The following is a 57,671-nucleotide window of genomic DNA, read 5'->3' on the forward strand; positions in this document are numbered from 1 at the left end:
CTTATTCATCAGCGTTGAGCCTGCGTTGCGTGATCAGCACAGTCAAGGGAGTTCCGGCCACCGCACGAAGGGACGACCCGACACCATGCCTATCGAGATCTTCGGCGCCGACCACGGGCGTCGTCACCACAGCCGCACGGCCGAACATCGCCAAGCCGATCCGGATCGAGGCCCTGAAGGAGAAGCGAGCCACGGGCCCGTCGAACTCCCGGCCTCCGCGAGGGAGTTTCTGGCACTCCCCCGGATCGCCACCCTCACGACCCTCCGCCTTGACGGCACCCCGCACGTCACCCCCGTCCGCTTCACCTTCGACGCGGCAACCGGCCTGGCCCGGGTGACCACCCGGGCACAGACCCTCAAGGCCCGCAACGTGCTGGCGGGTGGGGCGACGGCCCGTGCCGCGCTCTGCCAGGCGGACGGTTTCCGCTGGGCCACCCTCGAAGGCCGAGCCACCGTCACCGACGACCCGGCTCGGGTTTGTGAGGCAGTCCGCCGCTACACCGTCCGCTACCGCGCGGCCCCGCCCGCCCCTCAGGACCTGGTCGTGGTCGAGATCGTCGTCGACCGGTTCCTGAGTCTCAGCCTCTGACCCCCGTACCGAAAGCGAAGTGACAGCGTCGTGCCCACGCTCCCGATTCTCGACTCCACCCTGCACTACCGCGAGTCCGGCGACCCCGAGGGGCTGCCGTTCGTCTTCCTCCACGGCAATCCCACCTCCTCCCACCTGTGGCGAAACGTCCTGCCGGGTGTGGCCGCGCCGGGCCGCCGCCTGCTGGCCCCCGACCTCATCGGCATGGGTGACTCCGGCAAGCCCGACCTCGCCTACTCCTTCGACGACCACGCCCGCTACCTCGACGCCTGGTTCGACGCCCTCGGCCTTGCCGAAGCCGTCCTGGTCGGCCACGACTGGGGCGGCGCTCTCGCCTTCGACCGCGCCGCCCGTCTGCCGGGCAGCGTTCGCGGCCTCGCCTTCACCGAGACGATCGTCAAGCCGCTGGTCGGCGACGAGTTCCCCACGGCCGGGCGGCGGTTGTTCACGCTCCTGCGCACCCCTGGGGTGGGCGAGGAGATGGTTCTGGAGAAGTCGCTGTTCATCGAGGGTCTTCCCGACACGCTTGCCACCCCCCTCGACCCGGCCGACCTGGAGGTCTACCGCCGCCCCTTCCCGACCCCCGAGAGCCGCCGCCCGGTACTGGAGTGGACGCGCATGATGCCGCTGGACGGTGAGCCGGCCGACGTCGTGTCCCGCATCGAACGCTTCGATGCCTGGCTGGCCACCAGCCCCGAGGTACCCAAGCTGCTCGCCGCATTCGAACCGGGCCCGGGCGCGATGACCGACCGGAGGGCCGTGGCCTGGTGCGAGGAGAACATCGCGGGCCTGGAGGTGTCCCGTCACGGCCTCGCCGGCCACCACTCCCCGGAGGACCGCCCCGCGGAGCTGGCCGCGGCGATCAGCGCATGGGCAGGCCACCACGGGCTGCCCGCCCGGGGCTGAACCCCTGAGCGTTGCCCGGCGTCGGGCTCCCAGACGGCCCAATCTCAGAGCCTTCTGATTTCGCGTCACTAGCCTCCCGGCCCATGGTGCGCGACTACCTCATCCTCGGGGCCGGACCGGCCGGACTTCAACTTGCCTCTCTGCTTGAGCGCGACGGGTGCGACTACGTCGTCCTGGAGCGCGGGAGCGGACCGGGAACGTTCTTCACCCGGTATCCCCGCCATCGTCAGATGATCTCGAACAACAAGGTGAACACGGGTTTCACCGACCCGGAACTCAACCTGCGCATGGACTGGAACTCGCTGCTCAGCGACGACCCGGAACTGCTCTTCACCCGGTACACCGAGCGCTACTTCCCGCACGCCGACGACTGGGTGCGCTATCTGACCGACTTCGCGGCCCGCACCGGCGTCCGCGTCGAGTACGGGACGGAGGCCGTACGGATATCCCGCGAGGACGGCGTCTTCACCGTCCTCGACGCCGGTGGACGTACCTGGCGGGCCCGGAGGCTCGTCGTGGCGACCGGCCTCTCCCGGCTCAACGAGCCACCCGTCCCGGGCGTCGAACTCGCCGAACGGTACGACACCTTCGACACCGATCCGGCTTCCTTCACCAACCAGCGGGTGCTGATCATCGGCAAGGGGAACTCCGCGTTCGAAACCGCCGACTCCCTCATCGAGAAGGCCGCGGTGATCCACGTCGCGGGCCCGCACTCGGTCAAACTCGCGTGGAAGACCCACTACGTCGGGCATCTGCGCGCGGTGAACAACAACTTCCTGGACACCTACCAGCTCAAGTCGCAGAACGCGGTCCTCGACGGCACCGTCGAGAGCATCGAGGAGTCCGCGGACGGCGGCTTCCGGGTGCTGCTCCGCTACACCCGGACCACGGAGCCGCTGCGCGAACTGCACTACGACCGGATCGTCGTGTGCACGGGCTTCCGCTTCGACGCGTCCGTCTTCGACGACACCTGCCGCCCCGCGCTCGTCATCAACGACCGGTTCCCCGAGCAGACCTCCGCCTTCGAGTCGGTGAACGTACCGGACCTCTACTTCGCCGGAACCCTGACGCAGCAGCGGGACTTCAAGAGGTCCACCAACGGCTTCATCCACGGTTTCCGCTACTCGGCGCGCGCCCTGCACCGCATCCTGGGCGCCCGTCACCTCGGCACACCGTGGCCGGCCCGGACGCTCACCGCGACACCCGAGGCGATCGCCGACGCCGTCATCGACCGCGTCAACCGCTCGTCGGGCCTGTGGCAGCAGTTCGGGTTCCTCGGCGACGTGGTCGGCGTGGACGGCGACCGGGTTCTGTACCAGGAGGAGGTCCCGCTCGACTACGTCACCGACGGCGGTCTCGGCCCCGCCCCGCACCGGTTCGTCGTCGACCTGGAGTACGGACCGGAGCACGATCAGATCGACCCGTTCGACGTCGGCGTCCCGCGCGTCGTCGAGAACGACGTCGACCACGCCATGGACTCCACGTATCTGCATCCCGTCGTCCGCCACTACCGGGACGGCGTGCTCGCCGGGACCCATCACCTGGCGGAGAACCTGGAGAACGACTGGGACCTGCCGGCCGTCCACCGGCAGCCGCTCACCGCGTTCGTGAAGGAGTGCCTTGACTGAGGAGCCGTTCCCCGGCCCCGTACTCGACCTCCTCGACGCGGCGGGCGAGCGCACGGTGTTCGAGCACGGCGGCCGGGAGGTCTCGGGAGCCCGGCTCCTCGGCATGGTGCGCCGCGCGGTGATCGGCCTGCGGCGCCACGGCGTCGGGCCCGGCGACGGCGTCGCCATGCTGCTGGGGGTCGGCCCCGGGGCGTTCGCCGCGATCGTCGCCGCCCACGTCGTCGGAGCCCGGGTCGTCGGTGTGCGTCCCGGCCTGACCGGGCGTCAGCGGGAGCACCTCCTGCGGGGCGTCGGAGTAAGGATCACCGACCGGCCCGACGGCCCGGGAACCCGTGGGGCAGGGCTCGTCCTCGGCCTCGACGACCTGCTGTCGGCGCCGGACGACGGCGTCCGGCCCCGGGTCCTGGCACGGCCCGGGGACGTCGCCCGGCTCCTGCACACCAGCGGCAGCACCGGCGTTCCCAAGGCGTGCGCCCAGACCTACGCGGCGATGACCGCGGGCTGGGCGCACCGGCCGGACGCCTGGCCGCCCGCGGTCCGCGAACTCGCCCAACGCCTGGACCGGTTCCTGGTGTTCGGCACCCTGGCCAGCCAGGTGATGATGGAGTACGGGCTGCTGGCACTCGCCGCCGGCGGCACCCTCGTCACCGCCGACCCGCCGGCCTTCCCCGATGCCCTGGTGCGCCACCGGGCGACCGCGAGCGTCATCACGGTGGCCCGGCTGACCAAACTCGTGGCGAGCCTGCGCGAGTCGCCCGTGGACCTCGGCGCGCTGCGCGCGCTGATGGTGTCCGGGTCACCACTGGAGCCGGGACGACTGCGGGAGGCCGCCGAGGTGCTCGGCCCGGTCGTCTTCCACGGCTACGGACAGACCGAGACCGGCATGATCTCCATGGCCACCCCGCAGGATCCGCCCGGTTCCCTCGGCGTGCCGCCCGTCGACCTGGAGGTCCGGGACGCCTCCGGCCGCGCGCTCCCGCCCGGCACCGACGGTGAACTCTTCGCCCGTACCCCGTCGCAGAGTTCCGGCTACTGGCAGGAACCCGCCCTCACCGCCGAGGTGTTCTCCGACGGGTGGGTGCGCACCCGCGACCTCGGCCGGCTCGACTCCTCGGGCCGGCTGTGGCTCACGGGACGGATCCGCGACGTGATCATCGTCAACGCCAACGTGTACTACGCCGGACCGGTCGAGCGGCTGCTCGCCGGCCACCCCGCGGTCGCCGAGGCGTACGTCGTCGCCGTGCCCGACGACGACACGGGCGAGGCCGTCCACGCCTTCGTCGTGCCCGCCGCCGGACACACCCCCGACCTCGGCGAACTGAGCGCCCTGGTGGCGGCGGACCTGGGCGAGGCCTGCGCCCCGAGCCGCCTCACCCTCCTCGACGAGGTGCCGCTCACGGCTGCCGGGAAGCCCGACAAACGGCGTCTGACGGCGGAGAGTTAGCGGGGCACGGTCCGTTCAGGGACTGCCGGCCGCGTCCGGCTCCCCCGGTGCGGGCGTCGCCGTGGTGGTCCGCTCGGCGGGAACGGCTTCGCCGTGCACCAGATCGTCGAGTTCGGCGTTCAGTCGGGCAGCGCCTTCGGGGTGCCGGTCGGCGTCGTGCGGGTTGCTTCCGCGGACGGCCACCGCGGCCCCTGCGACGGCCATGGGGATCGCGACGAACACCGCGGCGGTGCGCATGCCTCCCGGCGCGGACAGGACCAGCGCGATGAGCGGGGGCCCGAAGGCCCCGCCGGACTTGCCGGCGGCCGCGGCCCAGCCGCCGGCGGTCCCCCGGATGGCCGTGGGGTAGATCTCGGCCGTGTAGGGGCCGATGAGCGCGATGACACCGGCCGTTCCGGCGAACAGCAGTATCACGACGGTCAGCAGGACGGGCCGGCTGCCGTCCGTCCCGACGGCGGCCAGCGCGAGCAGGGCCGCGACGGTGAGGGCCGCGTAGACGACCATGGTGCCTCTCGCCGACCACCGCATGTAGAGCCAGGCGGCCACCACGCAGGTCGGGATGGACAGCAGCGACGAGACGAACAGCAGCGTGGCGGCGGACATGCCGTGCTGGTCCGCCGCCTCCAACTGGCTGGGCAGGAAGGTGATGAAACCCCAGTAGACGAGGCCCCAGGCGAGTGCGTAGCCGCTGACGACCAGCGTCTTCGCCGTCTGGGGGTGTTTGAACAGGGTGGCGGCGGGGACGCGCCCGGACTGCGACTGCCGGACGGTGAAGGCGGCCGATTCCGGAATCCACCGGTTCAGCGCGATCAGGATCAGGACCAGCGGGAGCTGCGCGAACCACAGGACGCGCCACCCGGTCAGCGGGATGAGCACCGCGGCCAGTCCGGCGGCCGCCATGTAGCCGCCGGTGGTGGTGAGCCCGGCCTGGAGCACCATGATGGCCGCGCGCCGGCCGGGCGGCAGGCTCTCCGTCATCAGGGCGTACACGACGGGCAGCATGCCTCCGGCCGCCATCCCCATCAGAGCGCACATGACCAGGGTGCCGTTGAACGTCGGCATGGCGCCGCACACCGTCGTACCGAGAAAGAGCAGGGACGCGATCAGGATCGTGGCCCTGCGCCCGATCCGGTCCGCGGCACGGCCCCCCACGAGTGATCCCAGTACCGTGCCGCTCAGCGCCACGGTGGGCAACCACGAGACCTCGGCGGCGCTGAGGTGGAACTCGTCACGCATACCGGGCTGGATGAACGCCAGAGTGGCGGGTTTCATCTGATCCACCATCAGCGCGAAGCTCAGCACGGCGATGAGGCGGTGCCGGTCCGCCGGGGTCGTCCGGGCCAAAGCGGGGGCGGCCGCGGGACCTGCTCCAGGAGGCTGCACGACCGCGACCCCGGAGATCACCACGCCCACGACGATGGCGGCCATGGCGACCCACATCACCCACGACGTTCCCATCATGGCCAGGTGGAATCCCATGGACGCGGAGTCGATGAACATCCACAGATGCTGGGCGACACCGGCGCAAGTGAGCGCGACACCGGTCCAGAACACCAGGGGCCGGGGTATCAGCGGAGCCGACTGCGCGGGCAGCGTCAAGTCCCCACCCCGTTCCCTCGTTCCGGGTGGGCGACCGGACAGTGCCCGGTCCGCCGCTCCTCGAAGTGGCGTGCCGCCGGACGCTGCCGGCGGGCGTGCAGCACCATGACCGTGCCGAGCACCAGTTGGCGTACGCCCCGGGTGACGTCCTCCATCCGGTCCCGCACCCGGACGAAGCTCCGCAGCGCGCTCAGGCGGGGCGGCTCGGGAGGCAGGCCGCGCGGAATCAGCAGACAGGGCGCCCGGTGCGGAATGGAGCGGGTGTGCGACGCCGTCGAGTCCAGCCGGAACCGGCCCAGCACCTCGCGGACCGCGGCGCGCAGCACGAGCGGCGACAGCCGCCAGGCCGGGCAGGGGCGGTTCGCCGCCACGCCGTACGGGATGTGGTGGGCGTCCTTGGCGGCCAGCCGGGACCAGCGGTCCGGGTCGAACTCGTCGGGCCGTTCGTAGCCGGTGGCGTGGTAGTCGGGGTAGCTGAAGCACACCACGGAGCCGGCCGGCAGCACGGTCGTGTCGTCGAGCGGGATCTCCCCGGTGGTGATGCGGTGGGCGATGCCGAACAGCGGGTACAGGCGCATCGTCTCGTCGAGCACCTGCGTGAGGTACCGGTCGTCCTCGGGGTCTGCCGCCAGACGCTCCTGCACCCGCGGGTGGTGGGCGAGGGCGAGCAGGACGTGCGCGGTCGCCTCGGACAGCTGAACGACCGCCGTGTTGAAGAAGGTCCCCTGGAGGTAGTGCACCTGTTCCGACGGCGACAGGGAGGCCGGCAGCCGGTGCGCCACGTCGCCGGCCGCGACCCGGTCGCGCAGATAGGCCGTCAGCGCGGCCCGGCGCCGCGGATGGCGCAGACCGGTGCACTTCAGGGCCGTGATCACGTCGTTGGCGTGCGCGGTGATCAGATCCCGGGCGCGCGGCGGGCACGGTTCCGCGAAGACCAGCTCGTAGCAGAACGCGGCCCACGCGGGCATCACCAGGTCCCGCAGCCGTACGAGACTGATCCGGTCGTCCGGCACCGCGTTCAGGACACCGGCGACGGCGCGGCCGGCCGCCGCCGTGAGCCCGGCCGAGCCGCCGGCGACGATGCGCCGCGTCGTGGCGGCCACGTCCTCGTAGCGCTCGCCGGGCTCCAGGTGCTCCTGGTGCACCTCGGGGCCCGGCGCCAGCCAGTACCAGAACAGGTCGGACAGGCCCGCCCCCTCACTGCGCCCGTCCGCGGCCGGATGGGCGTAGACCCGCTCGAACACGTCGGGTCCGTGCGTGGCGTTGGGCAGGGTCACCACCCGGTCGCCGTTGACCTTCTCGAAGATGCGCACGCGCAACGCCACCACCCCGCGCGGCAGCCACCACGCGTCCTGTGCCGCCCTGCTCCTCACCACGTCCCACCCTTCCGGACGACCATGTCGGCCGTCAGGTCGGCGTTCCGGCGCCCGCCGCACAGGGCAAGCGTGTGGTCGTACTCCTCGCGCAGCGTCGCCAGGACGTGCCGTACGCCCGCCTCCCCCTCGACCGCCAGGCCCCACACGACGGGGCGTCCCACGCCGACGGCCGCCGCGCCCAGCGCGATCGCCACGGCGACGTCGCTGCCCCGGCGCACCCCGCCGTCGAGCAGGACCGGCACCCGGCCCGCGACCACACGGGCGATCGCGGGCAGGCAGTCCACGGCCGCCGGGACCGCGTCGCACTGGCGGCCACCGTGGTTGGAGACGATCACTCCGGCCGCGCCGTGCTCGACGGCGAGCCGTGCGTCGTCCGGATGCAGTACGCCTTTGACCAGCACGGGAAGCGACGTACCGCGCACGGTCTCGGCGAAGTCGGGCCAGCCGACCGCCGGGGACATGGGGATGGCGGTGAGCGCGCCCGGCGCGGTGCCGGGCAGGTCGCGCATGTTCTCCGCGGCGTAGCCGGGCGGCAGGTCGGTGAAGCCGTTGCGCAGGTCCCTGGTGTGCCGGCCGAAGACCGGCGAGTCGACGGTGACCACGAGCGCCGTGCAGCCCGCCTCCTCGGCGCGCCGGACGAGCGCCGCGGTGACCTTTGGGCGGGGGTGCAGATACAGCTGGAACCACACGGCCGGGTCCGGGGCCGCCTCGCGCGCCGCGGCGACGACGTCTGGGACCGCGGTGGTCGCGGCCGTCCCGGTCACCAGGACGGCGCCCTCCGCCGCGGCGGCACGGGCCGTGGCCCGCTCGCCGCCCCGGTGGAACAGCCGGTGGAAGGCGGTCGGTGCGACGATCACCGGCGCCGCCCGCCGCGAGCCCGGCAGATCGACGGCGGTGTCCCGCTCCTCGCCGCCGCGCAGCGCCCTCGGCAGCAGCGCGTACCGGTCGAACGCCCGCTCGTTGCCGGCGAGAACGCGCTCCTCGTCCGCACCACCCGCCACGTAGTCGTAGTGAACCGGGTCCAGCACCTCGCGTGCCCTCTCGTGCAGTTCGCGGAGTGTCACGACGCCACCGGGGTGGCCGGGGTCCGGTGTGCGGCGAGGAAGGCGCGCAGCGGGGCGCGGTGGACCTCCTCGTCGTCCCACTCGTTCTCCAGGTTCTCCGTGATGTGGTGCTCGGCGACGAACGCACCGTCCCGGTACCAGCGCACGACCGGATGCAGATAGCGGCCATCCAGGCCTGCCACGTCCCGCTGGGTCTTGCGACCCGCGGTGACGTCGAAGGGGTCCACCGAGTCGTGGTCCGCCCCGTACTCCAGGGTGATCACCGCGTACGCGTCGGCCTCGCCGAAGTCCCCGGCGCGCACCGCGTGGGGCACGTGGTCGACGGGAACCTCCTCGGCGTAGCGCAGCGTGCCGTCCGGGGCGAACAGCAGCAGGTCACCGAGGACGGCGAACTGCTGCCACAACGCGGAGGACCGGTTGACGCGGGCGATCACCGCGTCGACGGCCCGTTCCGTGGCGTCCCCGAGTACCGTCGCCGGCCAGGGCTCGCCGTGGTGGCGCTGCCGCAGCCCCCGGTGCAGGGCCCGCACCGTGTAGCGGAAGCCGTGGATGAAGCCGGTCGTGGACTTCCTGAAGTCGCGGCCCTGCATCAGCGTTCCAGCGAAGTACAGGCCGGGTACGTTGACCGACTCGCCGAGCGGCGTCAGCGCCGGGAAGCGGCCGTCGACGATCAGCTCCGGCGTGCACGTGTCGTCGAAGACCGAGGCGTCGAACCGGAATCCGGTCGCGACGATCACCCGGTCGTAGCGGAGATCCTTGACCACCTCGTCGGCCCGCTCGAAGGCGACGGGGACGCGGAAGCCGTCCGCGTCCCGGTGGATGGCGAGCACACGGCCGTCGAGGAGAGCGTTCTGCGACTTCAGTTGGTAGCTGTCCAGGAAGTTGTTGTAGACCGCGCGCAGGTGTCCCACGTAGTGCGATCGCCAGGCCATTTTCAGCGAGCCCGAACCGACGACGTGGATGACCGCCGCGGTCTCCATCAGGTTCTCGGCCGTCTCGAAGGCGGAGTTGCCCCGCCCGAGGATGAGCACCCGCTGGTCGGTGTAGGACTCCGGATCGGTGTCGATCGTGTCGTAGCGTTCGGCCAGTTCGACGCCCGGGACCGACGGCAGGTTCGGCAGCGGCATCCCGGTGGCGGTCACCAGACGCCGGGTCCGCCACTGCCTTCCGGTGTGGTCGGTGACGATGAACCCCTCGTCATCGCGGGAGACCCTCTCGACCTCGGTGTCGTACCGCACGCGCACCCCGGTCCGGGAGGCGAAGTCCGACAGGTAGCGCACCAGGTCGTCGGCCGGCGGGAAGTAGCGGGGACTGTACCGGGTGAACAGCAGCTCCGGGTCGTCGCTCAGCAGGGAGTTCCAGTCCATCCGCAGCCGCAGCTCCGGATCGTCGTACCCGGTGTGCACCTTGTTGTTCGAGATCAGATGGCGGTGCCGGGGAAACCGCGTGAAGAACGTGCCCGGACCACTGCCGCGCTCCAGAACGACGTAGTCCGCGCCGTCCCGCTCCAGGAAGGCGGCGAGTTGCAGTCCGGCGGGCCCCGCTCCGATGATCAGATAGTCATGGGTCATGGTCCGGAAGCTATCCACCGGATTTCAGAGCGCTCTGAGATTCCCCGCCTACGTTTTCGGACGTGCTCACCACCACGGACAGCGTCTCACTCACCGGCCCTCTGGACCCCGCCGCCCTGCTCCGCGCGGCGGCACCGCTCACCGTCACCGTGGACGACTCGGCCCGGTCTCGCCTGGACCGCGGCCGCCGCCTCTTCCACGACCTGCGGCACGGCGACGGCGGTGAGGCCCCCGCGATCTACGGCGCCACCACCGGATTCGGCGCGCTCGTGGGGTACGCCGGCCGCACCGACGAGGCCGACCAGTGCGACAACACCCTGGCGCACCTCGGCGCGGGCCAGGGACCGGACCTGCCCCAGGACATCTGCCGCGCCGCTCTCCTGCTGCGCACCTGGTCCCTCGCCCAAGGGTTCTCCGGCGTGTCCGTCGAGGTGGTCGACCGGCTCGCCGCGATGTTCGCCACGACCTTCGGGCCCGCCGTCCCCCGCTACGGCTCGGTCGGGGCGAGCGGCGACCTGATTCCGCTCGCCTACGCCACCCAGGCACTGCGTGGCCGGGGACACGCCTATGTGGACGGCCGCCGCATGCCGGCCGCCGCGGCGCTGACCGCCGCCGGGCTGCGCCCGCTCGCCCTGGACGGCCGGGACGCGCTCGCCCTCGTCAACGGCACCTCCGTCACCACCGCGGCCCTGGCACTGGCCCACGACGCCGTCCGCGCGGCGCACCGCTCACTCATGGCCCTCACCTGTCTGCTGGCCGACCTCCTCGGCTGCGACCCCGGCTTCCTCGACGCGGACCTGCTGCGTGCCTACGGCCACGCCGGCGCGATCGACGTCGGCGCGCGCATGCGGCGGACACTCACCGGAACCATCCCCTCCGGCACCCGGCCGCTGCAGGAGCCGTACAGCGTTCGCTGCTCCCCGCAGTTGCTCGGCGCGGCCGAGGACGCGCTGCGCTACGTCGGGGGTGTGGTCGCCGCGGATGTCGCCGGCGTCAGCGACAACCCGCTGTTCTTCCACGACGACGCGGAAAGGGGGACGCCGGGGAAGGGGACGGAGGGGAAGGGCAAGGTGGTGCACGGCGGGAACTTCTTCGGCCAGCCCGCCGCGTTCGCGGCCGACCTGCTCGCCTCCGTGATGGCCCAGTTGGGCAACCTCGCCGAACGCCAGCTCGACCTGCTGATGGACCCGGCACGCAACGGTGGCCTGCCGCCGATGCTCGCCACCGTGCCGGGCGCCCAGCACGGCCTGCAGGGTGTGCAGCTGGCCACGACCGCGTTCGTGGCGGAGATCCGCCGGGCCGCGACACCGGCCGGTATGCAGAGCCTGCCGACGAACCTGCACAACCAGGATGTCGTGCCGTTCGGGACCCAGGCGGCCCTGCGCTCCTACGACATGGCGGAACTGCTCGGTCTGCTGTGCGGCTCGCTCGCACTCGGTCTGCGTCAGACCGTCCACGTCGGCGCCCGGCGTCCCACCGCCCCCGAGTGCGCCGAACTCCTCGACGCACTCATCGATCTGATCCCGCCCGTTGATCCGGACCGTCCGCTGGACGCGGATGTCCGCGCCGCGGCACGCCTGCTCGCCACCCGCGACCTGCCCCGACCGGACGTGCCGGGCCAGGCGCGGGCCGGCGTCCGCCCTCCGGGAACGTGATGGTGAACCGGGCGCCGCTCCCCGGTCGGCCGGCTGCGGCGACCGTGCCGCCGTGGTGTGTGACGACCTCCCTCAGCAGCGCGAGCCCCAGCCCGTACCGGCCGCCGTCCCCGACGCGGTGGAAGCGTTGGAACAGCCGTTCCGTCCCGGCGAGATCGAAGCCGGGTCCGGTGTCCGAGACGGACAGCCCGACCGTGCCGCCTGAGCGGGTCAGACTCACCTCGATCCGCCCGCCCGAGGGGGTGTGGGTGATCGCGTTGGACAGCAGTTCACCGACGGCGCGGCGCAGCGCGGACTCGACACCGTCGACGGACAGCGGATGCGGCGGGCTCTCCACGGCGACGGTGAGGCGTCCCTCCCGGGCCCGGTCGGACTCCTCGGCGACCACGGACCGGGCCAACGCCACGAGATCGACCGGCCGGTGCTCCGACCGCCGTGCCGGGCCCGTCGCGAGGCTGGCCGACAGCAGCAGGTCGTCCAGCACGTCGCCGAGCCGGCCGACCGAACCGACCAGCCGGATCAGCCCTTCACGATGCGGGCCGGGCAGCTCTTCGGCGGCCGCCTGCCGCACCAACACCTGTGCGCGCGTGTGCACCAGGGTGAGCGGGGTGCGCAGCTCGTGGCTGGCGTCAGTGACGAACCGCCGCTGCCGGGCGAGCGCCTCGGCCAGCGGCGCCACGGCCCGGCGCCCGAGGACCACGCCCGTGACGGCCGCGGCGAGCAGCCCCACCAACTCGGCGACGCCCAGCGCGGTCCACAGGTGATCCCGGTCGGCCAGCTGGAAGCGCATGTCGAACACCGCCTGCACGGGCTTCCCGTCGGCCCGGAGCTGCGTACGCACCAAATACTGCGTGTGGTTGCGCCGTACGGTGCGCTCCACGGGCTCGTGGGTCTTGAGCACCCGGTCCACGTCGGCCCGCACCGGGAAACCGGAGGGGGCGTTCGCCAGCGGAGTGGTGCCGGGCGCGTACAGCCAGGTGCACACGGGCGGGCTCGACAGGTCGCCGTATGCCGCGCCGTAGCGCAGCTCCCGCCACACCTGGTCGTTCTGCGCTCCCACCATCACCGTGTGCGAGACGCCGCCGGCGACCGTGATCAGCAGCGTGATGATCGCCCCGGTGATCACGGCGATCCGCAGCCGCGCCCTGCGCACCGCCGCCCACTCCGCGTCCGCCGACGACTTCACAACGCCCCCAGGCGGTACCCGACTCCGCGGACCGTGCGGACGATCTGCCGGCCCAGCTTGCGGCGCAGGTAGTAGACATAGGTGTCGACGAGGGACGAGGCGGACGCCTCCTCGAACACCGTCCGGCGCAGTTGCTCTCGCGAGTGCACGGTCTCCGGGTGCGAGGCGAGCACCCACAGCAGCTCGAACTCGCGGGCCGCGAGGGTGATCCGCTCGCCGTCAGCCAGCCCGACCTCCCGGGGACCGACGTACAGATGTCCCGAGCCGATCCTCAGTACATCGGTGCTGTCGAGCGCGCGGCGGCACAACGCCCTTAACCGAGCGCTGAGTTCGTCGAGGGAGAACGGCTTGACCAGGTAGTCGTCGGCGCCGGCGTCCAGCCCGTCGACCCGGTCGTGCACGGTGCCCATCGCGGTGAGCAGCAGCACCGGTGTGCGGATCGCGCTGGACCGCAGCCGGCCCAGCAGGTCGATGCCGTCCAGCACCGGCAGGCGCCGGTCGAGGACGAGCACGTCGTAGTGCCGGGTGAGGCCGAAATGCAGGCCCCGGTGGCCGTCGGCCGCGACGTCGACCGCGTACCCCTCTTCTCGCAGCACTTCGCAGAGCATGACGGCCAGCTCCCGGTCGTCCTCGACGAGCAACAGCCGCCACGGCTCCCTCGTACGCTTCTGCTTCACCGTCTCAGTCTCCTCACCCCTCCCCGCAACACCAGTCAACGCCGTTGTACGCTATGGGGTTCCCGGTCGGGAGGGGCTCGTGAGCTGTCCGCGTAAACGCATCGTCTCCGTCCACGCGTACGCCCCGCACCCCCTTCTCGGCCCGACCCACTTCCGCTCGCGCGGGTGGTGCCGTTGCACGCGGTGCCGCGCACCTGCGGCTGTACGGCCGGTCCGCCGGAGTACCGCGTCCTTCGGCCCGGGCGACGTCGGGGACGGCCTCGTCGAACGCCGCCTCCCACGTGGCCGTTTCTCCTTGTCCGCGCCTCAGGCGTATGGGACGGTGGGGAGCATGACGAAGTACGTCGCACTGCTGCGCGGCATCAATGTCGGGGGCCACGCCAAGATCGCGATGAAGGATCTGCGCGAGCTGTTCGGCGAGATGGGTTTCGACGAGGTCCAGACGTACCTGCAGAGCGGGAACGTGGTGTTCGCCGACCCTGCCGATGCCGCGCCGGGCGAGCTGCGGGAGCGGATCGAGAAGCGCCTCGCCGACGGGCTGGGTGTACCGGCCGGTGTGCTGCTGCGCAGCGGCGAGTCGCTGGCCCGGACGGTCGCGGCCAATCCGTACCTGGACCGCGAGGACGACCCGGCCAAGCTGCACGTCACCTTCCTCGCCGGGCGGCCGACCGCCGAGCAGGCGGCCGCACTGCAGACGCCCGCCGGGGAGACGGCCGAATTCACCCTGGCCGGTGACGAGATCCACCTGCACGTGCCGGGCGGCTACGGGCGGACCAAGCTGAACAACACCTTCATCGAGCGTCGGCTCGGCATCGCCGCCACCACCCGCAACTGGAGGTCCGTCAACGCCCTGCACACGATGGCTTCCTGACGGGCCGACGGGCAAGGACGCGCATCCGGCGCGGGCACGAGTACGAACACGGGCACAGGCATGGGCACGGGCCCGCCGCGGTCGCGGCGGGCCCGTAGGGCGGGTGGGTCAACCCTGACTGATGCAGAACGGGTGGCCGGCCGGGTCCAGGAAGACCCTCCAGCGCTCGCCGCCGGGCTGGGTCTCCGCCTTGGCGGCACCGAGCTCCAGCACCCGCTTCTCAGCGGCGTCCAGGTCCTCGGCGGAGAAGTCGAGGTGGAACTGCTGCGGGATGCTCTGACCAGGCCACTGCGGGGCCTGGTAGTCGGCGACCTTCTGGAATCCCATTGCCGGGCCGCCGTCGCCGTCGAGGCCCGCGAAGTCGTCGGACTTGTAGGAGATCTTCAGGCCGGTGAGCTCCGTGTAGAACTCGGCCAGCTGGGTCGGGTCGGAACAGTCGAGAGTGACACCGTAGTACTTGGTCAGCGCGGGCACACCGAAACCCTTTCTTCGGAGGGTGCATGGATTCGGAAGCAGCCGAAAGACGGGCGACTTCCGTCGGCTCGGGTCGAGGACCGACAAGCCGATAATGACAGTACGTCAGAACTACCGTGGCCGCGAACAAAGGGCAATATTCGAGGCCGCCCATCGTCGAATCGGAGCCTACTCGGGGTGGTTCACTTCTGGGGTGCCTCAGGACTTGGAGATCCTCTCATTCGACTCGGCCGAAGCGTTCAAGACTTGGCTCGCCGAAAGCCACGCGTCCTCTGACGGCATCTGGCTCAAGCTGCGCATGAAGGTCCCCGGATCGGTCGCGCTGGATTACGTGCAGGCCCTTGACGTGGCGCTCTGCCACGGCTGGATCGACGGCCAGAGGGGCCAGTTCGACGACGGTTGGTGGCTGCAGCGGTTCACCCCCAGGAGGACGGCCGGCAGGTGGTCCGAGGTCAACAGGGTCAAGGTCGCGGCGCTGATCTGGCAGGGCGAGAAGCTCCACCCGCAGCCGGCCGCTAGCCCTGCAGCAGGGCCAGCAGTTCGGGGGTGTAGAGCTCGGAGACCGGGCGCACCCCGGCCACGGTGTCGAAGTACCGCTGGGTGAGGTCCGGGCTGGTGCCGACCGCCCGCAGCAGCGCCAGGCGCTTGTCGCGGGCGTCGGCCTGGGCGACCAGCAGGGTGCCCTGGTACGGGGGCGTCAGCTCCTGGAGCAGGCGGGTGCCGTAGGCCTCGAGGGCGGCGGTCAGCCGGGGCTCGTCGTGGAGGCCGTCGGCGACCGCCTCGACCAGCAACTCGGCCTGCAGGAAGGCGTCGCCGATGCCGCGCGCGGTGATCGAGTCCTTGTGGTGGGCGGCGTCCCCGACCAACGCCCAGCCCGGGCCCGAGGTCTCCCGGAAGAAGTTGCGCTGGTCGCCGGTGCCGCGCAGCCGCTCGGTCTGCTCGGCCCGCTCCATCTGCGCGAACAGCGCGGGGGCGTTGACCTTGACGCCCTCACGGTAGGCGGCGAAGGCGTCGGTGCGGACCTCCTCGAAGCGGTCCTGCGGGAAGTAGGCGGAGATCAGCACCGCGTCGTTGGTGGGGACGGCGGAGACCCAGCCGCGTTCGCCCTCGTACAGCTCGAAGTCGGTCTTCGGGCCGTCCCAGAAGGTGTAGTAGGCGCAGGTCAGCCGCGGGTGTTCGACGGTGGTGCGGGCGCCGGCCAGCTCGGCGACCGTGGAGCGCATGCCGTCGGCACCGACCACCAGCCGGGCGCGTTCGACGGTGGTCCCGCCGCCGGGGGTGGTGCAGCGCACCCCGGCCACCCGGCCGTCCTCGACCAGCAGCTCGCCGACACCGCAGTGGTCGCGGAACTCGACGCCGGCGGCCACCGCGCCCTCGACCAGGATCGTGTCCAGCAGGGGGCGGCGGGGGGCGTAGGAGGCGTGCACCGTGCCGTTCGGGCTGGCGCAGCCGGCCAGGCGGACCTCCTCGATCTCGTAGACGGTCCGGCCGAGCGGCGGGCAGCCGGTGGCCTTGACGGCGTCCAGCAGGCCCCAGCGCTCCAGGCGGGACACACCGGGCTGCTGGATGTACAGCGTGGAGAGGGTGTCGGTGCCCGCAGCCGCCCGGTCGACAAGCAGGACCCGGTAGCCCTGCCGGGCGAAGAGCATGGCTGTCGGGCCGCCCGCACTCCGCGCGCCCACCACTATCACGTCCCACTCCACGACGAGCCACCTCCCGCACCGGTCGGGCGCGCGCAGTCTGCGCTGCGCCCTCTGCGGGTCCGACCGTACGCAGCCGCGGGGTCCGGGACCGCCCACTTTTGAGCGCGCCCGCGGCGGGCCGGCCGCTACGGTCGGATCAGCGGCAGGATCAGGTCGTCGACCACGGAGACGAGCAGGTCGTCGGGGACCGGCGAGGGTTCGCTGAGAAAGCGCTGGACGAGCATGGCGGGGCCGATATCGACCACCATGGGGCTGATCGATCCCTCGTGGACCTCGCCGCGCAGGGTGCCGCGTTCCAGGATCCGCCAGAACACGTCCTGGCGCGGGGCGATCACCCGGTCGTTGACGATGCCCATGAACGGCCGGTCCAGGTCGATCTCGGCGAGCAGGCTCCGCACGGCCCGCCCGACCGGGGAGTTGAGCACCGCGGCCTTCTCGCGCATGAGCTCGATCAGGTCCTCACGGACGCTGTCGCCCTCGGGGAGTTCGTCGGGTGACGGCAGCGTGTTGTCGAGGGCGTCGACCACCAGCTCGGCCTTGTTGGACCAGCGACGGTAGATCGCGGCCTTGCCGGTGTGCGCGGTCGCGGCGACCGAGTCCATGGTCAGGCCCGCGTAGCCGACATGGGCCAGCTGTTCGATCACGGCGTGGAAGATGGCCTGTTCGAGGGCCTTCCCCCGGCGGCGTAACGGTGTGCCTGCAACCGCGAGTGACCGGGCGTCAGCTGTCATGGATCCCCCATCCGAGCGACGAGTGAACACTTGCGTTCCTAATTTGCCGCACGGTAGGGTCCCCGCATAGGGAACTCACAAGTGCCTTATTGAGGATCGAGGGTACCGATGACCGAGCTGGACGCGTCCTCCCTGACGGCCTCGGCACCACAGTGACGCACCGCAGCGGTACGGCTCCCGCCGTGATCGCCGTCGTACGGCTGATGGTGGTGCCCGATGCGACCATCGTGGACGCAGCCCTGCCGCGGGTCCAGACCGCCGCCGGGTTTTCCGGCGCGCGCGCCGTGCCGACGGCTGCCGCGCCGGTACCGGGGGCGCCCGCCGTTCCTCGCCGAGTCCCGGCGCCGGCAGGTCGGGGACGACCTGGCGTACGCGGTCACCTCGGCGGCCGGCACGGCCGGCCGGTTCTTCTCCGTGACCGTCCTCGCGCGGACCGTGCCGCGCCGCGGGGGCTGCCGGGCCGGCTACCGGTCGGCGAGTTCCTGGCGCAGGATCCGCTTGAGCACCTTGCCGGTGATGCCCCGCGGCAGCGACTCGCGGGCCTCGACCAGGACGGGCAGCTGGTGCGGTTCGAGCCGGTCGGCCAGGAAGGCGGGCAGCTCGCCGGCGGCCGCCGGGTCCTCCAGCACCACCACCGCGGCCGGGCCCGAACCCGCGGCGACCACCGCAGCCTCGCGGACCGCCGGGTGCTCGTACAGCGCCGCCTCGACGGCCACCGAGGAGACCCGCGCCCCGCCGGCGCTGTCGATCACGTCGTTGCCGCGGTCGAACAGGTGGAGCCAGCCCTCCTCGTCCAGGTGGCCGAGGTCGCCGGTACGGATCCAGCCGTCGATCCGCACCTCGGCGTCGCGCCGGGCGTCGAGGTAGCGGCGGCCGGGCGCGGCGGAGCGCAACTGGATCTCGCCGACCTCGCCGAGCGGCAGTTCGGCGCCCTGCGCGTCGGCGATCCGCACCTCACTGCCCCGGGCGGCCCGGCCGAGGGTGCTGGGGCGGGCCGGGTCGAAGGTGTTGACGACGACCGCGGGTACGGCCTCGGACTGCGAGTAGGCGGTGTTCAGCTCCGCGGCGGGGAACATCTTCAGCAGTCCGCGGCTCAGCGCGGGGGCGAGCGGGGCGGAGGCGATCGCCACCCGCTCCACGCAGCTGAGGTCGTAGCGCTCGCCGATCCGGGTGGCCAGCATCCGCATCGCGATCCACGGGGTGATCATCACGAAGCCGATCCGGTGGCGGCTGATCAGTTCCGCCATCCGCTCCACGTCGTCGACCGCGACCAGCACCAGCGCCGAGGGCGAGGTGACCGCGATGATGGCGACCGTCGTGGCGCTGGAGGTGGTGCCGAGCGGCATCGGGGCGAGCAGCGGCGTCGGGTTCTCGAACTGCAGCAGGCCCTCGGGGCCGCGCCCGAAAGTGAGGTTGCCGTGCGGGTTGGTGAACGCCTTGGCCGGCCCGGTGGTGCCGGAGGTGTAGAGCACGTCGGCGATGTCCTCGGGGGCCAGCGGTACGTCGACCGGCGTCTCGTCGCCGCTGTCCAGTCCGGCGACCTCGGCGGTCCAGCCGGTGAAGCTCGCGGGCGGCCGGAGCGAGCTGCTGTGGATCACCCCGGCGGCCCGGCACTCCGACAGCCGGCGTTCGATCTCGGGTTCGCCGAGCCGGTCGCTCAGGTGCAGGGCGGCGGCGCCGGCACTGAGTACGGCGAGGTAGGCGACCGCGTAGTCGGTCCAGTCCATGCCGCCGTACAGCAGGCCGATCCGGCTGCCCTTGGTGACGCCGATGCCGAGCAGGCCGTGGGCGGTGCGGTCGACCCGGCGCTGCCAGTCGCCGTAGTTCAGCGCGTCGGTTCCGTCGATGTTGAGTGCGATGCGGCCGGGATATGCCTCGGCCCGCCGGCGCAGCAGATCGGTGACTTGGACCACGGTACTCGCTTGTTCCATGTCGGCTCCTCGACCACTGGGCTGGACATCCCACGCTACGAAGCCGCCAATTTCTTATCTGCTCAGAATTGCGCGACCGCGGGAGTTCCTTGTCGATACCGTCGAGAGGTTGGCGAACCCGTAGACATTCGGATCGGCTGGAGATGACTGACCATGACTCAGATCGCTAATTCCGCGTGGGAAACGTCCTCCTGGGAAGAATCCAGCTATCTCGAGCCCACGGACGGTCCGCCGCTTATCCGCGCCGATGTGAAACGCGTATTCCACGGTGATGTGGAGGGCACAGGGGAGGCGGTCCTGCTGTGCTGCCGTCCGGACGACAAGTCGGCCGGATACGTCTCCACCGAGCACATCGTCGCCACCGTCGCGGGCCGCTCCGGCACCTTCGTGGTCCAGCACGGCGCGTCGATGGGCGACGACCAGCCGCAGACCATGGGCTTCGTGGTCCCGAACTCCGGCACCGGCGGCCTGACCGGCCTCACCGGCAGCTGCGCCTTCGGCCACGACGAGGAGGGCAAGGCGTACTTCCGCCTGGAGTACCAGCTGTCGTAGGACGACGGCGTCCCCGGACCGGCAGCGGCCGGTCCGGGGACGTCCCGCGTTCAGCGCGCGATGATCTCCAGGGCCACCGCGGGGCGGCCGCCGAAGCGCTCGCCGACCAGCTTGGCGAAGGCCGTCATCGGCTCGCGGACGCTGGTGACCGGCGGGTTGAGGCCGCCCAGGTAGGCGCGGTGCGCCTCCAGCGAGGCGATGCCCGCCTCCAGGTGGTCGGTGACGTCGACGGCGTGGGTGGGCTGCGGGGAGTTGGCCATCGCCACGTACTTGACGCCGCCCCAGTGCTCCAGGCCGATGTCCTCGAAGATCCACCGGTTGCCGGCGTCGCCGACGGCGTCCAGCAGGGCGTGGGCGGTGTGCCGGTGGTCGGGGGTGTTCCACTTGCCGGTCGAGGTGGTCTCCCGGCCGTTGAAGCCGAGCACGAAGTCGGGGCGGTGACGGCGTATCGCGGCGGCGATGTCCCGGCGCAGGCCGAGCCCGTACTCGATCTCGCCGTCGCGGTGGTCGAGGAACTCGACCTCACAGACGCCGACGATCTTGGCACTGGCCCGCTGCTCGGCCTCCCGGACCACCGCCGACTCGGCGGGGGTGAGGCCGTCAATGCCGGCCTGGCCCTTGGTGATCAGCAGATAGGAGACGCTCTTCCCGGCGGCCGTCCACGCGGCGACGGCGCTTGAGGTGCCGAACTCGACGTCGTCGGGGTGGGCGACCACCGCGAGGCCGCGGCTCCAGTCGTCGGGCAGGCTCTGCAGTTCCTCATCGGTCATCGGGACACTCCTGCGGTTGGCAGCTGACGGTTCATCGGTGCGGTCGGCCAAAGGGCGAGGTCCGCCCGGATCTCGTCGAGCAGGCCGGCCGCCTGGTCCTTGAGGTAGAAGTGGTCGCCGTCGAACTCGCGGAAGCGGAACGCGGCCGCGGTGACCTGCGCCCAGGCCACCAGCTCGTCCGCGTCGGCCTCCGGGTCGTCCCGCCCGACGAACGCCGAGAGCGGGCAGTCCAGGCGCGGCCCTGGCAGCGGCGTGTAGCTGTCGTTCAGCTCGAAGTCGGCACGCAGCGTCGGCAGGAACAGCCGTACCAGCTCGGGCTGTTCGAGCAGGTCGGCCGGGGTGCCGTTGAGCCGGGCCACCTCGGTGAGGAAGGCCGCGTCGTCGAGCCGCGCGTAGGAGGCGCGGCGGGCGGGCAGGTGCGGGGCGCGGCGGGCCGAGACGAACAGCCGCACCGGGGCGGGAAGGCCGAGCGCCACGAACCGCCGGGCGAGCTCGTAGCAGACGGCGGCGCCCATACTGTGCCCGAACAGGGCGTAGGGCCGGTCGAGTTGCGGGCCGAGCAGTTCGGCCAGCGGACCGATCGCCTGCTCCATCGTCACGTACGGCAGCTCGCGGAGCCGGCTCTCCCGGCCGGGCAGCACCACCGGGCGCACCTCGATGCCGGGGGCGAGCGCGGCGCGCCAGGGGTGGAAGAACGCGCCACCGCCGCCTGCGTGCGGCAGGCAGAACAGCCGGAGCTCCGCCTCGGTCCTGCTCATGTCATACCCCCTCGTTGGCGAAGACCACGGCGGAATGGAACCCGCCGAAACCGAAACTGTTGGACAGCGCGAATTCGGCTGCCATCGGCACCCGTGCGGCGCCGGTGAACCGCAGCCGGGGCTCCACCGGGTCGGCGAGCCACGGGTTGGGGTGCGCGAAGCCGCCGGTCAGCTGGGCGACGGTGGCGACCGCTTCGACCACCCCGGCCGCGCTCAGGCAGTGCCCGGTCAGCGCCTTGGTGGCGTTCACCAGCGCCGGGGCGTCCTGGCCGAGCACCCGCAGCAGGGCGGCGGCCTCGGTTCGGTCGCCGAGCGGCGAGGCGGTGCCGTGCGTGTTGACGTAGCCGAGCCGCCCGGGGGCGACTCCGGCCCGCTCCAGTGCGGTCCGCATCACCGCGGCCTCCACCTGCTCACTCGGGTCGGCGAGACTGGTACCGCTCAGCCGCAGCGCGTGCCCCGCCAGCCGGGCCAGCGCCTTCGCACCCCGGCGGCGGGCACCCGCGGCGGTCTCCAGCACCACGGCGGCGCCGCCGACACCGTCGGTGAACCCGCGGTGCGCCCGGTCGAAGGGGCGGCAGGGCGGGTCGTGGTCGGTGTCGGCGCCGGTGGCGGCGGGCGTCATCGCGCCCAGCGCGCGGTAGGCCTGGCGTTCCACCGGGGCGAGTTCGGTGGGCGCGCCCAGCACCAGGCAGGCGTCCACCGCTCCGGCGTCGAGCAGCCGGGCGGCGGTGATCAGCGCGACGTTGCCGCTGGCGGACGCGCCGCCCACGGTGCAGCCCTCGCCCTCGATGCCGAGGACCTCGCTGACCACGCCGACCTGGTCGGTGTCCTGCATGTGGAGCGCGTACCGGCCGGGGACGGCGGCGGGACGCTCCCGGTGGCGGTCGGCGGCGCGCTGCGCACCCGCGCCGGTGACATTGTTGCCGGCCACCACCAGGCCCAGCCGGTCCGCGGGCAGGGCCGCTTCGGCGAGTCCGGCCTGGTCCCAGGCCTCCGCGGCGGTCAGGACGGAGACCTGCACACCGAGCGGCGACCTGGCCGCCGTGCGGGCCGCCTTCTGCGGCACCCACCCGCCGCGGGCCCCGAGCTGTGTGAGCAGGGCCGGGTAGTCGAAGGGCGGCAGCGGCGCGCCGGGTGAGTCGGTGTCCCGGTCGGCGGCGGGCAGCAGGGCGCTGCGGCCGGCCCGCAGCGCGTCGGTGAAAGCCGCCAGGCCCGCGCCGGCCGCGCAGTGCACGCCGAGACCGGTGACCACGACGCCGCCGCCGGGGGTCACGCGGAGTGCCGGGCGAGCAGGGCGACCAACGAGCGGATGTCCCGGGTCTGCTGGAACTCCATCACGGGCACGCTGATGCCCATGTCCTCCATGGTGAGGGTCACCACCTCCGCCCGGTCGATGCTGTTGCAGCCCAACTCGGCCAGGCTGTTGTCGAGGGTGACGGTGGAGGTGTCCAGGTCGTACACCACGACGCCCAGATTGCGCCGGACCGCCTCGAAGATGTCGCTGTCGTCCATCTCGCTGTTCTCCTAGACCCACTCGTAGGTGCGGTGGTAGCCCTCGGTGCCGCGGTACGCCAGCACCGGCTCCCGGCCGGGGCGGGCGTCGAGGAAGCGCCGGTAGCTCTCGACCTCGATCTTGCGGTTCTCGACCGGGACCAGGCAGCGGCTGTTCTCGGTGAGCAACTCGGCGTACTCGGCGAAGCTCAGCGGGATCCGGGCGTCCAGCCGGCCCGCGATGTCCAGCTCGGCGAGCGCGGCGCGGGAGCCCTCGTCGACGAGTCCGCTGAAGAACTCCGAGGCGCAGCCCGAGCCGTACGAGAACAGGCCCACCCGGGCGGTGCCCCGGTACGGGGCGTTGTCGATGAGACTGGCCAGGGCCAGGTAGACGGAGCCGGAGCAGAGGTTGCCCACCTGGCCGGGGTAGACCAGCGAGGGCGTCACCCGGGCGGCGAAGTCCGCCTCGATGACATCGGGGGTGGCCCGGGCCTGTTCCCGCATGAGTTTGCGGTGGGCGGCCCTGACCAGGCCGGCGAACGGGGTGTGCAGGGCGAGTTGGTCGAAAGTGGTCCGCAGGTCGACGTCGGCGACCTTGCCGCGGTAGTCGGTGAAGCTGTGGGACAGGCAGTCCAGGTAGGCGAAGAGCGAACCGTCGACGTCGGCGATGTCGTAGTCCGGCATCGGCCGCGCCGAGTCCATGGTCTCGTAGCTGTGCGCGCCGAACGCGCCGAGGTCGAGGGCGAGGACCCGTGGGTCGTCGCCGAGCAGCATGGCCGAGGCGCCGGTGCCGGTGGCGGGTTCCGCGTAGCCGGCCCTTGCGTCGACCATGGACACGTCGGTGGCGATCACCAGCGCCTTGGCGCCCGCGGAGATCCCGGAGGCCAGGTAGCCGGCGGCGATCTGCAGGCCGCCGGTGGCGGCGTAGCAGGCCTGCTTGACCTCCATCACCCGGCACTTGCGGCTCAGGCCCAGGTACTCGTGGACGTAGGAGGCGATCGACTTGCTGTAGTCGACGCCCGACTCGCTGGAGGTGAGGATCAGTTCGATCCGCTCCTTGTCCTGCGGGGCGAGCCGGTTGACGATCGGGGCGGCCGCGTTGACGGCGTTGGTGATCGGGTCCTCGCACGGCAGGGCGACCGAGCGGGCCTGCATCATCAGGTGGCCGATCCGCTCCCGGTCCAGGCCGCGGCCGTCGAACAGCTCGGCGGTGGACAGCTGGGCGAAGCCGGCGTGGACGTTCAGCGCCTCGATGCCGATCCGCGCGGTCATCGCTGCTTCACCTCCACCAGGAAGTCGATCAGGGCGTCGATGTCGGGCACGGTGCTGAAGCGGGCCATCGGCTCACGGACTCCGAGCGCGTCGATCAGCGCCATGACGATCTCCACCCGGTCGACCGAGTCCGCGCCGAGGTCCTTGAGGTGTTTGTCGCCGGTGATCTGCCCGGCGGGCACCTGGGGCAGGATGGCCGCGACCGTCTCGTGCACCAGGCGGGCCACCTCGGCGCGGTCGGTGTCACTGCGCTGCGGCATTCGAGCCCTCCAGTCGTACGTGCAGGGTGCAGACCGCCAGGCAGCGGCTGCTCGCGGCGTCCTCGACCACCGCGTTCCAGCGTTCCTCGGCCGGGTCGTCGCGGCGCCGCCAGGAGCGCAGGCGGATCCGCAGCACCGAGTCGGCGTCGGCGTTGCCGAGGTAGCAGAGCTGGTGATCCAGCACCGCCCGGTCGAGGAATCTACGGTTGGCGCGGCCCTGGTTCCGCCACATTTTGAGCAGGGCGCCGTCGATGATGGAGAAGTACGAGGCGAAGTAGAGGAGTCCGACGCCGTTGATGTCGCGGGTGATGTCGATCGGGTACTCGACCTCGTCGGCGGCCACCAGCTCCTCCCACTCCGGGTCCTCCAGGTCGTGGAAGGTCTGTTGGGACCTGGCCACCCCGTACGCGACCCGCGGCGAGTACTCGGCGGGCAGCTGCGGCAGGTGGGCGTGGCGGAAGTCGGCCGGCGCGGAGCTGAGCAGACCCTCGTTGCTGCCGGCCTGGCTGCGCGTCACCCAGCGGTTGAAGTTCTGCACGTACAGGCAGTCGGGCTGCCGGGCGGCGAAGAACTCGTCCGGGTCCAGGCCCTGTTCGGGCTTGGTCTCGGAGCCGGGAGGCACCCGGCGGACGCGGTGCAGGGTCAGCACCGACTCACTGCCGAAGCCGAACACGCGGGAGGTGGTCTCGATCCGGTCGCCGAAGGTCAGCGCGCCCGGGTGGAGATCCCCGCCGGAGCGGACCCGGAAGTAGTAGAAGGACAGGTAGGTGGGACGGCCCATGTCGTCGACCGCGTTGAAGGCGTCGGTGCCGCAGACCTCACTGACGGTCTCCCAGGTCCAGTCGCCGACCTGGCCGACGAAGAGCGAGTTGTGCCCGCACATCCCGGGCTTGACGACGACCAGCCGGCCGACCGAGCCGTCGGGGGCGCGCCAGACCTCCGGCCGCAACAGCGTGTTCTCGGCCCTGAGCATCACTGCGGCCCTCCATCGTGGTCGGCGTCCTGCGGGGTGTCGTGCTCGGAGAGGAACTCGGTGAGAACGGAGTTGAAGATCTCCGGCTGAGTGAGCGCCGGGAAGTGGCCGGCCTCGTCGATCTCCGCGTAGCGGGCGTCGGTGATCGTGCCCCGCAGCAGGTGCGCGGTCTTCTGCGGGATCACCGTGTCGAAGCGGCCCTGGACGACGAGCGTCGGCACCGCGATCTGCGGCAGCCGGGACAGCATGTCCGGCTCGGTGGCGAACACGTCCAGGTAGCGCAGTCCGGTCTGCGGGTCCATGCTCTCGGAGCGCAGCAGCACCGACTCCAGCTGCCGGCGCCGCTGTTCGTCAGGGGCACAGGCGCCGTCGGCGGCGATCCTGTCGAAGTCCTCCTGGAGCACCACGTCCAGGCGGTTGACCTCGCCGATCCGGTTGGCGCACTTGTAGGAGCTGCAGATCAGGGTCAGCGACGCCACCTCGTCCGGGTGCTCCAGCGCGTAGGTCTGAGCGGTCAGACCGCCGAACGAGGCGCCGGCCAGGTGCACGGGCCCGGTCGCACCGAGTTCGCGCAGCGCCGCCCGGTGCACCTCGGCCAGACCGTGCAGGGTCAGGTCGGCGGAGGCGTTGGTGCGGCCGACGCCCGGGGCGTGCAGCACCACCACCTTGTAGCGGTCGCAGAGGTCGGCGAACTGGTGGCGGAAGACCCCCGCCCCGATGTTGAACGGGTGGATGAACAGCAGCGTCGGCCCGTCACCCGCGACGAAGGCCTCCACCTCGCCGCCCTGCGGGACGCTGACGATCCGGTGCTCCACCGGCGCGCCGAAGTCGGTCAGTACGCCCAGGTTGTCGTCCTTCGCCCGGACGTCCTCCCGCAACGCCGCCTTGATGTCCTCCGGCACCACCGCCGCGGTGTGGAACACCGCCGCCGCGGGGGCCGCGGTCGGGTCGACCTGGATCAGCTCGACCGGCGCGGGGCCGGAGCGGTACAGCTGGACCAGCCGCTTGCCGATCTCCCGGATGTCCGAGGTCTCGGTGCCGACCGGCACCGCCAGCCGGATCAGCGGCGTCGCGCCCGCACCCGCGGCCAGGTGCGGGCCGCCCCGGACGCCGGTGTTCTCGAAGATCCAGTCCAGGCAGGACGGCACCGGATGTTCGAAGTCCGCGAACTGCTTCATCTCGGCGGTGTCCAGCAGCACGCAGTGCCCGGCCGCCGGGCCGATCACGGGCAGGCCCGCCCGTGACAGCAGGCCCCACAGCATCTTCACCGCGGCCCGGCGCCGGCCCACCTGTTCGGCGACGCCGCCGGAGTCCGCGAGGGCGGCGGCGATCTGCCGCCGGCCCGCCAGGTTGACCTGGTGTCCGCGGGTCGATATGTGCTCCCTCAGCTGCTCCACCAGGCCCGGGCGGGAGGTGGCGACCAGACCGCCGAAGTCGATGCCGAAGTCCTTGGACAGGCCCATCGTCACCGCGTCGGCGGTGGCCAGCAGATCCGACGCCACCTGCCAGATGCCCCGGCCCTGCTGGCCCTCCTCGTGCTCCACCACGGACGCCGCGTTCTCCAGCGCCCGGGTGGCGTCGAGCACCACCGGGATCCCGGCCGCCGCCGCGATCCGGCGCACCTCGCGCAGGTTCGCCAGCGAGATCGGGTATCCGCCCTGGGAGTTGTCACTGAGTTCCAGGCAGATCATCGACACCCCGCCCGGCCGTTCCCCGAGGGCCCGCTGCAGGGCCGCCAGGTCGACGTCCCGGAAGGGGCCGGTCCTGGTGACGGGCCGGCAGTCGGACAGCGCGACCGGCTCGAACCCGTTGTCGGCGAGGCTCATCAGGAGGGTCGGGAACAGGCCGTTGTGCAGGACCGCCTGCCGGATCCCCGGCCACGAACGGCACAGCAGCGCCTCCGCGGTCCGCCCCGACGCGGTCGGCACCACGCACTCGACGTCCAGCCACGGCACCGGTGGCAGGCCCTCCGCCCCCAGCTCCACGCTCGCCGCCGCCTCGGTCAGCCGGGCCATCCGCTCGGCCACCGCGGGGGTGGCGAGCTCGGCCCACGAATCGGTGATCAGATCGAACCGCACCGCGGAAACGGGCAGGCTGATCGGGTTGTGGCCGTACGCCGAGTCGCTGCCGGCCGGCTGCGGGGCGGTGGCCCCGGCGGGCACCGGACGCTTCGGGACGGAGGTCGCGGCGGGCCGAGGCGCGGCGGGCAGGGGTGCCGCGGGCCGGACCGGCGCCTTGGCCTTGGCCGGGGAGGGGGACGTGGCCGGGGCGTCGTCGATGACCTCCGGCGCGGTGGTGTCCAGGTCGGGGCTGGCGATCATCAGGATCACGTCGGCCACCGCGCTGCGCCGCTCGTCGTCCGGCTGGCACAGGTAGATCGTCGAGTTGGTCGGGCGGAACTTGTTCTTGAACTGGAAGTTGCCCTCGTCGAAGATGCCGACCGAGCGCAGCTCGGCCAGGCCGTTCTCCACCTCGGGCGAGGAGTTCGGGGACTCGCCCGCCTTGACGCCGAAGCTCGCGCCGAAACTGAAGATCTCGACGCCCTCGGCGAACAGCTTCTCCAGGATCCGGACGATCGCGAACTCGAGGCCGCCCAGCGGCGCCTCCTTGGGGTAGAACTCCAGGTCGAGCAACCAGCCGGACTCCGACGGGATCTTCGTCACGATGATCGCGCTGGCCAGCTCACCGTTCACCCGGGTGAGGAACATCCGGTGTCGCTCGGCGAGTTGGCCCCGCAGGACCTCCTCGCTGACCACCGCCACGTAGGGATTGACCATCTGCTTGGTCTCGCCCCAGCGGCTCATCATCGCCACGATCTCCTGGTCGACCGCGGGATCCGTGCCCACCTCGTACTCCTCGGTGGCGCACTCCCCCGCTGCGGCGAACTTGTTCACCATGTAGCGGAGCCGGCGCATCCGGCTGCCCTCCACGGTGAAGCTGCCCAGATCGTCCAGCCGCTGCACCGCGCCGAACGGCGTCGAGGTGAACGGCTGGCCGGCCACCGACTCGATGTGCTCCACCGAGAGGAAGTTGGGCTGCAGGCCGTGCCGGTCGGCGTAGGCGACGTACTGCTCGATCAGCTGCGGGAAGTACTCGCGTGAGCCCACGTAGCTCCAGGCGAACAGCACCCCGCCCTTACGCGAGAAGTTGAAGTACCCCTGCCGCTCGGCGCCCAGGAACATCAGCGGTGCGATGTCGCGCCCCGCCAGGCCGCCTTCCTTCGCCCACCGCGCGTCGACCTCGGCCACCAAGGCTGCCAGGTCCGGACGCTGTGGCAGCTGCCGCTTGCGCAGCACCGTCCAGCCACCCGCCGGCTGCTCCGACCGCGCCGCGGTCTCCACCGGAGCCGCGGGCTGCTCCGGGCCGGCCGCCGCCGACGCCAGCACCTCACGCAGGCCGCCGGCCGTCGCAGGGCCGTACTCGGCGAGCAGGTGCTCGGTCAGGGCGGTCACCGTCGGGTAGTCGAACATCAGGGTCTTGCGCTGGGCTCCGAAGCGCTTTTCCAGCACGCTCACCGTGCGCAGCATGTCGAAGGACGTCAGGCCGTCGTCGGCGAACGCGACACCCGGGGTGAGGGTGCGGCCCGAGATCATCGAGATGAGGTCGACGAGCATGTCCTGCGGGTCAGGCGCGGCCTCGGCCGGCGGCTCGACGACGGGGGCGGGAGCCGGGACTGTGGCGGCGGCGGGAACGGGAGTGGGGACGGGGACAGAAGCGGGAGCGGCGACCGGGAGGGAGAGGAGGGCGGGCTCGGGCGCGGGGGCCGGGGCCGGGGCCGGTGTCAGGGCCTCTGCCGGTACCGGCTGTCGCTCGGGCGCGGGTGACTTTTCCATGGCTACCACGACGGCGGCGGCCAGTTGGTCGACGTCGTCGTAGTCGTAGAGCTCGGACGCCTTGAGGTCCAGGCCGTAGCGCTCGTTGAGGCCGCGGACCAGTTCCATCCGGAAGATCGAGTCCAGGCCCAGGTCGACGAACGAGCTGGTCCTCAGGATCGTCGCCGGGTCAAGGCCGAGGATCTCCGCCAGCCACGAGTGGATCAGGCCGGCGATCTCCTCCCGGACCTCCGCCGACACCTGGACGACGACCGGCTCCGGGAGGGCGACCGGGGTCGGGACGGGGACCGGGGTCAGGGTCGGGGTCGGGACCGGGGCAGGAACCGGGGCCTGACGCACACCGGACGCGGCGGCGGCGGTTGCCGTCGGGGGCGCGGTCGCGACCAGCTTGATCAGGCCGCCCCGGGTCCGGGCCTGGGTGGTCTCGGGTGTCGGGAGGGGAGCGGTGTGTGCCGCGGGCTCGACGGTCGCAGGGGCCACCGGGGCCGCCTGGACCGCCGGGGCGGGCGTGGCAGGCGTCGCGGGCTTGGCGGTGCGGGGGGTGAACCAGTGGCGTACGGGCTTGAGGGGGAAGCCGGGCAGCGGAGCGCGTCGCGGGCGCGCGGCCGGCCAGTGGGACACCCATGCGGTACGGCCGGTGTCGAGCCACTCGCGGGCGGCGGGGTCGGAGGGGCTGTCGGTCGGCTCGCCCGTGGAGAGGGCGACAAGCTGGACCAGCAGCCGGTCCCGGTCGGCTGAGGTGATCACCATGCGTTCCGCGTGGGAGTCGCGTCCGGTCTGCAGGGTCCAGGCGACACGGGCGGCGTCGATGCCGGGGTTGGCCTCCAGGTACCCGGCGAGTGTCGCCGCGTACTCCCGCAGAGCAGCGGAGGTCGGCGCGGAGAGCGGGAAGAGCCGTGCGGCGGGTGGGAGTTCGGCGGGTCCCGGGGTCTCGTCGCTGTACTCCTCCAGCACCACGTGGGCGTTGGAGCCGCCGAACCCGAACGAGCTGACGCCCGCCCTGCGGACGGTCCGGCCGGCGCCGTCGACGACGCCCTCCCAGGGCGCGGCACTGTCGTTGACGTAGAAGGGGGTGCCGTCCAGGCGCAGGTACGGATTGAGTTCCGTGACGTGCAGGGTCGCGGGCAGCTGACGGTGCTTCAGACTGAGCAGCGTCTTCAGCACGCCGGCGATGCCGGACGCGGCCTCCAGGTGACCGATGTTGGTCTTCACCGCGCCGAGCGCGATGTGCGGGCGCCCGGCGGGCGGCAGGCCGGCTTCGGCGTACAACTGGGCGAAGGCGCGCTTGAGGCCCTCGGTCTCCACCGGGTCGCCGAGCGAGGTGCCGGTGCCGTGGGCCTCGATGTAGCTGACGGTGTCGGGCGACAGGGCGGCCCGGTGGTACGCCTGGACCAGGACCTGCGCCTGGGCCTCGGGGTTGGGGGCGGTGAGCGAGGTGGAGCGGCCGCCGTGGTTGACGGCGGTGGCCCGGATCACGCCGTGGATGTGGTCGCCGTCGGCCTGGGCCCGGTCGAGCCGCTTGAGTACTACGGCACCCGCGCCCTCGCCTCGCACGTAGCCGTCGGCGGCGGCATCGAAGGTCTTGCACCGGCCGTCGGGGCTGAGCATCCCGGACTTGGTGAACGCGGTGAACAGACCGGGGCTGAGCGTCGCGTTGACCCCGCCGGCGATCGCGAGGTCGCAGTCGCCGTCCAGGATCGCCCGGACCGCCCGGTGGATGGCGACCAGCGCGCTCGAACACGCGGTGTCCACCGCCTCGCTGGGGCCGCGCAGGTCGAGCGTCCGGGAGATCCGGTTGGCGAGCACCGCATGCGACAGACCGGTGGCGGTGTGCGCCTGGACCGCGACGCCGTTGGTGCGCATCAGGTCGTCGTAGTCGGTGGTGGAGACCCCCGCGAACAGGCCGGTGGCGCTGCCCGCCAGCGCGGACGGCGGGTAGCCCGCGTTCTCCACGGCCCGCCACACCGCCTCCAGGAAGAGCCGCTGCTGCGGGTCCATCAGGCCCGCCTCGGTGGCCGAGATCCCGAAGAAGGCGGCGTCGAAGTCGGCGATGTTCTCCAGGAACCCGCCGCGCACCTCCCGGGTCTCCGGATCCTGCCGCAGGTCGGTGCGGTCGGCGGGGACCGGGCCGACGAGGTGGTCTCCGGCGGCGAGGTGCCGCCAGAAGTCGTCGAGGTCGGCCGAGCCGGGCAGCCGGCCGGCGACGCCGACGACCGCGATGGGCGTCGGGCCGTACGGCTGTTCCGGTTCGGGTTTTGGCGCAGACTTCGGCGCGGGCCTCGGCGCCGGTTCGACGACGGCGGCGGCCGGTTCGCGCGGCTCGGGCGCCGCCACCGCCACGGGCGCGACCGGCGCCGGCGCCGGCGTCGGCTCGGCTACGGGAGGCACGCTCCGGGCGGCCGTCCGGGACATCTCGTCCGCGTGGTGGGTCACCAGGTAGCGGGCGAAGTCGTCGAGGGTCGGGCACTCGAACAGGACCGTGGGCAGCAGGTCGAGCCCGTAAGTCTCGTTGACCTCGACCGAGAGCTGGGTGAGTGAGATCGAGTCGAAGCCCGAGTCCAGCAGCTCACCGTCCATGTCGACCTCGTGCTCGTCGACCAGCAGGAAGCCGGCCGCGATCCGGCGCAGTTCGGCCCGCACCGCGAGGTCGGGGTCGACCGCCGTACGAACGGGTGCCGGCGGTGGCGCGGCCACCTGGGCGGAGACGGAGACGGAGGCGGCGGCAGCCGAGGCGGACGCGGGCGCAGGAACGGCCTCGGGCACAGGCACGGCCTCGGGCTCCGCGGTGGCGGCGCCCTCGACGGCGACCACCACCGGCTCCTCTCCGGCCAGTGCCTGGCAGAACACCCGCAGACCGGTCTCGGTCGTCATCGGGAGCATGTTCCAGCGCTGGGCGTACAGCCGGAGGGTGGCCTCGTCGACCCGCATACCGCCGTCCTTCCACAGCGGCCACGCGATGGCGACGGTACGTCCGCTCCGCAGGCCCCGCGCGCGGAGGCGCTCGCGGGTCTCGGCGAAGCCGTTCAGGTAGGCGTTGGCGTAGGCGTAGTCGACCTGGCCGAGGTTGCCGACCTCGCCGGCCAGCGAGGAGAAGACGGCGAAGAAGTCCAGTGGCCGCTCGCCGATCGCCGTGTCGAGGTTGGCGACGGCGAGCTTCGGGGCGAGCACGGCCATGACATCGGCGCGGTCCTTGCCCACGGCGCGGCCGTCGCGCACGACCCCGGCGGCGTGGATGATGCCGTGCAGTGCTCCATAGAGGTCGATGGTCTCCTCGACCACCAGGCGGGCCTGTTCGGGGTCGGTGACGTCGGCGCGCTCCCAGTGCACGGTGAAGCCGTTGCCGGCGAGTTCGTCGAGGCGGTTGCGGGCGGCGCGGTCGGGCCCGTTGCGGGTGACCAGGACCAGGTTGAGCGGGCGGCCGTGGACGGCCATGAACTCGGCGACCCGGACGCCGAGGGCGCCGGCGCCGCCGGTGATCAGGTAGGTGCCTCCGGGGCGGAGCGCGAGGTCGGCGGCCTCGCCGCTGGTGGCCGGGGTGAACTCGGCGAGTCGGCGCAGCAGTCGGGCGCCGTCCTGGTAGCCGGACTGGACCACCGGCTCGTCCGTGGCGGGCGCGGCGAGTTCGGCGAGGATCCGCCCGGCGGTGTCCTGGTCCGAGCCGACCGCGACGCAACTGCCGGTGAAGGCGCCGTGCTCCATGGCGAGGCTGCGCAGTGCGGCGGCCACGGCGGTGTGCTCGGGCTGGGCGTCCTGCGGTGAGCCGCGGTGTGCGTAGACGGCGCGCAGCGCGGTGCCCCCGGGGGCACCGGCCAGCAGGGCCGTACAGGACCACAGCAACGGGAGGAAGCCCGTGTCGAGGTCGGCTCCGTCGGCGCCGGCGGCGACCACGACCGCGTTCGGCAGCGCGCCGGCCCCGGCGAGGTGGGCGGTGAGGCGCCGCAGGTCCTCGCGGTCACCGGTGGCCACCGTGTAGCGGTCCTCGCCGGTGGCGGCGAAGACCGGGCCGGGGCGGGCCAGGACGGCGCGGCTGCCGCGTCCCTCCAGCCGGCGGGCCAGTTCGGCACCCAGTCCCTCGTCGAGCGCGACGATCAGCACACTCGGCGGAAGCGGGGCGGCGGCGGGGGCGAGCGGCGCGGGTTCCCAGACCGGGCGCAGATAGCGGCAGGCGGTGGCGGACGTGGCCGGTGCGGCGGGCGCCGCGGTCGCGGGGAGCGGCTCCGCGGAGTAGTCGGGCAGCCAGTGGCGGCTGCGCTCGAACGGGTAGGGCGGCAGCTGGACCCGGCGGGGGTACGGCGCGGGCCAGCACACCTGCCAGTCGACGCGTACGCCGGCCGTCCAGAGCCGGGCCAGCTTGGAGAGGCGGCGCTTGGCCAGGAAGGCGGCGAGAAGCGCGGTCCCGTCCTCGTCGTCGAGCAGCGACCAGCCGCCGAAGTCGCCGCCGACGCTGCCAGCGATCACCCCGGGGCTCACCTCGCCGCGCATGAAGTCGTCGAGCCGGGCGGCGAGTTGGGCGGTGTCGGTGGCCAGCACGGCGAGCCGCTCGGTCATCTCGCGGCGCCCGATCTGGCTGGTGCGGGCCAGGGCGGCGAGGGAGAGTGCGGCGCCCTCGGGAGTGGCGAGCAGTTCGGCGACCCGCCCGGCGTAGCGGACCAGCTGCCCCCGGGTGCGCGCGGACAGCAGGAACAGCTGCTCGCCGCTCTCCGGTTGGGGCTGGGCGGGGGCGGTACGGGGGCGGTACTCCTCCAGGACCACGTGGGCGTTCGCGCCGCCCGCGCCGAAGGCGCTGACGCCGGCCCGGCGCGGGGAGCCGTCGGCGGGCGCGGCCCAGTCGGCCGTCTCGCGCGGCGGGTAGAACGGCGAGCCGTCGAAGGGGATCTTCGGGTTGACGTTGTCCAGGTTGACGCAGCGGGTGATCCTGCCGTGCTGGAGCTGGAGCACGGCCCGGGTGAGCCCCGCGATGCCGGCCGCGCCCTCCAGGTGGCCGATGGCGGCCTTGACGGAGGAGACGGCGCAGCGGAACTCCTGTGGGGCCACGCCCAGTTCCCTGAAGGCCCGGGTGAGACTGGCGATCTCGATCGGGTCTCCGAGCGCGGTGCCGGTGCCGTGCGCCTCCAGGCTGCCGATGGTGCGCGGGTCGACGCCGGAGCGGCGTACCGCCTCGGCGATCAGCGCCGCCTGCGCCTGCGGGTTGGGGACCGTGTAACCGCCGGTCCTGCCACCGGCGTTGACGGTGCTTGCCTTGATCACCGCGAGGATCTCGTCGCCGTCGAGCTCGGCGTCGGCGAGCGGCTTGAGCAGCACCGCGCCGACGCCCTCGCCGGGTACGAAGCCGTCGGCGCGTTCGTCGAAGACCTTGCAGGCGCCGTCCCCCGCCAGCATGTTGAGCGCGGACAGCGACACGTGGTGCGCGGGGTGCAGGATCAGGTTGACGCCGCCCGCCAGGGCCATCCGGCACTCGCCGCGGCGCAGGCTCTCGACGGCGAGGTGGACCGCCGTCAGCGAGGAGGAACAGGCGGAGTCGACGGCGAAGCTGGGGCCCTGGAAGTCGAAGTGGTAGGAGACCCGGTTGGCCACCGACCAGTACGCGGAGTGCGCGCCGGACAGCTTGCCGTGCGCCCAGCCGGTGGCGGCCAGCCGCCCGTACGAGCCGTACATGATGCCGGCGAAGACCCCGGTCATCGTCTCGTGGGTGGAGCTGCCGAGGTAGCCGGCGCGGTCGAGCAGGTCCCAGCACGTCTCCAGGAACAGCCGTTCCTGGGGGTCGATGTCGGCGGCGTCGCGCGGCAGGATGTTGAAGAAGGCCGGGTCGAAGGTGTCGATGCCGTCGAGGAATCCGCCCCACCGGCTGTAACTGCGGTCACTGCGGCCGCGCTTGGCGTCGAAGGTGGGCCGCCAGTCCCAGCGGTCCGCGGGGACCTCGGTGATGGCGTCCCGGCCCTCCTCCAGATTGCGCCAGAAGGTCTCGACGTCCGGCGCGCCCGGGTAGCGTCCGCTGATCGCGATCACGGCGATGTCGGCGGCCTCGCGGTGCGCCGCCGGCCGGGGGCCGGCCGGCTCCGCGGCGGGCGCGGGCGGCGCCTGCACGGCCTGGGCCGCCGGGGCGACCGGCGCCGGGGGCACGAGCGGCACGGTTTCGGCCGGTGGTGCGGCCTCGGCAGGCGGGGCGGCGGGGCCGAGCAGCGCGGTCAGCTGCTCCGCCCGGTCGGTGCGCAGGTGCTGAGCGAGCTGGTCGATGGTCAGCTGCTCGAACAGCAGGGTGGCGGGCAGGGCCCCGAGGTCCTGCTCCATCCGGTAGACGATGTTCTGGCCGACCAGTGAGTCGATCCCGTAGGTCTCGAAGGTCGCGTGGTCGTCGAGTTCCGCGGCCCGGAACTTCAGCACCTCGGCGAAGACCTGCCGTACGTAGTCGCGGACCTGCGCCGCTGTCAGCGCCGGTGTCAGCTCGGCTGTCACGTTCAACTCCCGTTCGCTCGTCACCAGGCACTGCTCCAGTTCGTCCTCGGGGGTGCCGGGGATCCCGCGCACCCCTGTCACCCGGAATCCCGCATCGGCGAGGGCGGCCCGCCACTGGGCGGGGCCGAGCAGCGCGGAGTCCGGAAGGCGGCGCTGCGGGTCCTCGAATCGCCACCAGCCCTCGGTGAGGCCGAAGGTGAGGGCGACGAAGGCGGAGGACCGGGTCACCTCGTTCACCGCGAGCACGCCACCGGGCCGCAGCAGGGTGTGGACATGGGCCAGGGTGCGGCCGAGGTCCCGGGTGGCGTGCAGCACGTTGGTGGCCAGCACGATGTCGGCGCAGCCGGGCTCGAAACCCTGGGCCGCCGGGTCGCGCTCGATGTCCAACAGCTGGTAACGCGTCCCGTCGCCACGGTGGTTGGACTCGCCGTGACGCAGGAACGCGGGCGAGATGTCGGTGTAGCGGTACGCGGTCGGCAGACCGGCGGTGGCGCAGGCGGCCAGCACGTGGCGGGTGGCGGAACCGGTCCCGGCACCGATCTCGACGATCCGCAGCGGCCGCCGGCCACCGGTGAGCCGCTGCGCGGAACCGACCACCTCGGTGGCCATCAGCCGGTGGAAGTGCTCGGCGCCCGGCCCGTCGGCATAGACCGGTTCGACCAGGGAGGGCGAGCCCTTCGGGAACAGCACCTCGGTGGCGGCGACCCGGCCGGACAGGATGCCGGGGATGCCGGCCACGCAGACCCGGAGCAGCTTCAGGTGCGGCTCCATGGCGGGATGGGCGGCGGTGAACTCGGCGACCGGCTGCCGCGCCGGGTCGAGCAGGGCGCGCCGGAAGGTCAGCGTCCCGTCGCTGTCCAGGCCGGCGGCGCCGGCCCGTTCCAGCACGCGCAGCACCGCGGTGAGCACCGAGCGGTTGCGCCCATCGGCGCCGAGCCGGTCGGCGAAGTCGTCGAACGCCAGCGGCTGGTCCAGCACCGGCAGTTCGGGCAGCGCGGCGAACTCGGCGCGGAGCAGGTCGGCGGCCACCACCTCGAGAGCGGCGAAGCCGGCCCGGGCCCGGGTCAGCGGGTCGTCGGCCTCGGCGCGAACGCCGAGCCGGGCCAGTCCGCCCGTGTCGGCCTTGACCACCACGGCCTGGGGCAGGCCGGCGGCCAGCACCCGGTCGAGTGCGGCGAGTCCTTCGGCGGGCTCGATCGAGCCGACGCCGAAGCCGGCCAGCCGCTCGCCGTAGCGCTCGTCGGCGACCACCCCGACACTCCCCCAGAAACCCCAGTTGAGCACCTGCACGGGGTACCGGACCCGGGAGTCCAGCCACTGCGCGTAGGCGTCCTGGAAGGTGCTGGCGGCGGCGTACGCGGCCTGACCCGCCGAGTCGGTGAAGGAGACCGCGGAGGAGAACACCGCCAGCAGGTCGAGCGGGTCCTCCCGCAGCGTCTCGGCGAACGCGGCGGTGCCGGCCACCTTGGGCGCCAGCACCTCGGCGAAGGTCCGCGGGTCGGCGTGCAGCAGCGTGCGGTCACGCAGGTCGAGGGCGGCGTGCACGGCGCCGTTCAGGGTGCCGAAGCGGGCGCGGGCGCCGGCCACCGCCCTCTCGAGCTGCGCCGGGTCGGCGGCGTCGGCCTGCAAGTAGACAGCCTCGCCGCCGAGTTCGGCGATCTCCGCGAGTGCCGCGTCGATCGCCGGGTCCTGGGCGCGGCGGCCGATCAGCGCCAGCCGGGCCCGGTGGGTGCGGGCCAGGTGGCGGCCGAGGGTGCGGCCGAGGCCGCCCGCCCCGCCGAGGATCACGTAGGCACCGCCGTCACGCCAGGCCGGTTCACCGCCGGCCGGCCGGGCCGCCACCAGGGTGCGCCGCAGGCGCTGCCCGTCGCGCAGCGCGATCAGCCGGTCGGCGGCCGGTTCGCGGGTCAGCAGCGCGGCCCGCTGATCGGGGGCCGCCGGTGCGGTCCCGATGTCGACGCAGCCGACCGTCCAGCGCGGGTACTCGGCGGCCGCGGTGGCACACAGGCCGAGCAGTCCGGCCGCGTGCGGCTGGAGCGGCTCGTCGCCGGTCACCGCGACTGCGCCGGACAGGACGGCGCGCACGGCGAGCCCGGTGTGTGCCGCGCCGAGGGCCAGCAGCCGCTGGACCAGCCCGAGCATGGCCGGCACGCTCCGGTCCTCCTCGGGCCGGTGGGCGGGCGCCGGGTCGGTGAGGAAGTAGACGCGGTCGGGGACCTCGGTCACCGCGTCGGTGTCGTCGTAGCCCACCATCCGCACGACGGAGTCCGCATGCCGCCGCATCAGCGCGGCGGCGAGCGCGCCGGCGGTCTCGGGGTGGCAGATCAGTACGGTGCCGGCGCCCGCGGCCTCCTGCGGGGCGGGGCCCGCGTCCTCCCAGGCCGGCCGGAAGATACCCGGACCCTCGGGCACCTCGGCGGCGGCCGCCGCCCGGCGGGGCACCGCACGCAGTGTGACACCGTCGAACCTGGCGCACAGCACGCCGGATCCGTCGGTCAGCGACACGGTGAACCGGTCCTTGCCGACGCGCCGGGCGTACGAGTACCGCGCCAGTTCGGGCGAGCGCAGCACCGTGACCCGGTCCACGGCGAACGGCAGCAGCGCCTGCGGCCCGTTCGCGTCCAGCAGCGGGGCGAGCACCTGCAGCCCGGCGTCCAGCACCGCTGCCGTCCGCTGCCACCCAGCGAGCCCGTCGGCGGGACGCAGCGTGCCCAGCGTCTCACCGTCGCCGACCCGTACCTGCTCCAGGCGGCGGAACGACGGCCCGTACGCGAGGCCCGCGGCGCGGAACGCCCCGTAGAGCTCGTCGGCGTCCCGCACGCCCTGGCAGCGGTCAGCGGTCCGCCCGAGGTCGAGCGGCGGCTCGGCGGCGAACGCCGCCACCTCCTGGTCGGTCGGCGCGGCGTATTCACAGCGCACGTAGGGGCCGGCGCCGTCCTCCGCCTCCAGCCCTAGCGACCGGCCCGCGGCCGACTCCTCCCCCGCCAGCCGCAGCCGGCGCGGCTGCGACAGCTCGCAGGGCCGCAGCCAGCGCACCGCGGACAGCCGGTACGGCAGCGGGGCGAGGTCGGCGGCCAGGGCGAGCGCCGCGGTGCCGGGCAGCACAGGACGGCCCGCCACCCGGTGATCGGTGGCGACCGGGTCCTCGGGGCCCACCACCGTCACGCCGTCGGCCCCACCGGCCGGGCCCGCTGACGGGGTCGGCGTCGGGGCCGGGATCCGAGCGCCCTCCGCCGCGGCGGGTGCCACCGCGGGGTCGGCGCCGGACGGTCCGGTGATCCAGTAGTGCTCCTGCGCGAAGGGGTACGTCGGGACCGTGACCCGCCGGCCGCCGGCCGTGAGAGCCGCCCAGTCGGGAGTTCCGCCCCGTACGTACGCGGCGGCCGCCCGCACCAGCGGGTCGTCCGAAGCCGCGGCCTCGTCCAGGCTCGCGGAGTCGGCGAGGTAGCAGCCGCTGTGCTCCTGGCCCGCCGCCAGCCTGCCGAGCCGCACCAGCAGCTCGTCGCGGCCTCCGGTGAGCAGCGCGGCACGCAGAGGCAGGTGTGTGCGGCCCAGGGCACGGGTGTAGGCGATGTCGGCGGGCTCAAGCGCGGGGTCGCGCTCCAGCGCCGCCGCGAGCTCCGCGGCGACCCGGGTGAGCGCCTCGGGCGTCCGGGCCGACAGCGGGACCAGGCTGCGGGCCGCCTCCGGCCGGCGCCCGGGCGCGGGACGGGCGGGCGGTTCGGCCACTACCACGTGGCAGTTGGTGCCGCTGAAGCCGAAGCTGCTGACCGTGCCGACCCGGACGCCGTTCGCGCCCGGTTCCCACGGCGTCAGTTCACGGACCACCCGCAGGCGGCTGTCCGAGAGGTCGAGTTCGGGGTTGGCCCGGGCGAAGCCGGGCAGCGGGGGCAGCGCCCGGTGACGCAGCGCGAGCACGACCTTGAGCAGCCCGGCGATTCCGGCGGCCGTGGTGGTGTGGCCGATGTTGGCCTTCACCGAGCCGAGGGCGGTGAAGCCCGGCCCCTCGGCGGTGCCCAGCACCTGGTTGAGGGCCTTGACCTCGATCGGGTCGCCGAGGTTGGTGGCGGTGCCGTGCGCCTCCACGTACCCGATGTCGCCCGGCTTCGCGCCGGCTCTGCGGTGCACCGTGCGCAGCAGTTCGACCTGCGAGGTGGCGCTCGGTGCGGTGATGCCGTTGGTGCGGCCGTCGCCGTTGACACCGCTGGCCCTGATCACCGCGTGGATCCGGTCACCATCGGAGAGCGCCGCCTTCAGGCTCTTCAGCACCACCGCGCCGACGCCCTCACCGAGCACGATGCCGTCCGCCTCCGCGTCGAAGGGTACGGAGCGGCCGGTCGGCGAGAGCATGCCGACCCGGCTGCTCCACACCTGCATCTGCGCGGTCGTCATGACCGCCACTCCGCCGGCGATCGCCAGGTCGCAGTCGCCGTTCCTGATCGCCTCGCAGGCCAGGTGGACAGCCGTCAGCGAGGAGGAACACGCGGTGTCGACGGTCATCGTGGGGCCGCTCAGGTCGAGCAGGTACCCGACCCGGGCGGCCAGGATCGCCATGTTCGTGCCGAGGAACGCCTGCCCGGTGTCCGCCTGGCCGGCCGCCCGCAGCAGGTGGTAGTAATCACCTCCGCTGGCCCCCACGTACACACCGCACCGGCGCCGCTCCCCCGGGGTCGCGTAGCCCGCGTCCTCCAGCGCCGTCCACGCCTGCTGCAGGAACTGGCGCTGCTGCGGGTCCATCGCCTCCGCCTCCATCGGAGACAGCTGGAAGAACCGCGGGTCGAAGCCGCCGAGCTCAGGCAGCAGCGCCGCCCACTTGCTGTACGAGCGGTCCGGGACGCGGCGGTCCGGGTCGAACCAGCCGGCGCCCCAACGGGACTCCGGCACCTCGGAGATGCTGGTCCGGCCGGCGGCCAGGTTCGCCCAGAACGCGTCCAGGTCCTCGGCGTCGGGGAAGCGGCCGGCCGCACCGATGACGGCGATGCCGTCGGTGTCGTCCGCCGGCGGCTGCGTCGGCTGCGCTGCAGCGTCCCGCGGCGTGAGCGACGCAAGCTGAACGGACGGGGCGGGCTGAGCAGACCGGGCTGCTTGTACGGGCGCGCTCTGCACGGGCTGGGCAGGGGTGCCGCGCAGCGGCCGAAGGCTCACCTGCCCGGGGGTGGCACCGGCGGCCGGGGCCGCGGCGGCGACGGGTACGGGTACGGGTACGGGTACGGGTACGGCAGGGGCCGGCGGCGCGGGCTGTACCGGCGGTGCGGCGGGCGGCTCGGGCGCCGGCGGCGGCTCCGGCGCGGCGGAAACCGGAGCGGGAGCAGGCGCGGGTGCGGGCGCGGGGACAGGCGCGGGAGCCGGCACTGGAGCCGGAGCCGGAGCCGGCGCTGGAGCTGGGGCGAGTGCCGAGCGGTGCAGCGCACGGGCCTGCTCGGCGGTCTCCAGGACGTGCGCCGTCAGCCGGTCGATCGTGGGGTGGTCGTAGACGGCGACCGAGTCGATGTCCAGGCCGAAGCTCTGGTTGAGGCTCCGCACGATCTCCACCGCGCCGATCGAGTCCACGCCCAGCTCGCTGAAGCTGAGCCGGCGGTCGATCTCCTCCTCGGTGGCGTACACGATCGCGCAGAGCGCGGCGACCACAAGCCGCTCCACCTCTGACGGGTCGGGGAGCCCGGCGTCGGTGGCGTCGACCGCCTCCGCCGCCACCGGCACCTCGACGGGCGCGGCAGGCGTGACGGCCTGCGCCGCGACGGGCGCGGGGACCGGCGGAGCCACGGGCGCCTCGGCCGGCGCAATGGCGGCGGTGGCCGGCGCGCTGTAGTCGCGGACCTTGCGGAAGTGCTCGCGGACCAGGCCCAGCGAACCTCCCCCGAGCACCCGTTCGTGCATCCGGACCTCGCGCTCGACGATCTCCGGCAGCCGGGCGAGCAGCCGCCCGGCGAGTTCCGCCTTGACCTCGGCGACCGCCTCCACGGGCTTGGCCGCGATTGAGCGGGCCAGGTCGAGCGCGGTCGACAGCACCTCGGCCGCCGGGACGACGGTCACCGAGGCGCCACGGCGGGCGAGTTCCTCGCCGCGGTAGCTGCGGCCGGTCAGGAACATCTCGGCCGCCAGGGTGCCGCCGAGCCGCTGTTCGAGCACGAGCGTGGAGCCCATGCCGGGTGTGAAGCCGTACTTGAGGAAGTTCGCCCCGTACGAGCCTTCGTCGGCGAGCACCACCAGGTCGGCGTAGAGGCCGAAGGCCAGGCCCCCGCCGGAGGCCTGACCGCGCATCGCGGAGACCACGGGGCGGCGGCAGCGCAGCAGGCCCTCGTAGACGAACGGGGTGTCGGTGAACCTCGTGTGCTTCTCGGCCAGGCCCTCAAGGGCATGGGGGGTCGCGCCGAGGTTGAAGACGGTCTCGGTGCCGGTGAGCACCACGGCGCGGACGTCCTCGCGGCGGTCGATCTCCGCGAAGGCGGCCTCCAGACCGTGTGTGAGTCCGGCGGTGAACATGTTGCGGTTCTCGTGGTCGCGCATGGTGACCAGCGCGATCCCGTGTTCCAGGATCCGCAGGTCGACCTCGTCGCCGTGGTAGGGCTCGACCACCCGGCGAGCGGCGGGCGCGGCGGGCGTGACGCCCACCGCCGGTGCGGTGACGGCGGGCCCGCCGCCGGCGGCCGGTGCGGCGACGACGGGCTCGCCGTCACGGCGCTGCCAGCCGCCCAGCCAGTGGCGTTCCTCGCGCAGCGGCGGGACCGGCAGCGACACCCGGCGCGGGGCGGGGCCGCTCGGCACGGAGTCCGCCCACGGCACGTCTGCCCCGGCGCTCCACGCCGCCGCGACCTCCTCCAGCCGTCCGGCACGGACCAGTTCACCGAGGTCGGGGCGCGGCCCGGCTGCGCCGGCCCGCTCCAGTCCCCAGTACTGGCCGGCGTCGGGGGCGGCACCGCTCAGGTAGCGGTCGAGGGCGGTCAGCAGCTGCGCGTGGTCGGCGGCGACGACCGCGAGGCGGCTGCTCAGCTGGTCGCGGCCGACCCGCAGGGTGTGGGCGAGGGCGGCGAGCGGGACGGTGGGCTGCGGCTCGGTGTCGAGCTGTCCCGCGAGCTGGTCGATCGACCGCTCGCCCGCGTCCGCCGGCAGGCTGCCGAGTCCGGGCCGGTTCTCGTCCAGCACCTTGCTGACCAGGGCCAGACCCGTGCGGTCGACACCGAGGTCGACCAGCGGCTCCGCCGGGTCGATGGCATCGTCAGGGACGCCCAGCACCTGGGCGACGGCGCCGGTGAGCACCCGGCGCCGTTCGGCGCTCCGGGCGGGCGACGGCTCCGCCGGCGCATGCAGCACGGTCCTGATCCGTTCGGCGTACACCCGCAGGGCGTCCGCGTCGCGCGCCGAGAGCACGATCAGCTCCCGTCCGCCGCGCGCGGGCTGATCAGCGGGCGCGCGGTATTCCTCGATCACCACGTGCGCGTTGGAGCCGCCCGCGCCGAAGGCGCTGACGCCGGCCCGGCGCGGCGAGCCGTCGGCGGGGGCGGGCCAGTCGGTGAGTTCGCGCTGCAGGCGGAATGGCGTCGCGGCGAGATCGATGGCCGGATTGACCGTCTCCGCGTGGAGTGACGGAGCGAGCTGCCGGTGCTTCAGCTGGAGCAGGGTCTTGGTGACGCCGGCGATTCCGGCGGCGCTCTCCAGGTGGCCGATGTTGGACTTCACCGACCCGATCGCGCAGCCGCCCGACGACCCGGTGTGGTCGGCGGCGAAGGCCTTGCGCAGGCCGTCGATCTCGATCGGGTCGCCGAGCGCGGTGCCGGTGCCGTGCGCCTCCAGGTAGCCCATCCCGGACGGCGACAGGCCGGCGGCGTCCAGGGCGTCGCGGATCAGCGCGGCCTGCGAGGTGGGGCTGGGCACGGTGAAGCCGCTGGTGCGCCCGGTGTGGTTGAGCCGGGTGGCCCGGATGACGGCGTAGATGTGGTCGCCGTCCGCCTCGGCCTTTGCCAGCGGTTTGAGCAGCACCGCGCCGACACCCTCGCCGGGCACGTAGCCGGTGCCGCCCGCGCCGAAGCTGCGGCAGCGGCCGTCGTCGGAGAGGAAGCGGCCCTGGGCAAGCTGCAGGTACTTCTGCGGGTGCGCCGCAACGTTCACCCCGCCGGCCAGCGCCGTCTCGCACTCGCCACGGCGCAGACTCTCCACGGCGAGGTGCAGGGCCGTCAGCGACGAGGAGCACGCGGTGTCGACGGCCATGCTGGGGCCGGTCAGGTTGAGCGTGTACGAGACCCGGTTGGCGACGGCGGCGTGCATCGCGGTCGGCTGGACACCGTCGGCGGCGCCCTGCACCAGCTGGTAGTGGTTCCACATCACTCCGGCGAAGACGCCGACGGACGCGGCTGCGGTCCTGGACGCCGGGTATCCGGCGTCCTGCAGGGTCTGCCAGCAGGTGGTCAGGAACAGGCGCTCCTGCGGGTCCATCCTTTCGGCGTCACGGCGGGAGATGCCGAAGAACGCCGGGTCGAAGAGGTCCATGCCGTCCAGGAACCCGCCCCACCGGCCGTAGGTGCGGCCGGGCGTGCCGTGCTCCGGGTCGTGGATCGCCTCGTGGTCCCAGCGCTCCTGCGGCACCTCGGTGATGCAGTCCCTTCCCTCGGCGAGCAGCCGCCAGAACGCGTCGACGTCGGTGGCCTGCGGATACTGTCCCGCCAGGCCGATGACCGCGATGGCGTCCTGCCGGTACGCGCCCGTCCCGGCGGCGTCGGGCCCTGTGAGCTCGATCGGCTCACGGTCGGCCGCCGCACGGTCGGCCGCCGCACGGTCGGTCAGGTCAGGGTCGGCCGGCTCCCAGTCGGTCAGGTCTCCGTCGGCCGGCGGCAGGCGGTCGTCGGGCCGGGCGGGATCGCCGTGGGTGACGACCAGGCGGCTGTCGTCGCCGGCCAGTGCCCGCTCGAACAGCTCCAGGCCGGTGCCGGTCGGCAGCGGGCTGGTGCCGTGGACACGGGCGGCGCGCTCGGTGACCTCGGCGTCGACCCGCATGCCGCCCTCGGCCCACAGGGGCCAGTCGACCGAGACGCTCCGGCCCGGCCGGCCCGCCAGGTAGTGGTCGACGTAGGCGTTGGCATAGGCGTAGTCGCTCTGACCGGAGTTGCCGACGGCGGCGGAGAGCGAGGAGTAGGCGGCCAGGAAGTCCAGTCCGACGGCGCGGGTCGCCTCGTCGAGGTGGCGGATGCCGGCGATCTTGGGGGCGAGCACCTCGCGGATCTGCTCGGGCCGCTTCCCCAGGAAGATGCCGTCCCTGACCACCCCGGCGCAGTGCACGACCCCGTCGATCCGGCCGTACAGCGCGCGTGCGGCGGCGACCAGTTCACGTACCTGGGCGGGGTCGGTGACGTCGGCGGTCCGGTAGTGCACCTCCGCGCCGTACCGCTGCCACTCCCTCATCCGCCCGAGCAGCGCCTCGCCGGGAGCGGAGCGGCCGGACAGCAGGATGCGGGCGCGGCGGGTGCGGGCGAGGTGCTCGGCCAGCATCGGACCGAGACCGCCGCCCCCGCCGGTGATCAGGTAGACACCGCGTTCGCGCAGCACCGCTTCCCCGGCCGGCGCGGGGCTCTCCACCGGCTGGAAGCGGCGGACCCGGCGGGCCCCGCCCGTGTGCCGGACCTCGCTCTCCGTGGTCGGGTCCGCGGCCTCGGCGAGCAGCAGCGCGGCCAGCTCGGCGGGACCGGCGGCGGCCACCTCGACGGTGCGGACGGTCAGCGCCGGCAGCTCGGCCGTCACGGTACGGCCGAGCGCGGCGACCGCCGCGTACTCCGGCTGCCACCGGTGGGCGAACAGCACCCCGCGCACCCGGGTGGGCCTCCGCTCGCTCGCCGCCGCGCAGGCCGTCCACGCGGCGACCGCGACCCCGGCCGGGTCGGCGGCAGGGCCGCCGAGCCCGGTGGCGTCCAGCAGTGTCCAGGACCGGCCTTCCCGCTCAGGCAGCGCGCTGAGCCGCGTAGCCAGCAGCGCCCGGTCGCCCGGGTCGACCGCGACCACCAGCGCGCCTGTCGCGGCGGCCCGTTCAATCAGCGCGGCGAGCAGCGCCGGGTCGGCGCCGAGCACGGCGAGGTCGGTGGGCACGGTCCGCCCGGAGTGCGCGACCCGCTGCCAGACCGGGCGCAGCAGCCGCGCCCGGTGCGGGCGGGCCGGCTCGGCGGGCGCGATGGCCTCAGCCGCCTGCTGGACGGCAGGGTCGGCGGACCCGGACGTCTGCCGGACGGCCGGGGCGGGTGCGCCGTAGGTCTCCTCCAGGTGGCGGGTGAGCCCGTCCACCGTGGTGTGTTCGAACAGCAGCGTCGGGTAGAGCGTGGAGCCGACGACCTCCTCCAGCTCGTTGCTGATCCGCAGCATGTCGGTGGAGGACAGGCCCATGTCGTAGAAACCGGCCCCGGTGTCGATGGCGCCGGCGCTCTGGTCGAGCATCCGGGCGATCCGCTCGCGCAGCCAGTGCCGGTAGCCGGCGGCGGGCGCGGTGACGGCCTGCGGTTCGGCCGCGGCGGGCTGCGCGCCGGCCGCGTCCGGCAGCAGGTCGCGGATCGACTCGGGGTGGCGGATCCGCTTGCAGGTGAGCCGGTCGAACTCGGCGACGGTGCGGCCCTGACGGTCGTGCAGCGAGAAGGTGCTGCGGAACAGCTCGCCGGACCCGGTGAGTTCCTCGGGCCGCGGTACGTGCACCAGGAACGTGCCGTGCAGCGGGCCGTGCGCGCGGAACCGGTCGATGAACATCGGGATGAACGGCTCGGCGGTGACGGTCTCGCGCTGCCCGTAGGCGACGATGGTCGAGGCGTCCATCTTCGCCGGGTGCAGCAGGAACGCGCGGTCCTCCTCGGTCTCCGGCAGGGCCAGCGAGAGTTCGGCCAGCAGGCGGCCGGGGCCGAGGTGCATCGGGCCGGTGCACTGCATGGCCGCGCCGTGCACGATCTGCCGGGAGCGGGTGTGCTCGTACATCTCCGCCATCGGCCGGGTGCGGTCCACGCCCGCCATCACCGCGGCGGTGTCCAGGTCCGGGACGGCGGCCGGGCCGGCCGGGTGGAGTTCGGCGCGGATGTTCTCCCGCCACTCGCCGTACGGTTCGTCTCCCCGAAGCCAGCGGCTGGTGCCGGTGACCGGGCGGACGCCGTCCACCGGTTCGCCGATCACCACCCGGATCTCCCGGTCGTTGCCCTCGGCGGTGGCGATCGCCTCGGCGAAGACGATGCCGCGCAGCTCGACGGCGGTCGGGTCCAGGCCCCGGGCCGCGAGAATCCGCAGCACGATGTCGAGGAAGGTCACTCCCGGCATCACCGACACCCCGTGGACCCGGTGGTTCTGCATGATGAAGTCGCCGTGCCGCAGCACGAGCCGACAGTCGATGGTGGGGTCGCTCATCGGTGGGTCCTCTCCGGAATGCCAAGGACAGCCCCTGCGGTGGGGGTCGGTTCGAAGCGCAGGGCGAGGATCGAGGCGGCGCGGACCGGCACGGCGGGCACGGGCTCGGCAGGCACTGGCCCGGCAGGCACTGGCCCGGCAGGCACTGGCCCGGCGGGTACGGGCGACGGGGCGCCCTGGCGGTGCTCGGCCGCGGCCTCCAGCCAGAGCCGGCGGCGGGCGAAGACCGGCCGGGGCAGCGGGTGGCGAGTCGGCGGGTGCTCGGCGACGGCCCGCGCGTCGGGCTCGCTGACGATCAGGTGGGCGTTGGTGCCGCCGAGCCCGAAGGCGCTGACGGCGGCAACCCGGGGGCGGCCGGGGTCCGGCCAGTCCCGCAGGACGGTGTTCGGGTAGAACGGGGAGTCGGTGAAGTCGAAGCGCGGGTTGGGGTTCTCGCAGTGCAGGGTCGGCGCGAGCCGGCGGTTCTTCAGCGCCAGTACCGCCTTGACCAGGCCGGCGACACCGGCCGCGCTGAGCAGGTGGCCGATGTTGGACTTGACGCTGCCGATCGCGCAGAAGCCCCGCGCGTCGGTGGTCTCCCGGTAGACGTCGGTGAGCGCCCGCAGTTCGATCGGGTCGCCGATCATCGTGCCGGTACCGTGCGCCTCGACCATGCCGATCCGGTCCGCGGACATTCCCGCGGTGGCGAGCGCCCGGCGGATCGCCTTGGCCTGGGCGACCGGGTTCGGGGTGGTCAGGCCCATGGTGCGGCCGTCGTTGTTGACGGCCACCGCGTCGACCACCGCCAGCACCCGGTCGCCGTCGTCGAGGGCCCGGGCGAGCGGCTTGAGCAGCACCAGGCCGCAGCCCTCGCCGGGAACGAAGCCGTCGGCGTCGCGGTCGAAGGTGGCGCACCGTCCGGTCGGCGAGAGCGCCCGGACGGCGCTGAACTCCAGGTAGGGGCGCTCGTCCAGCAGGATGTCGACGCCGCCGGCGATCGCCAGTTCCGACTCGCCCTCCAGCAGGCTGCGGCAGGCGAGCTGGAGCGCGGCGAGGGCGGAGGAGCAGGCGCTGTCGACGACCAGGTTCGGGCCGTGCAGGTCGAAGTGGTGGGCGACCCGGGCGGCGACGAAGTTCTGGTCGCCGCCGAGCGCTGCCGCGCCGGAGCGCAGACCGATCCGCCGGCCGTAGTCGCCGAGCCGGGCGCCGACGAACACCCCGACGTCGCGGCCCTGCAGTTCCTCGGTCCGGTAACCGGCGTCGGCCAGGCAGTTGACCGTGCCTTCGAGGGCCAGCCGGACCGCTGGGTCGAGGCAGCGGGCCTCTTCCTCGCTCATCCCGAACCACTCGGGGTCGAAGTCCTCGATGCCGTCGACGAACCCGCCCCACCGGCTGATGCTGTTGCCGATCCGGTGTTCGGGCCGGTAGAGCTCCCGGTGGTCCCAGCGGCTCGGCGGGATCTCGGTGATGCAGTCCCGCCCCGCCGCAAGGGCGGCCCAGAAGGCGTCGGGGTCGGGGGCGCCGGGGAACCTGCAATCCAGGCCGATGATCGCGATCCTGCGGTCGGCGGGTGCCAGGCCCGAGGCCGGGAGCGTGACCTGGGCAGGGTCCGGGGCCAGCCGGATGACCGCAGCCGGGGGAACGGCGGACGCGGGTTGGCCGGCTGACGGGACGTCGGCGGCCGCGCGGCCCAGTCCGGCCGCGCGGAGGTAGGCGGCGAGCCGTACGAGGGTGTGGTGCTCGAGCAGCACGGACGGCTCCAGGCTGCTGCCGGTCTGCTCCTCGATCAGCTCGACGAGTTCGCCGAGCATCACCGACTCCACGCCCAGTTCGGCGAAGGGCGCGGTGGCGTCGAGGTCGGCCAGCGGGATCCCCAGTGCTTCGGAGAACAGCGTGAGCAGCCAGTCCGGCGGCGCGTCGAAGGGCGTCGGAACGGCGGTGGCCGCCGGTACGCCGACATGCGCCGCCGGCGCGCGGTTCGCGTGCAGCACAGTCGCCGGGTCGAAGCGGCCGGGCAACGGGAGGACGGGCAGCAGCTGGGCCGGCAGCGTGCCGGTGAGGACCGCTTCGAGCACCCGCAGCCCCTCCTCGACGGTGATCGCGTCCAGCCCGGCGGGCGCGCAGCCGTCCGGCTGGTCGGCGCCCATGCCGGTGCCGAGCCAGGTCGGCCAGTGCACGCTGTGGAAGCGGGTCCTGCCGGTGCGCGTACGGTCGGCGAGGTACTCCAGGTGCGCGTTGGCGGCGGCGTAGTCGATGACTCCCGCGCCGAGGCGGGGCAGCAGGGTGCTCGCGGAGGACATCAGGACGAAGAAGGCGGGCTGGTCGGCGGCGCACAGCCGTGCCAGGAGCTCGGCGCCCGCCGTCTTCGGCTCGAACACCTCGGCGGTGTCCGCGACCGTCTTGTGGACGAAGGAGGGCCGTCCTCGGCTGGGCAGTCCCGCGCAGTGCACGACGCCGTCGATCGGGCCGAGCGAGCTGCGGACCCTGGTGAGGAAGGCGCCGAGGCCCTCCTCGGTGGCGGGCGCCTCACCGTGCAGCATCACCTGCGCACCGGCCCGTTCCAGCGCCTGTACGTTGCGCACCGCCACCGCTTCCCGGTCGGTCAGCTCGGGCGCGGCCCAGCGGTGCCGCGGCGGTAGCGGGTGGGCGGCGGTCAGGGCGAGGCGGCGGGCACCCCGTTCCACGAGGCGGCGGGCGACCTCGGCGCCGATGCCCCGCGTACCACCGGTGACCAGGTAGACCTTGGACGGGTCGGCCGGGAACTCGGCGTGTGCCGGGGCCTGCACCGCTTCCAGCACGGGTGTGAGCCGCTCGCCGGCACGGTGCCTGACCTCGGCGGTGGGCTCGTTGGCCGCCCATTCCACGAGCAGCCGGCGGGCCAGTTCGGCCGGCCCGGCGTCGCTCTCGACGACGGTGGCGCGAACGGTGCGGTACTCCGCGCCGAGCAGCCGCACCACGCCCGCCAGGCGGCGGCCGTCCGCGCCGCCGCGGTCGCGCACCACGTGCACGATCCGCAGCGGGGTGCCGGGGCGGCGGGCCAGCAGGCGCTGCAGGGCGCCGAGCCGGGCCGTCCAGGGGCCGGGGTCGCAGACGGGGCGGTCCAGTTCGCTCAGGTCGAGCCAGCCGGTGAGGTCGGGGTGCCGGTCGGCGAGGCCGTCCAGCAGCGCGACCGCGTCCCGCTCGCCGGTGAATCCGGCGTCGCCGTCGGCGGGTCCGCCCTGGCGGACCGGGATGATCCGGTCACGCCCGAAGGCCTCGGTCACCTGCCGGGCGGTCTCCCGGCTGCGGTCGGTGTAGAGGCAGAGGATCCGTCCGGTCACCGGCTCGGGCCGGGGCTGCTCGGCGCCGCGCCAGCTCTTGGTGAAGAGCAGGGGCTGCCGCCCGTCGGGCTCCTGCACGGGTGGGGCCTCCACGGTCTTCACCGGCTCGGGCCAGTAGCGGCCGCGGGCGAACGGGTAGCTGGGGGCGGCGGCCCAGTGGGGCCGGTCGCCGTTGTGCAGGCGCGACCAGTCGACCCGGCCGCCGGACGTCCAGTGCCGGGCGAGCGAGAGCAGGTCGTGGTAGGTGCCGTCGGCGGGGTACGGTCCGGCGGGGGCGTCGGCCCCCGGCGTGCGGCCGGGGACCACGCCGCCGCTGTCGCCGTCCAGGAAGCTGAGCAGCTTCCCGCGCAGCTCGGCCCGGTCGGCGGCGACGACGGCGAGGCGCTCGCGCAGCGGTTCGCGGCCGGACTGCGCGGTGTGCGCGAGGTCGGCGAACGGCGGCAGCTCCGGCCGGGACAGGAAGTCGGCCCAGCGGCCGGCGAGTTCGGCCAGCCGCTGCTCATCCCTGGCGGACAGCACGAACAGCTGCGGGCCGGCCGGGCGGACCGCCTCGGCGGCCGGCTCCGGCAGGTACTCCTCGACCACCAGGTGGGCGTTGGCCCCGCCCGCGCCGAACGCGCTCAGTCCTGCCCGGCGCGGCGCCGGGGCGCCGTCGGCGGTGCGGCGGACCGGCCACGGCGCGGCCTCGTGCTGGACGGCGAACGGGCTGCGCGCCCAGTCGATGTCGGGGTTGAGCTGCTCGGCGTGCAGCGAGGGCACGAGCCTGCGGTGCCGCAGCTGCAGCAGCACCTTGGTGAGTCCCGCCAGGCCGGCGGCGGCCTCCAGGTGGCCGATGTTGGACTTCACCGAGCCGATCGCACACGTCCCCGCCTCGACCCCGGCGAACGCCCGGGCCAGGCCGTTGATCTCCACGGGGTCGCCGAGCGCGGTGCCGGTGCCGTGCGCCTCCAGATAGCCGATGCTGCTCGGCTCGACGCCCGCGTCGCGCAGCGCCGCGGCCACCAGCTCGCCCTGGACGACCGGGTTCGGCACCATGTAGCCGCTGGTGCGGCCGCCGTGGTTGACGGCGGTGCCGCGGATCACGCCGTGGATCCGGTCACCGTCGGCAATCGCCCGGGCCAGCGGCTTCAGCAGCACCACGCCGACGCCCTCGCCAGGGGTGAAGCCGTCGCCGCCGGCGCCGAAGCTGCGGCAGCGGTGGTCGGTGGACGCCATGCGCAGCCGGTGCTGCTGACGGAACTTGTGCGGGTGCGCGGACAGGTTGACGCCGCCGACCAGCGCGGCCTCGCACTCGCCCTGCCGCAGCGCCCGGACGGCCAGGTGCACGGCCGTCAGGGAGGCCGAGCACATGGTGTCGACGGTCAGGCTGGGGCCGTTCAGGTCCAGGAAGTACGAGACCCGGTTGGCGATCCCGGCGAGCGCGGAGCCGGTGTCGGCGTCCGGGCCGACGAGTGACTGCTCGACGCCGAGGAAGGGGTACTCGTTGTACATCGCGCCCGCGAACACCCCGACCCGTCCGCCGTGCTGCTCGCGCAGCCGGGACCTGGTGTAGCCGGCGTCCTCCAGCGCCTCCCAGGCGACTTCGAGGAAGAGACGTTCCTGCGGGTCCATCAGGACCGCGTCACGCGGCGAGATGGCGAAGAACAGCGGGTCGAACCTGTCGATGCCGTCCAGGAACGCGCCCCACATCAGGTCCACGGGCCAGCCCGGCCGGTGCCGTTCGGCCGGCAGCGGACCGATCGCGTCGTAGCCCTGCTCCAGCAGCTGCCAGAAGCGGTCAAGGTCCGCGGCCTGCGGGTAGCGCCCGGCCAGGCCGACGACGGCGATCGCCGTGTCCTCGGGCCGGTCATCGGCAGGTTCGCGGTGCCCGGCCGCGGTCTGTGTCCTGGCGGGCTGCCAGGGGCCGTCGGCGCGGACGGCGAGTTCGGCGGCGATGCCGGCCAGGTCCTGGTGCTCGAAGAACAGGGTGCGGGAGACCGGCTCGGCGAAGTCCTCGGCGAGGCGGCTGTTCAGCAGCCCGACCACGTACGAGGTGAGGCCGTAGTGCTCCAGCTGCACCCGCGGGTCGAGCCGCTCGACGGGGATGCCGGTCGCCTCGGCGTAGACGGCGAGCACGTACTGCTGGACGGCGTCGGGCACCTCGTCGACGGGCGCGGCCACGGGCGTCGGTACTTCCATGAGTGCGGGCACTTCCCTGGCCGGCAGCGCTCCCACGGGTGCGGGGCGCGCGGGCAGGGTCAGGCGGTACCGCTCCCCCGCGAACACCGTGCCCGGCAGCGGCACCCGGCGGCGGCCGGGCGACCACAGGGTGCGCCAGGCGACGGGTGCGCCGCGCAGCCACCCGGCGGCAGCGGCGTCGGCGTCCGCCGGGACGAGCTCGGCCACCGGACGGCCGGGACCCACCACCGCGTCCGCCAGCGCCGGCGCGGTCCTCCCGGCGGCGAACTCCCGCAGGGCGGTGCGCACTTCGGCCGGGTCGGAGGTCACCACGGCAAGGCGGTGCGGCATGGCGACCCGGCCGTCCTGCAAGGTGAAGGCCAGGTCGGCGAGTGCGGGCGAGGCGCCGTTCTCCAGGTGTGCGGCGAGCCGGTCCGCGGCGAGCCGCAGGCCGTCGGCGGAGCCGGCCGACAGCACCACCGCGTGCCGGCCGGGCGCGCGCCCGTCGGCGGTGGCGCCGGAGCCGGGCCCGCCGTCGGCTGCGGGCCGCGCGGCCCGCAGCACCACGTGGGCGTAGGCACCGGAGGCGCCGACCGCGTTGACCACGGCTCGGCGGGCGGTCGCGGACGACGGCCAGTCGACGAGCTGCTCGGGGACCCGCAGCGGCAGGTCGTCCCAGTCGACGAGGCCGCTGCGCTGCTCGGCTGTGAGCGTCGGGGCGATCCGGCCGTGCTCGAACTGGAGCAGGACCTTGAGCAGTTGGGACAGGCCCGAAGCGGACTCCAGGTGGCCGATGTTCGGCTTCACCGTCCCGGCCAGCACCGGGTTGCCCGCGAACACCGCAGCGAGTGCTTCGAGTTCGGCGGCGTCGGCGACTGCAGCCCCGGCCACCGCGAGTTCGACGTAGTCGACCTGGGCGGGCGTGATCCCGGCGCGGTCGAGGACGGCGCCGAACGAGCCGGCCAGCGCATCCGGGTTGGGCACGCCGAAGCGTCCGCCACCGCCGGAATGGCCGATCCAGGTGGCCTCCAGCACGCCCCGGACCGTGTCGCCGTCCCGGCCGGCCGCCGCCGCGGGGCGCAGCAGGACGGCGGCCACGCCTTCGCCGGGGCACCAGCCGGAGCCGTCGGCGGCGAAGGCCCTGACCGGTCCGCCCTCGGCGAGCAGTCCTGCCTCGGCGAGCAGGGCGAGGTGGTAGGGGTGGGCGACCAGGTTGACCGCGCCGACCACGGCGGCGTCGCACTCGCCGCGCCGCAGTGCCTCGGCGGCGAGATGCAGGGCCGTCAGGGACGAGGAGCAGGCCGTGTCGACGGCGACGCTCGGGCCGTCGAAGCCGAAGTGGTGCGAGATCCGGCCGGGTATGTCCCCGGCCAGGGCCGCGACCCGGGCGGCGGCGTCGGCGTCCCAGGTCTCCTTGCCGCTGTGCTGGTGGTCGTGCCACATGGTGGCGGTGAACACGCCGACCCGGGGCGCGGCCGCGCGCAGCGATTGGGCGGTGTGACCGGCGTCCTCCAGGCAGGTCCACACGGTCTGCAGCAGCAGCCGCAGCTGCGGGTCGAGTGCGGCGGCCTCCACCGGGGCGACCCGGAAGTGCAGGCTGTCGAAGCTGTCGATGTCGGCGAGGAAGCCGCCGTGCAGTCCGGCGGGCAGCCTGCCGTCCTCGGCGACGCCCCGCCCGGCGGGCAGCGGGCCGACGGCGCACTGACCGGTGCGTAGCTGCCGCCAGTACTCCCCCAGGTCCTCGGCGCCGGGGAAGCGCCCGGCCATGCCGACCACCGCGACCTCGGTGGCCTTCGGCTCCGCGGCGGCCGCGGCGGCCGCGGGCTGCTCGGCGAACGGCGGCACCAGATCGGCGGTGCTGGTCCGGTCGACACCGCCGCCCATGAAGGAGTGCAGGAAGACGTGGCCGTCGTCGAGCGCGAACTGGTCCCGGATGTCGTCGAAGGTCAGCGTGCCGACCGGGCAGAGCCCGATGCCGCAGGCCGCCTGACCGGTCATCAGCAGCTGGCCGATGTAACCGGCCTCCAGCATCAGGAAGCGTTCGGCGACCTCCTGGTAGAGCGGAGCGATGCCGCGGGTCTGGCCGATCAGGAAAATCCCGAACGCGGACCCGTCGAACACCGGCCGGTTGTAGTAGAAGTGCACGGCGCGGTCGATCCGCGGCTCGGCGTTGACCAGCTCCAGCGCGTGCCCGCGCGGGTCGTAGTAGTAGATGCCGCCGGCCAGCCCGTCGACGGCGTCCGCCTTGACGTACACGTACGTCTGCACGGAGTAGGTGTCCCCGGCCGACGGGTACAGGCGGCGGGAGCGGCCCTCGACGGGGGTCTCGCGCAGCAGGCCGAGCAGCCGGGTGAGCGCCTCGGCGGACAGCGTGGTGTCCCGGTAGTCGCGACGGCTGCCGCGCCAGTCGTAGTACGCGGGGTGGACCGCCGTCTCCGGCAGCGTGACGCGCCGCGCGCCGGGCTCGGGGCGGCGCAGATTCCACGACGCGGCCTTGAACGCATCCCGCTCCTGCGGCGAGAACATGTCGACGGTCCCGGGACCCCGCTCCGCCTCCGGTACGGCGGGGGCGGCGGCCGGTTCAGGCTGGGCCCGGAGGCCGAGGCGGTCGGCGAGGATCCGGGCGATACCGGCGGCGGTCGGCTCGGAGATCAGCGCCGAGACCGGCACCCGCTGCCGGTACTGCTGACGCAGCCCGGCCGAGACCTGGACCATGGTGAAGGAGGTCGCGCCCTGGTCCCAGAGGTCCTGCGCCGGGTCGACGGTGTCGACGCCGAGGTGGCGGGCGAACATCGCCGCGACCTCCTCGGCGAGCCCCGCCTGGCTCGCGGCTGCGGGTGCGGGGACGGGTGCGGGGACGGGTGCGGGCGCCGGCGGCACCTCTGCGGCGTCCTCGGTGACGGGAGCCGCCGGCGCCGCGGCCGGTGCGGGCTCCAGGGGCCAGGGCAGCGCGTCGCGGTCCAGCTTGCCGTTGGCGGTGGCCGGGAAGGCCGGCAGCAGCGCCACGAAGTTCGGCACCATGTACCCGGGCAGGGCCTCGGCGGTGTGGGCGCGCAGGTCGGCGGCGGTGACGGCGGGGGCGGCCGGGTCGGTGACGACGTAGGCGACGAGTTTGGCGTCGCCGCCCGACGCCTCCTTGTCGCGCAGCACGGCTACGGCCTCCTGCACGGCGGGGTGCGCGCGCAGGCGGTGCTCGACCTCACCGAGCTCGACCCGGTGGCCGCGGATCTTCACCTGGCGGTCGCCGCGCCCGGCGATCTGCAGGTTGCCATCGGGCAGCCAGAGCGCCCGGTCCCCCGTGCGGTACATCCGCTCGCCCGGGGTGCGGACGAACGGGTCGGGCAGGAACAGGCGGGCCGTCAGTTCCGGCTGGTTGCAGAAGCCGACGGCCAGGCACTCGCCGCCGGTGTACAGGTCACCCTCGACGCCGATCGGGCAGGGTTCCAGGTGTTCGTCGAGTACGTAGTGCCGGGTGTTGTCGATCGGCTTGCCGTAGGGGATGCTGCGCCAGCCGGGGTCGACGCCGGCCACCCGGTAGATGTTCGACCAGACCGTGGTCTCGGTCGGCCCGCCCATGGCGATGGTCTCGGCGTTCGGGAACGCCTCGCGGATCGCACCGGGCAGCGACAGCGGGATGAAGTCGCCGGCCAGCGCGACGATCCGCAGGTGCGCGGCGGCGGGGTCGCCGGTGTCGGGTGTGCACAGCGGGGTGAGCTGGTGCAGGGCGGTGGGTGCCGAGTTCCAGATGGTGATCGGCTCGGAGAGCAGGACGTCGAGCAGCAGTTCCGGGTCGCGCTGCTGGGACTCGTCGGCGAGGTAGACGCCCGCGCCGCCGCCGAGCAGGCCGAGCATGTCGAAGACGGAGAGGTCGAAGCTGAGCGAGGTGACGGCGAGTCCGACGTCGGAGGGCCGCAGCTCGAAGGTGCGATGGCAGAAGTTCAGCAGGTTGCGCACCGAGCGGTGGGCGACCTGGACGCCCTTGGGGGTGCCGGTGGAGCCGGAGGTGAAGATGACGTACGCGGTGTCGTCCCGGGTACCGCGGGTCTCCGGGTCGTCCTCCGGGGCGTCGGGCCCGGTGATCGCCGGGTCGCTGTCGGTCCGCAGGGCGGTGACCCCGGCGGGCAGCTCCACGGCGGGGGCGTCGGAGACGGTCAGCACGACGGTGGCGCGGGCGAGTTCGAGCATCGCGGCGACCCGGGCGCCGGGCAGCGCGGGGTCGATCGGCAGGTAGCCGGCGCCGGCCTTGAGGATGCCGTAGACGGCGGCGACCATCTCGGGGGTGCGCCGCATCCGCACGCCGACCAGCTGCTGCGGGCCGATGCCCTCGGCGATCAGGCGGTGGGCGATCCGGTTCGCACGGCGGTTGAGCTCCCCGTAGGTCATGGTGCCGCCGCGCCAGCGCAGCGCCACCGCCTCGGGGGCGCCGGCGGCCTGACGCTGGAAGAGCAGGTGGACGGGGCCGTCGTCGGGCACCGGGACGGTGGTCTCGTTCCAGGTGTACAGCACGGTGTGCCGTTCCTCGGCCGTGAGCCCGCCGGTCGGGGGCTCGGCCCAGGTGACGTCATCGCCGAGCAGCCGCAGGTCGTTCTCGAAGGCGGCGAACATCTCCTCGGCGAGGCCGCCCGGGAAGTCGGCGTCGACGATGTCCCAGCAGTAGCGCAGTTCGTCGCCCTCGGCGACGGCGACGCTGTCCAGGGCACAGCCGGGCGTGCTGGTCAGCCATTCGCCCTGGCGGACGCCGTCCGGCAGCGGCCGGTCGGTGAGGTCGACCAGGGCGGTGTAGACCACCGGGTAGGCGGCGACGCCGCCGCGGAGCACCAGGCGGCGCATCTCGCCGAGGCCGCCGGCGCCGCCCTCGGCGAGGTCGGCGTCGAGGGCGCGGCGGTAGCGGATCGCGGTGGCGGTGAGCGAGAGCCCGGCGGGCGCGGCGGTGACCCAGGTCATGAAGGAGTGCTCGCCGGGGCGGGCGGCCTCGGCGGTCTCCGGCCAGAGCACGACGGGCAGCGCGTAGGGCTGTTCGGTGCGGCTGGAAACCGCGCGGGTGAGCGCGGCGAGCAGCAGGTCGTCGGGGTGCAGACCGTACTCGGCGG

26 protein-coding genes and 1 pseudogene (2 of these 27 cut by a window edge) are annotated in these 57,671 nt (G+C 73.5%); 7 read left to right on the forward strand and 20 right to left on the reverse strand.

Annotated features, from left to right (window positions below; all coding sequences use genetic code 11):
- Positions 1–9, reverse strand: the start of a protein-coding gene (locus tag ACGH7X_RS05395; protein ID WP_399882144.1) for a TetR/AcrR family transcriptional regulator. 597 nt of this gene lie to the left of the window's left edge; the window shows 9 of its 606 coding nt (coding positions 1–9); it begins with the start codon at positions 7–9; its stop codon lies beyond the left edge, outside the window.
- Positions 10–85: 76 nt separating this feature from the next.
- Between ACGH7X_RS05395 and ACGH7X_RS05400 the strand changes: the two genes are divergently transcribed.
- From ACGH7X_RS05400 to ACGH7X_RS05415, 4 genes are all read left to right on the forward strand, one after another.
- Positions 86–589 (forward strand): pyridoxamine 5'-phosphate oxidase family protein, encoded by a 504-nt coding sequence (locus ACGH7X_RS05400; RefSeq protein ID WP_399882146.1) that lies wholly within the window; start codon positions 86–88, stop codon positions 587–589.
- 30 nt (positions 590–619) lie between these two features.
- Positions 620–1,495: a haloalkane dehalogenase gene (locus ACGH7X_RS05405; protein WP_399882148.1), complete on the forward strand. Its 876-nt coding sequence runs from the start codon at positions 620–622 to the stop codon at positions 1,493–1,495.
- Positions 1,496–1,578: 83 nt separating this feature from the next.
- Positions 1,579–3,123, forward strand: a complete 1,545-nt coding sequence (locus tag ACGH7X_RS05410; RefSeq protein WP_399882150.1) for an NAD(P)-binding domain-containing protein — start codon at positions 1,579–1,581, stop codon at positions 3,121–3,123.
- Positions 3,116–4,567, forward strand: a complete 1,452-nt coding sequence (locus tag ACGH7X_RS05415) for a class I adenylate-forming enzyme family protein (RefSeq protein WP_399882152.1) — start codon at positions 3,116–3,118, stop codon at positions 4,565–4,567. Before ACGH7X_RS05410 ends, ACGH7X_RS05415 begins: the two co-directional genes overlap by 8 nt.
- A 15-nt stretch (positions 4,568–4,582) precedes the next feature.
- On the opposite strand, the gene ACGH7X_RS05420 is transcribed toward ACGH7X_RS05415, so the two are convergent.
- Genes ACGH7X_RS05420 through ACGH7X_RS05435 form a run of 4 tightly spaced genes read right to left on the reverse strand, consistent with a single transcriptional unit; the run spans position 4,583 to position 10,177 of the window.
- A complete protein-coding gene (locus tag ACGH7X_RS05420; RefSeq protein ID WP_399882154.1) occupies positions 4,583–6,166 on the reverse strand; it encodes an MFS transporter in 1,584 nt (527 codons plus the stop codon).
- On the reverse strand, positions 6,163–7,542 hold the full coding sequence (locus tag ACGH7X_RS05425; protein WP_399882156.1) for a cytochrome P450: 1,380 nt from the start codon (positions 7,540–7,542) through the stop codon (positions 6,163–6,165). Before ACGH7X_RS05425 ends, ACGH7X_RS05420 begins: the two co-directional genes overlap by 4 nt.
- Positions 7,536–8,606, reverse strand: a complete 1,071-nt coding sequence (locus tag ACGH7X_RS05430; protein ID WP_399882158.1) for an alpha-hydroxy acid oxidase — start codon at positions 8,604–8,606, stop codon at positions 7,536–7,538. The genes ACGH7X_RS05425 and ACGH7X_RS05430 overlap by 7 nt, the downstream gene beginning before the upstream one ends.
- Positions 8,603–10,177: an NAD(P)-binding domain-containing protein gene (locus tag ACGH7X_RS05435; RefSeq protein ID WP_399882160.1), complete on the reverse strand. Its 1,575-nt coding sequence runs from the start codon at positions 10,175–10,177 to the stop codon at positions 8,603–8,605. The genes ACGH7X_RS05430 and ACGH7X_RS05435 overlap by 4 nt, the downstream gene beginning before the upstream one ends.
- 62 nt (positions 10,178–10,239) lie before the next feature.
- Here ACGH7X_RS05435 and ACGH7X_RS05440 point away from each other — a divergent pair, with 62 nt between their 5' ends.
- Entirely contained in the window at positions 10,240–11,832 is a 1,593-nt protein-coding gene (locus ACGH7X_RS05440) for an aromatic amino acid ammonia-lyase (protein ID WP_399882161.1), read from the forward strand.
- A gap of 46 nt (positions 11,833–11,878) precedes the next feature.
- Here the strand turns inward: ACGH7X_RS05440 and ACGH7X_RS05445 are convergent.
- Positions 11,879–12,895: pseudogene (locus ACGH7X_RS05445) on the reverse strand (sensor histidine kinase); the annotation flags it as partial.
- A 119-nt stretch (positions 12,896–13,014) separates the two neighbouring features.
- Positions 13,015–13,695, reverse strand: a complete 681-nt coding sequence (locus ACGH7X_RS05450; protein WP_399882163.1) for a response regulator transcription factor — start codon at positions 13,693–13,695, stop codon at positions 13,015–13,017.
- 331 nt (positions 13,696–14,026) lie between these two features.
- Between ACGH7X_RS05450 and ACGH7X_RS05455 the strand changes: the two genes are divergently transcribed.
- The gene (locus ACGH7X_RS05455) at positions 14,027–14,566 is read left to right on the forward strand and encodes a DUF1697 domain-containing protein (RefSeq protein WP_399882165.1); all 540 of its coding nucleotides are present in this window, start codon (positions 14,027–14,029) and stop codon (positions 14,564–14,566) included.
- Positions 14,567–14,674: 108 nt separating this feature from the next.
- Here the strand turns inward: ACGH7X_RS05455 and ACGH7X_RS05460 are convergent, their stop codons facing one another.
- From ACGH7X_RS05460 to ACGH7X_RS05475, 4 genes are all read right to left on the reverse strand, one after another.
- Complete coding sequence (locus tag ACGH7X_RS05460; protein WP_399882167.1) at positions 14,675–15,040, reverse strand: VOC family protein; 366 nt, start codon at positions 15,038–15,040, stop codon at positions 14,675–14,677.
- Between the two features lie 515 nt (positions 15,041–15,555).
- Positions 15,556–16,743, reverse strand: a complete 1,188-nt coding sequence (locus ACGH7X_RS05465) for an NAD(P)/FAD-dependent oxidoreductase (protein ID WP_399882169.1) — start codon at positions 16,741–16,743, stop codon at positions 15,556–15,558.
- Positions 16,744–16,868: 125 nt separating this feature from the next.
- On the reverse strand, positions 16,869–17,387 hold the full coding sequence (locus ACGH7X_RS05470; RefSeq protein ID WP_399882171.1) for a TetR/AcrR family transcriptional regulator: 519 nt from the start codon (positions 17,385–17,387) through the stop codon (positions 16,869–16,871).
- Positions 17,388–17,938: 551 nt separating this feature from the next.
- Positions 17,939–19,405, reverse strand: a complete 1,467-nt coding sequence (locus ACGH7X_RS05475) for an AMP-binding protein (protein ID WP_399882173.1) — start codon at positions 19,403–19,405, stop codon at positions 17,939–17,941.
- Between the two features lie 153 nt (positions 19,406–19,558).
- On the opposite strand from ACGH7X_RS05475, the gene ACGH7X_RS05480 reads away from it, so the two are divergent.
- Positions 19,559–19,957: a DUF3224 domain-containing protein gene (locus ACGH7X_RS05480; RefSeq protein WP_399882175.1), complete on the forward strand. Its 399-nt coding sequence runs from the start codon at positions 19,559–19,561 to the stop codon at positions 19,955–19,957.
- Between the two features lie 50 nt (positions 19,958–20,007).
- Here ACGH7X_RS05480 and ACGH7X_RS05485 read toward each other — a convergent pair whose 3' ends face one another.
- The 9 genes in view from ACGH7X_RS05485 to ACGH7X_RS05525 are tightly spaced (at most 12 nt apart) and all read right to left on the reverse strand, a layout consistent with a single transcriptional unit that may run on beyond the window.
- Positions 20,008–20,727 carry a PIG-L deacetylase family protein gene (locus ACGH7X_RS05485; RefSeq protein ID WP_399882177.1) on the reverse strand — a complete coding sequence of 240 codons (720 nt, stop codon included), beginning with the start codon at positions 20,725–20,727 and terminating at the stop codon, positions 20,008–20,010.
- Positions 20,724–21,485, reverse strand: a complete 762-nt coding sequence (locus ACGH7X_RS05490) for a thioesterase II family protein (protein WP_399882179.1) — start codon at positions 21,483–21,485, stop codon at positions 20,724–20,726. The genes ACGH7X_RS05485 and ACGH7X_RS05490 overlap by 4 nt, the downstream gene beginning before the upstream one ends.
- Before the next feature lies 1 nt (position 21,486).
- Complete coding sequence (locus ACGH7X_RS05495; protein ID WP_399882181.1) at positions 21,487–22,758, reverse strand: beta-ketoacyl synthase N-terminal-like domain-containing protein; 1,272 nt, start codon at positions 22,756–22,758, stop codon at positions 21,487–21,489.
- Positions 22,755–22,997 (reverse strand): phosphopantetheine-binding protein, encoded by a 243-nt coding sequence (locus ACGH7X_RS05500; RefSeq protein WP_100570198.1) that lies wholly within the window; start codon positions 22,995–22,997, stop codon positions 22,755–22,757. The genes ACGH7X_RS05495 and ACGH7X_RS05500 overlap by 4 nt, the downstream gene beginning before the upstream one ends.
- 12 nt (positions 22,998–23,009) lie before the next feature.
- Positions 23,010–24,248, reverse strand: coding sequence for a hydroxymethylglutaryl-CoA synthase family protein (locus ACGH7X_RS05505; protein ID WP_399882183.1), 1,239 nt, complete (start codon positions 24,246–24,248; stop codon positions 23,010–23,012).
- Positions 24,245–24,508 (reverse strand): acyl carrier protein, encoded by a 264-nt coding sequence (locus tag ACGH7X_RS05510; RefSeq protein WP_399882185.1) that lies wholly within the window; start codon positions 24,506–24,508, stop codon positions 24,245–24,247. Before ACGH7X_RS05510 ends, ACGH7X_RS05505 begins: the two co-directional genes overlap by 4 nt.
- Positions 24,492–25,481, reverse strand: a complete 990-nt coding sequence (locus ACGH7X_RS05515) for an LnmK family bifunctional acyltransferase/decarboxylase (protein ID WP_399882187.1) — start codon at positions 25,479–25,481, stop codon at positions 24,492–24,494. The genes ACGH7X_RS05510 and ACGH7X_RS05515 overlap by 17 nt, the downstream gene beginning before the upstream one ends.
- On the reverse strand, positions 25,481–47,125 hold the full coding sequence (locus ACGH7X_RS05520; protein WP_399882189.1) for an SDR family NAD(P)-dependent oxidoreductase: 21,645 nt from the start codon (positions 47,123–47,125) through the stop codon (positions 25,481–25,483). The genes ACGH7X_RS05515 and ACGH7X_RS05520 overlap by 1 nt, the downstream gene beginning before the upstream one ends.
- On the reverse strand, positions 47,122–57,671 hold the 3' portion of the coding sequence (locus ACGH7X_RS05525; protein ID WP_399882190.1) for an amino acid adenylation domain-containing protein. 2,212 nt of this gene lie beyond the right edge of the window; the window shows 10,550 of its 12,762 coding nt (coding positions 2,213–12,762); its start codon lies off the right edge, out of view; its stop codon occupies positions 47,122–47,124. The genes ACGH7X_RS05520 and ACGH7X_RS05525 overlap by 4 nt, the downstream gene beginning before the upstream one ends.

The sequence above is a fragment of the Streptomyces sp. BBFR51 genome (genome assembly GCF_044591655.1).
GTDB lineage: Bacteria > Actinomycetota > Actinomycetes > Streptomycetales > Streptomycetaceae > Streptomyces.

Bases quoted from the DNA above. Each gene is read 5' to 3' on its own strand.
- ACGH7X_RS05400 (WP_399882146.1), top strand. From the start codon at position 86: ATGCCTATCGAGATCTTCGGCGCCGACCACGGGCGTCGTCACCACAGC.
- ACGH7X_RS05410 (WP_399882150.1), top strand. From the start codon at position 1,579: ATGGTGCGCGACTACCTCATCCTCGGGGCCGGACCGGCCGGACTTCAA.
- ACGH7X_RS05435 (WP_399882160.1), bottom strand. From the start codon at position 10,177: ATGACCCATGACTATCTGATCATCGGAGCGGGGCCCGCCGGACTGCAA.
- ACGH7X_RS05455 (WP_399882165.1), top strand. From the start codon at position 14,027: ATGACGAAGTACGTCGCACTGCTGCGCGGCATCAATGTCGGGGGCCAC.
- ACGH7X_RS05475 (WP_399882173.1), bottom strand. From the start codon at position 19,405: ATGGAACAAGCGAGTACCGTGGTCCAAGTCACCGATCTGCTGCGCCGG.
- ACGH7X_RS05480 (WP_399882175.1), top strand. From the start codon at position 19,559: ATGACTCAGATCGCTAATTCCGCGTGGGAAACGTCCTCCTGGGAAGAA.
- ACGH7X_RS05485 (WP_399882177.1), bottom strand. From the start codon at position 20,727: ATGACCGATGAGGAACTGCAGAGCCTGCCCGACGACTGGAGCCGCGGC.
- ACGH7X_RS05490 (WP_399882179.1), bottom strand. From the start codon at position 21,485: ATGAGCAGGACCGAGGCGGAGCTCCGGCTGTTCTGCCTGCCGCACGCA.
- ACGH7X_RS05500 (WP_100570198.1), bottom strand. From the start codon at position 22,997: ATGGACGACAGCGACATCTTCGAGGCGGTCCGGCGCAATCTGGGCGTC.
- ACGH7X_RS05505 (WP_399882183.1), bottom strand. From the start codon at position 24,248: ATGACCGCGCGGATCGGCATCGAGGCGCTGAACGTCCACGCCGGCTTC.
- ACGH7X_RS05510 (WP_399882185.1), bottom strand. From the start codon at position 24,508: ATGCCGCAGCGCAGTGACACCGACCGCGCCGAGGTGGCCCGCCTGGTG.
- ACGH7X_RS05515 (WP_399882187.1), bottom strand. From the start codon at position 25,481: ATGCTCAGGGCCGAGAACACGCTGTTGCGGCCGGAGGTCTGGCGCGCC.
- ACGH7X_RS05520 (WP_399882189.1), bottom strand. From the start codon at position 47,125: ATGAGCGACCCCACCATCGACTGTCGGCTCGTGCTGCGGCACGGCGAC.